Source organism: Coriobacteriia bacterium, from assembly GCA_034370385.1.
Classification (GTDB): domain Bacteria; phylum Actinomycetota; class Coriobacteriia; order Anaerosomatales; family PHET01; genus JAXMKZ01.
This window is the reverse complement of sequence record JAXMKZ010000024.1, coordinates 1-57,671: the sequence shown is the minus strand read 5'-3', so window position 1 is coordinate 57,671 and position 57,671 is coordinate 1. Positions and strand designations below refer to the sequence as shown.

The 57,671-nt window shown below is 63.8% G+C and carries 47 protein-coding genes (1 of these 47 running past the window's edge); 14 read left to right on the top strand and 33 right to left on the bottom strand.

Translation table 11 applies throughout. The features are described 5' to 3' along the window. From U1E26_05985 to U1E26_05905, 17 genes are all read right to left on the bottom strand, one after another. Positions 1-1,152, bottom strand: partial view of a glycosyltransferase gene (locus U1E26_05985; GenBank protein MDZ4169188.1) — the 5' portion only. The gene continues 240 nt to the left of window position 1, outside the view; 1,152 of the gene's 1,392 nt are visible here — the first part of the coding sequence; the start codon lies at positions 1,150-1,152; the stop codon falls past the left edge of the window. Between the two features lie 71 nt (positions 1,153-1,223). After that, positions 1,224-3,071, bottom strand: a complete 1,848-nt coding sequence (locus tag U1E26_05980; protein MDZ4169187.1) for an O-antigen ligase family protein — start codon at positions 3,069-3,071, stop codon at positions 1,224-1,226. Positions 3,072-3,080: 9 nt separating this feature from the next. Further along, entirely contained in the window at positions 3,081-4,310 is a 1,230-nt protein-coding gene (locus U1E26_05975; protein MDZ4169186.1) for a multiheme c-type cytochrome, read from the bottom strand. Further along, on the bottom strand, positions 4,307-5,239 hold the full coding sequence (locus U1E26_05970) for a hypothetical protein (protein ID MDZ4169185.1): 933 nt from the start codon (positions 5,237-5,239) through the stop codon (positions 4,307-4,309). The genes U1E26_05975 and U1E26_05970 overlap by 4 nt, the downstream gene beginning before the upstream one ends. A gap of 247 nt (positions 5,240-5,486) precedes the next feature. Next, positions 5,487-6,521, bottom strand: coding sequence for a cytochrome c3 family protein (locus U1E26_05965; GenBank protein ID MDZ4169184.1), 1,035 nt, complete (start codon positions 6,519-6,521; stop codon positions 5,487-5,489). A 202-nt stretch (positions 6,522-6,723) separates the two neighbouring features. Beyond that, positions 6,724-8,007 (bottom strand): NHL repeat-containing protein, encoded by a 1,284-nt coding sequence (locus tag U1E26_05960; GenBank protein MDZ4169183.1) that lies wholly within the window; start codon positions 8,005-8,007, stop codon positions 6,724-6,726. Beyond that, positions 8,004-8,864 carry a hypothetical protein gene (locus U1E26_05955; GenBank protein MDZ4169182.1) on the bottom strand — a complete coding sequence of 287 codons (861 nt, stop codon included), beginning with the start codon at positions 8,862-8,864 and terminating at the stop codon, positions 8,004-8,006. The genes U1E26_05960 and U1E26_05955 overlap by 4 nt, the downstream gene beginning before the upstream one ends. Before the next feature lie 207 nt (positions 8,865-9,071). After that, positions 9,072-10,340 (bottom strand): 3-isopropylmalate dehydratase large subunit, encoded by a 1,269-nt coding sequence (leuC, locus tag U1E26_05950; protein ID MDZ4169181.1) that lies wholly within the window; start codon positions 10,338-10,340, stop codon positions 9,072-9,074. 46 nt (positions 10,341-10,386) lie between these two features. Further along, positions 10,387-11,913, bottom strand: coding sequence for a hypothetical protein (locus U1E26_05945; GenBank protein MDZ4169180.1), 1,527 nt, complete (start codon positions 11,911-11,913; stop codon positions 10,387-10,389). Between the two features lie 174 nt (positions 11,914-12,087). After that, positions 12,088-12,858 (bottom strand): glycosyltransferase family 2 protein, encoded by a 771-nt coding sequence (locus U1E26_05940; GenBank protein ID MDZ4169179.1) that lies wholly within the window; start codon positions 12,856-12,858, stop codon positions 12,088-12,090. Next, entirely contained in the window at positions 12,855-15,179 is a 2,325-nt protein-coding gene (locus U1E26_05935; GenBank protein ID MDZ4169178.1) for a glycosyltransferase, read from the bottom strand. The genes U1E26_05940 and U1E26_05935 overlap by 4 nt, the downstream gene beginning before the upstream one ends. Positions 15,180-15,236: 57 nt before the next feature. After that, the gene (locus U1E26_05930; protein MDZ4169177.1) at positions 15,237-17,138 is read right to left on the bottom strand and encodes an O-antigen ligase family protein; all 1,902 of its coding nucleotides are present in this window, start codon (positions 17,136-17,138) and stop codon (positions 15,237-15,239) included. Next, positions 17,135-17,371 (bottom strand): alpha-isopropylmalate synthase regulatory domain-containing protein, encoded by a 237-nt coding sequence (locus U1E26_05925; protein MDZ4169176.1) that lies wholly within the window; start codon positions 17,369-17,371, stop codon positions 17,135-17,137. The genes U1E26_05930 and U1E26_05925 overlap by 4 nt, the downstream gene beginning before the upstream one ends. A 71-nt stretch (positions 17,372-17,442) precedes the next feature. Further along, a complete protein-coding gene (locus U1E26_05920; GenBank protein MDZ4169175.1) occupies positions 17,443-19,452 on the bottom strand; it encodes an O-antigen ligase family protein in 2,010 nt (669 codons plus the stop codon). A gap of 57 nt (positions 19,453-19,509) precedes the next feature. Continuing rightward, positions 19,510-21,576 (bottom strand): O-antigen ligase family protein, encoded by a 2,067-nt coding sequence (locus U1E26_05915; GenBank protein MDZ4169174.1) that lies wholly within the window; start codon positions 21,574-21,576, stop codon positions 19,510-19,512. Between the two features lie 207 nt (positions 21,577-21,783). Continuing rightward, the gene (locus tag U1E26_05910; protein MDZ4169173.1) at positions 21,784-21,909 is read right to left on the bottom strand and encodes a hypothetical protein; all 126 of its coding nucleotides are present in this window, start codon (positions 21,907-21,909) and stop codon (positions 21,784-21,786) included. A gap of 184 nt (positions 21,910-22,093) precedes the next feature. After that, on the bottom strand, positions 22,094-22,225 hold the full coding sequence (locus U1E26_05905; protein ID MDZ4169172.1) for a hypothetical protein: 132 nt from the start codon (positions 22,223-22,225) through the stop codon (positions 22,094-22,096). A gap of 156 nt (positions 22,226-22,381) precedes the next feature. On the opposite strand from U1E26_05905, the gene U1E26_05900 reads away from it, so the two are divergent. The 10 genes from U1E26_05900 to U1E26_05855 all read left to right on the top strand — a co-directional run bounded on the left by U1E26_05900 (position 22,382) and on the right by U1E26_05855 (position 33,881). Next, positions 22,382-23,380, top strand: a complete 999-nt coding sequence (locus U1E26_05900; protein MDZ4169171.1) for an N-acetylneuraminate synthase family protein — start codon at positions 22,382-22,384, stop codon at positions 23,378-23,380. Continuing rightward, positions 23,368-24,138, top strand: coding sequence for an acylneuraminate cytidylyltransferase (locus U1E26_05895; protein ID MDZ4169170.1), 771 nt, complete (start codon positions 23,368-23,370; stop codon positions 24,136-24,138). The genes U1E26_05900 and U1E26_05895 overlap by 13 nt, the downstream gene beginning before the upstream one ends. Before the next feature lie 129 nt (positions 24,139-24,267). After that, a complete protein-coding gene (locus U1E26_05890; protein MDZ4169169.1) occupies positions 24,268-25,347 on the top strand; it encodes a polysaccharide pyruvyl transferase family protein in 1,080 nt (359 codons plus the stop codon). Positions 25,348-25,374: 27 nt separating this feature from the next. Further along, the gene (locus tag U1E26_05885) at positions 25,375-26,367 is read left to right on the top strand and encodes an N-acetylneuraminate synthase family protein (GenBank protein ID MDZ4169168.1); all 993 of its coding nucleotides are present in this window, start codon (positions 25,375-25,377) and stop codon (positions 26,365-26,367) included. Positions 26,368-26,456: 89 nt separating this feature from the next. Then, positions 26,457-27,428, top strand: a complete 972-nt coding sequence (locus U1E26_05880; GenBank protein ID MDZ4169167.1) for a hypothetical protein — start codon at positions 26,457-26,459, stop codon at positions 27,426-27,428. Further along, a complete protein-coding gene (locus U1E26_05875) occupies positions 27,418-29,262 on the top strand; it encodes a hypothetical protein (GenBank protein ID MDZ4169166.1) in 1,845 nt (614 codons plus the stop codon). The genes U1E26_05880 and U1E26_05875 overlap by 11 nt, the downstream gene beginning before the upstream one ends. Beyond that, the gene (locus U1E26_05870; protein ID MDZ4169165.1) at positions 29,262-29,801 is read left to right on the top strand and encodes an acyltransferase; all 540 of its coding nucleotides are present in this window, start codon (positions 29,262-29,264) and stop codon (positions 29,799-29,801) included. The genes U1E26_05875 and U1E26_05870 overlap by 1 nt, the downstream gene beginning before the upstream one ends. Positions 29,802-30,079: 278 nt before the next feature. After that, on the top strand, positions 30,080-31,324 hold the full coding sequence (locus U1E26_05865) for a glycosyltransferase family 4 protein (GenBank protein ID MDZ4169164.1): 1,245 nt from the start codon (positions 30,080-30,082) through the stop codon (positions 31,322-31,324). Next, positions 31,321-32,580: a glycosyltransferase gene (locus U1E26_05860; protein ID MDZ4169163.1), complete on the top strand. Its 1,260-nt coding sequence runs from the start codon at positions 31,321-31,323 to the stop codon at positions 32,578-32,580. The genes U1E26_05865 and U1E26_05860 overlap by 4 nt, the downstream gene beginning before the upstream one ends. A 35-nt stretch (positions 32,581-32,615) precedes the next feature. Further along, positions 32,616-33,881, top strand: coding sequence for a glycosyltransferase (locus U1E26_05855; protein ID MDZ4169162.1), 1,266 nt, complete (start codon positions 32,616-32,618; stop codon positions 33,879-33,881). On the opposite strand, the gene U1E26_05850 is transcribed toward U1E26_05855, so the two are convergent. Both U1E26_05850 and U1E26_05845 read right to left on the bottom strand, forming a co-directional pair. Further along, complete coding sequence (locus U1E26_05850) at positions 33,874-35,130, bottom strand: glycosyltransferase (GenBank protein ID MDZ4169161.1); 1,257 nt, start codon at positions 35,128-35,130, stop codon at positions 33,874-33,876. The two genes, U1E26_05855 and U1E26_05850, sit on opposite strands and share 8 nt — an antisense overlap. Further along, positions 35,127-35,360 (bottom strand): hypothetical protein, encoded by a 234-nt coding sequence (locus tag U1E26_05845; protein ID MDZ4169160.1) that lies wholly within the window; start codon positions 35,358-35,360, stop codon positions 35,127-35,129. Before U1E26_05845 ends, U1E26_05850 begins: the two co-directional genes overlap by 4 nt. Before the next feature lie 153 nt (positions 35,361-35,513). On the opposite strand from U1E26_05845, the gene U1E26_05840 reads away from it, so the two are divergent. Both U1E26_05840 and U1E26_05835 read left to right on the top strand, forming a co-directional pair. Further along, entirely contained in the window at positions 35,514-36,851 is a 1,338-nt protein-coding gene (locus tag U1E26_05840; protein ID MDZ4169159.1) for a glycosyltransferase, read from the top strand. Between the two features lie 65 nt (positions 36,852-36,916). Beyond that, positions 36,917-37,801, top strand: coding sequence for a glycosyltransferase family A protein (locus U1E26_05835; protein ID MDZ4169158.1), 885 nt, complete (start codon positions 36,917-36,919; stop codon positions 37,799-37,801). Between the two features lie 27 nt (positions 37,802-37,828). On the opposite strand, the gene U1E26_05830 is transcribed toward U1E26_05835, so the two are convergent. From U1E26_05830 to U1E26_05800, 7 genes are all read right to left on the bottom strand, one after another. Continuing rightward, complete coding sequence (locus U1E26_05830; GenBank protein MDZ4169157.1) at positions 37,829-39,064, bottom strand: glycosyltransferase; 1,236 nt, start codon at positions 39,062-39,064, stop codon at positions 37,829-37,831. Then, positions 39,061-39,474: a hypothetical protein gene (locus tag U1E26_05825; GenBank protein MDZ4169156.1), complete on the bottom strand. Its 414-nt coding sequence runs from the start codon at positions 39,472-39,474 to the stop codon at positions 39,061-39,063. The genes U1E26_05830 and U1E26_05825 overlap by 4 nt, the downstream gene beginning before the upstream one ends. 35 nt (positions 39,475-39,509) lie before the next feature. After that, entirely contained in the window at positions 39,510-40,292 is a 783-nt protein-coding gene (locus U1E26_05820; GenBank protein ID MDZ4169155.1) for an ABC transporter ATP-binding protein, read from the bottom strand. Then, entirely contained in the window at positions 40,276-41,100 is an 825-nt protein-coding gene (locus U1E26_05815) for an ABC transporter permease (GenBank protein ID MDZ4169154.1), read from the bottom strand. Before U1E26_05815 ends, U1E26_05820 begins: the two co-directional genes overlap by 17 nt. 126 nt (positions 41,101-41,226) lie before the next feature. Next, positions 41,227-42,447 (bottom strand): glycosyltransferase, encoded by a 1,221-nt coding sequence (locus U1E26_05810; protein ID MDZ4169153.1) that lies wholly within the window; start codon positions 42,445-42,447, stop codon positions 41,227-41,229. Between the two features lie 83 nt (positions 42,448-42,530). After that, positions 42,531-44,411: an O-antigen ligase family protein gene (locus U1E26_05805; protein MDZ4169152.1), complete on the bottom strand. Its 1,881-nt coding sequence runs from the start codon at positions 44,409-44,411 to the stop codon at positions 42,531-42,533. 106 nt (positions 44,412-44,517) lie between these two features. Continuing rightward, positions 44,518-46,065 (bottom strand): 2-isopropylmalate synthase, encoded by a 1,548-nt coding sequence (locus U1E26_05800; GenBank protein MDZ4169151.1) that lies wholly within the window; start codon positions 46,063-46,065, stop codon positions 44,518-44,520. Positions 46,066-46,359: 294 nt separating this feature from the next. Here U1E26_05800 and U1E26_05795 point away from each other — a divergent pair, with 294 nt between their 5' ends. Beyond that, the gene (locus U1E26_05795) at positions 46,360-46,662 is read left to right on the top strand and encodes a ribbon-helix-helix protein, CopG family (GenBank protein MDZ4169150.1); all 303 of its coding nucleotides are present in this window, start codon (positions 46,360-46,362) and stop codon (positions 46,660-46,662) included. Further along, positions 46,655-47,056: a type II toxin-antitoxin system VapC family toxin gene (locus U1E26_05790; protein MDZ4169149.1), complete on the top strand. Its 402-nt coding sequence runs from the start codon at positions 46,655-46,657 to the stop codon at positions 47,054-47,056. The genes U1E26_05795 and U1E26_05790 overlap by 8 nt, the downstream gene beginning before the upstream one ends. A 61-nt stretch (positions 47,057-47,117) precedes the next feature. Here the strand turns inward: U1E26_05790 and serA are convergent, their stop codons facing one another. The 7 genes from serA to U1E26_05755 form a co-directional block, all read right to left on the bottom strand. After that, complete coding sequence (gene serA, locus U1E26_05785; protein ID MDZ4169148.1) at positions 47,118-48,698, bottom strand: phosphoglycerate dehydrogenase; 1,581 nt, start codon at positions 48,696-48,698, stop codon at positions 47,118-47,120. A gap of 7 nt (positions 48,699-48,705) precedes the next feature. Continuing rightward, positions 48,706-49,851 carry an alanine--glyoxylate aminotransferase family protein gene (locus tag U1E26_05780; protein ID MDZ4169147.1) on the bottom strand — a complete coding sequence of 382 codons (1,146 nt, stop codon included), beginning with the start codon at positions 49,849-49,851 and terminating at the stop codon, positions 48,706-48,708. Positions 49,852-49,861: 10 nt separating this feature from the next. Then, positions 49,862-50,857 carry a ketol-acid reductoisomerase gene (gene ilvC / locus U1E26_05775; GenBank protein MDZ4169146.1) on the bottom strand — a complete coding sequence of 332 codons (996 nt, stop codon included), beginning with the start codon at positions 50,855-50,857 and terminating at the stop codon, positions 49,862-49,864. Positions 50,858-50,883: 26 nt separating this feature from the next. Beyond that, the gene (gene ilvN / locus U1E26_05770) at positions 50,884-51,366 is read right to left on the bottom strand and encodes an acetolactate synthase small subunit (GenBank protein MDZ4169145.1); all 483 of its coding nucleotides are present in this window, start codon (positions 51,364-51,366) and stop codon (positions 50,884-50,886) included. Continuing rightward, a complete protein-coding gene (gene ilvB, locus U1E26_05765; protein ID MDZ4169144.1) occupies positions 51,366-53,135 on the bottom strand; it encodes a biosynthetic-type acetolactate synthase large subunit in 1,770 nt (589 codons plus the stop codon). The genes ilvN and ilvB overlap by 1 nt, the downstream gene beginning before the upstream one ends. Next, on the bottom strand, positions 53,132-54,802 hold the full coding sequence (gene ilvD, locus U1E26_05760; protein ID MDZ4169143.1) for a dihydroxy-acid dehydratase: 1,671 nt from the start codon (positions 54,800-54,802) through the stop codon (positions 53,132-53,134). Before ilvD ends, ilvB begins: the two co-directional genes overlap by 4 nt. 396 nt (positions 54,803-55,198) lie before the next feature. Then, positions 55,199-57,671: discoidin domain-containing protein (locus U1E26_05755; GenBank protein ID MDZ4169142.1), on the bottom strand; the 2,473-nt coding region annotated here is incomplete at its 5' end.

The window sequence follows — 57,671 nt, the reverse complement described above, 5'->3', positions numbered from 1 at the left end:
CTCGGGCAGCCCACCTGCATCGGAGACCAGTATCGGCGTTCCACACGCCATCGCCTCGACTGGTGCCATCCCGAAGCTCTCGGCTCGCGACGGCTGAACGAACACATCCGCGGCCTGATAGTAGGCGGCGATGTCCTCCGCGGCATCGGTGAAGGGAACGCAGAGCACCTCGAACCGACCTACTGGTCGCGATGGCCCGTCGTCGCCCAGTGCGACCAGCAGCAGGCCGTCCGACACCCCCTCGGGCAACATCTCAAGTGCCTCGATGAGCGTATCGAATCCCTTGTAGGGATTGCTGCGCACGTCCTTGGCCACGACAAGCACGATCGGGCGGTCCGGAGGCAGGCCGAGACGTTCGCGCGCGGCCCCTCGATCCCCCGGCTTGAACAGATTCACGTCCACCCCGTTCGGGATCACGCGCCCTTCACGACCCTTGCCGAGCAACCCGCTCTGCTCGGCCATCGACAGCAGCCATCGTGATGGAGCGACCAGCCCCACGCGGCTCGCAAGCAGCGCGCGGCGCTTGACGGCGCGGTTCTCCTCGCTCGCGTCTCGTCGAATGGGCACGTAGCGGCCCAGGTCCGGACACGAGCCGCAGCCTTCGCGCCACCGCTCGCACGCGAAAGGTTGCGCACAGTGACCGGTCAGCAGCCACGTGTCGTGCATGGTCACGATGGTCGGCACCCGCGCGGAGAGTCCCGGGAGCGCCCGGATGTCGAAGTAGCCTCCATGAAGGTTGTGCAGGTGCAGCACATCCGGGCGCGTGGTGGGCAACTCGAGCAGGCGTGCGGTCCACGGGAAGTCGAAGTCCTCGTGCCCGCGCGCCACGCGCGCCCAACGCCGCGGTTCGGCGGCGACGCGCAGAACGCGTGACGCCAGCGACGGAGGATCCCCTGCGCTTCTGCTCCGCTCCTCAAGCCGCCAGGCAGGCGACAGCAGGGTCCGCGCCCAAGCGCTCCGACCTGCATCCCGTGGCACCTGCACCGCGTTGACGGCATCGCCGTTGAGACTGGCGGCTGCGATCCGCGAGTCGACACCGCGCCCCAGGTACGCCTCGTGCAACGAAAGCGCCACGCGTTCGGCCCCGCCCCCCGTGATGGAAGGGCTCAGCGTGAGGACTCGCATACTCCGAGCAGCCCGAACGTCGCTCAACACGCACTCCTCATGCCTGCCGACCTCGCCATCCATGGCACTGCTGCACGGCCATGTCAGGCCCAATCGGGTCAATCGCCTTGAAGGACGTCTCGCGCCCTCGCGATGTAGGATTCTGTGAGCGGGTACGGAGCGCCCCAGCGCTCGGCATCCGCAAGTGCTACCCCCACGTCCGTGACGTTGCCGTCGATGACAGCGAGCCTGAGCTTCTCGGCGACAAGCGAGGGCATCGGCGGCATCCTTCCCGCAGCCTCATCGAGAAGACCTCGCTCCCATGACAGGTCGCTCCGCCCGGTGCGCTCGGCTTGACTGAGCGAGTACGCGGCGAGGCTCACCAGATTCGGCGCGAAGCCGGAGATGTAGGAGGGCGCAGCGTCGACCCGGGCTTGGACTGCTGCCACCTCGGTGTCGTCGGTTGCCAGAAGCAGATTCAGTTCCCACACCTGGCGTTCGGCCTGCGGATGGCCGGGTGCGACCGCCAGTGCTGACTGCAGAGACGATCGCATCTGCGCCGGATCGTCGGAGTAGGAACTCCCGATGCGCCACTCTCCCACGCCCAACCAGCCGGCAACCAGTGCCACGGCGACACCGCCGGCGGCGAACACCTTTGGAAGCCACGACGGCGCAGCACGCTCCTGTTCCCCTGGGGCACTCAGAGGGGCGATGGCGAGCCCTGCGGCCACCGGCGCGAACAGTCCGATAGCGAAGAAGACGGGGTCTATCGACAGCGCGAACGCCGCAGTCACGAAGGCGGCGGCCAGAGCGCGCCTGATGGAGCTCCCGGAGACATCCGAGCGAACTCGGCCGACGACCGCTGTTGCCCAAGACAGCAGCAGCGCGGCAAGCGCAACGACCCCGATCAGCCCGAGCCTCGTTCCCGCCTCCCAGAGGAGCGAATGCGGCGACTGAGGGCTGTACACGGTGGGGTCGATGCTCCCCTGCCGATCAGGACCGTACTGCAGCGCCTCTGAGGGAAGGTACTCGACGGCCGCCATCCGGTACCCACTTGGCCCGTAGCCGAGAACAGGCCGCTCGAGGACCATCTCTTGCGCGCCCTGCCACATCTGCAGCCTCGAGATCACGCTCGAGCCGGCGGATGCCAGTGCATCCGGGTTGATCCACCGTCCGCTCAACGCGGGCACCTGGGCGAACAACATCACGAGCACCATGCCCGCCGCCAGCGTCAGCGCTCCCGTACGAAGCGCGCGCCGTGCACCCGATTCAGCCGCCCACACCGCCGGGTGGACAGCCAGGGCCGCAAGAAGCGCGAATGCCGCTGCTGCTGCCCCCATGGTCGACCCGGCCAACAGACCAACGTCGAGGGCGACAAGCGCGGCGGCACTGTAGAGCGCGACGCGCAGGACCCCGGTGCGCGAAGCGGCCAAGACGGCTCCGAGCGGGATCAGCGGCGCGAGAGCAGCCTTGCTGTAGCCCGTAGAACCGAACACGCGTGGAGTCGAAGTCGTGATCTGCTGAAAGGCCTCGACCCCGGCCAGCACGGCGCCGAAGATCACCACGACTACCAGAGCGCTCTCGAGTCGTGGGCGGTCGGCCACCATTCCGGCCGCCAGAACGAAGATGAGCGGAAACGCGAGCCACTGCACCAGCGGCATGTTCGCATACAGATCATAGAATGCCACCTGGAACAAGGAGCCGCCGATTGCGTACGACGCAACAACCGCGGCCGCCACAGCCGCTACAGCCCACAGCACTCGGCGCTCCGGCTGCACCCAGCGCATCAAGCCGAGTCCGACGGCGAGCAGCCAGACGGCCACAGTAAGCAGGTTGAGTGCCTTGGCGAGCGGAATGGGGGGCAGCGCGACCACGAGCCACGCACCAGGCGCCACGAATGCAAGGAACACCAGGAACCCGGGCGCTAACGCGCGCCACGTGACCTCCTGCGATCGGGATTTCGCCATGGCCACCTCCTAACGAGGACTGTAGCGTAGCGCAGCCTCGGAGTGACACACGTCCCTGCAGAAATCCCTCTGCGCTGAGTAGGCCCACACCTGGTGGCACGTGTTGCAGCGAGCACTGCTCGCGCCCTTGTGGGACTCAGCAAGCTGGGGCCCGTGCCCTCTTCCGAGCAGAGGACCGTGACACCTGGTGCAGGGGCGACGTGTAGCCGTGTGGCATGACGAACTCATGCAAGTGCTGCCGTTGCCGTACCAGTAATCGACCGCGGCAGAACGCGCGTGGGCGTACAGCATGAACGTCTCATCGTGCGGCATCCGCACCCCATGGCATGGATCGCACTCTCTACGCTCATCATGGCATCCTCCGCACCGGACCTGCTTGACCTGGACAGCCGCAAACTCGGTTGAGCGGGCGCGCGCTGCGGAAGCGGCCTGCCGGTCGTGACAGGTCGAGCACTCGCTGGATGCCTGCTTCGAGTCGTGGCACCTCAGGCAGGGGTTCATGCCGGCGTTATGCGCCGCTACAACGCCGTCCGTATAGCGGTGACAGTCGAGACACTCAACCGCAGATTCCAAGGGCTCCACGTGCGACATACGCAAGCCCCGCTGCTCATTGACCGCTACTCCCCCGAGGTCTCCCCGGTGGCACGAGAGGCACCCGGACTGCGTGGGGCGGCCGTAGTTGGGCTGCAGTGAGGGCTGGATGACGCCGTCCACGAAGTGGATCGCCCGGGACGGGACGTTGAACACGTAGTGCCCGAGAGCACCGCTGGGCTCATGGCACCCCACACAGGATGCGCCGGCGTGCGGATCGACCAACCCCGCCGTTTCTGAAATGGCGTGCGGCTCAGTCGTATGGCACCCCGCACACACGGGATTCTGTGATGTAGAGAACCCCGCCGCAAGCCAGATGACACCAACCATCGCCAACATGATGCCAAGCGTGACCAGCCGTGCCCGAGGATCGACCTCCTCGCGGGCCACCTCCGGCGCGCGGGTCTGCGGCTCCCCAGAAGCAGCTTGACCGCCCTCATCGTCCTCTTCGTCGTCGAATGCCGACGGAGCAAGCATGAGAACCGCAACGATGACGATGGTGAGGACGATAGCGATGACGCCGTAGAGCAGCAAGGCGGCGGTGAGGTTGGCCGTGGGGTCCCATAGCAGCTCGATTAGCTGAGTGCCCACATCCCGCAGGATGGATGGGTCGAACACGCCATCGGTGAGCAGCTGATCCTCTTTCACTGAGCTGCACCACCTTGTGCGGGAAGATTCACGGCGCCGCCAGGATGCACATGTTTCACATGACACACGGAACAGTCAGTGTCGACATGGCACCGCGAACAGAGGGTGCGGTTCTGCTCAGCCTCTACACCGTGTGCTATCACGAATCGCCTTGGATGGGGCATCGAAAGACCATGGCACCCATCGCAGAACTGCGGCTCATGACACGATTCGCACTTTGCCTTGCGGTCTTGCGAGAAAGTCGAGTGCTCCTTCATGAAGCCGCCATCATGCGGTAGTCCAGGGCCATGACACGTGCCGCAGTCGGCAGCAGTGTGACACGCGGCGCACGTCGAGCTGTCGCCCATGCCGTGAGTGCGCTCCCATTCGGGCCCGTGCGTGATCGCGAACACCCCGGTTCTGATCCGATTCTCAGGAGAGCGGCCCACGTGGCACAGGTCGCACGCAACCGACCCGTCCGATGCGTGACACTGAAGACAGGTCTCCATGTCGTAGGTCCGTACCCACGAGACGGCACTCCCATGTGCGGTGGTCGAGTGACATTCGGTGCACCGGATTTCATATGCACACGTCGAGTGGTCTACCCGAATCCCGTTCGCAGAGATCGCCTCATCGTCCACCTTGTCATGACACGACAGACATCGTGCATCCGCGACATCGGCCACGTCTCTGACCGACCATGTGCTCGAAGGAACCATGCGCCCCAGATGCGCGCTGTTGAAGGCGATTCTGCCCCATGCGCCACCCTCAGAGTGACACTGCAGACAGTCGACTGAGGCGTGAGCGCCCTGCGCAGACGCCGAGACAAACGCAGGTTCGGTGTGGCAAGCGGCGCAGCGCTCCGGCCCCCAAACGGTGCCCCAGACACCAACGCCAAGCAGTAGGGCGAACACTAGGGAGACCGCAGCGATGAGAACGGTCTTGCGCATGAAGCGGGGCCCTTTCCAGTCAGGTAGTTGCGACGCAGAATCCGAGGGAAGCCATATGCTTTCAGCGCACAAGACAGAGAGCCTCACGGCGCCGCTCGATGAGCACTTAGCGTACCAGAGTACTCGCGCCAGAAGACACCCACACACAACACAGAGCTATCGAAGAGGAGGGGGCCGACTCCTTTCGGAGCCGACCCCCTCTTGCTCTCAGAGAATCCGTGGACTCTCAGCTGGTGCGAGTGCAGTACTAGTGGGTGATACCGATACCACTGGTAGCGTTACGGTGGCACTTGAGGCAAGCGCCGTCGAACGCCTTGTCGTTGGGCTGGGTGAAGTAGCTAGCGCCAGCGCCAGTCGAGTTGGCAGCGGTGGTGTACCACAGGTAGGCACGCTGGCCACCGGTGTTGTTGGTGCTAGAAGCAGACGGGACCTGTCCGTGCGGGAAGGTGAAGCCCGACACGGTCGTGGAGCCGTCACCGGTGAGCGAGTCGGTCTGGTCGTGGCAGCTCACGCAGCTGGCAACCGGGGTGTAGGAGCCAGCGTTGTTGTTGGCTGCCGCACCAGCGGTCATGTGACCGGTGACGTTGCGGTGATCGGTGAGGTCGTAGCGCGGACCCTTGCGATCCTCAGACCAGCCCTTGGTCGTAACGGAGAGCAGGGTCTGGTAGTGGCAACCCTCGATGTTACAGGTGTAACCGGTACGGACGGACGAGCGAGTCGCCTCGTTCCAGCCGGCGTCGCCGTTGAGCAGCGCGACCGTGATGCCCGAGGCGGCCGAGTTACCCAGAGCTCCCTTGGAAGTCAGGTAGGTGTCGACAGACTTGGAGAGCAGCTTGGCCTGGACGATCGAGTACGCCGAGCCGTTGGCGCCGTGCGGGTTGTCCACGTGGCAGCCGCGGCCGTTGCAGGTGGTGGAGACGGAGTGCGGGCCGGTACCGACGTTGACCGTGATGTCGGTGACGCCGCTACCGACTGCGTGGCAGCCGATGCAGGTGTCGGTAACCGAGTTCAGCAGCTTGACGCCGTTGCCCTTGGCACGGTGGACCGAGTGGCAGATACCGCACTTGGCGGTGTTAGCCAGGTAGCCCGAGTGCGGGGCGGAGTTGGTCGGGTTGCTGCCCATCGTGCTGAGCAGGGCGCCAGTGCCGGCGCCAGCCTGCGAACCCCACGTGTAGTAGTCGGTGTAGTTGGCCCAGGTACGGGAGGGAGTTGCAGAAGCGACGGCCGCGAAGGCAAGGACGAAGACGGTCGCAAGAGCAACTATAAGAACGGTCTTCTTCATGGAGACTCCTTTTGTGTTGTTTACGGAAAGCGCTTGTTTCATATGCGCACCTCCTTTCCCAAGCTGGTTAATTACAGACGCGATACGATTCGACGGTAGTGCCGAGCAGTAATCGCGTGGCTGCTATACCCTTTCGAACCCTCGTAATCAAGGTGAAGATTCTATGTGCAGTGTACCGCGGCAGGGCTTGCTTTAGCAACCCCTAATCTTCAGTAATGCTGGGTGTTTCACTCTCATCGTCAGCGCCTAGGACCGCGTTGGTGTCGCCCGAATGGCGGCGCTTACGTATGACGCGGGCAACCAGCCAGATGATCAGAATCAGCACAAGCAACAGCAGCGGGAACAGGCAGGCGCGCAACGGACCGGACAGCGCGCGATTGACGGCGGCGGCCGCAGCGTTGCCGCCCGCAGAGCCAGGGATCCTCACGATCTGGGCCCTCGAGTTCATGGTGTCAGCAACGGTGAACCAGTCCCGCTCTGCGTCGTAGGCAACACCTGTGGGGTACAGGAACTTCCCATCCTCCGCCCCGAACTCACCGTACTTGGCAATGAAGGATCCGTCCTCGGGATCGAAGACGGCAAGTGCACACTCGTACATGTCGACAACGACAAGCCTGCCAGCCCCGTCGACAGTCAGCGCCATCGGCAACTGCAGCTGGTCGCCCTCGGCCAGATCAGGCTTGGCGTCAGTCTGGATCTTGAGCTTGTCGTCTACCATTTCGGCCTGGTTGGTAGGTAAGCCCGTCCGCACGATCCACAGTCGCTTACCCTCGCTGTCATACGCGCTCAGCCGGTTGTTGAACGAGTCGACAACGTAGACAATCCCGTTGTCCCCTAGGGCGATCCCATGCACGTAGTCGAACTCGTCATCACCTTTGCCCATCGCACCGATGACCTGAAGAGGTGTGCCATCCTTCTCAAGGATGGCAAAGCCAAAGCGGGTGCCCACTGCGATCCGTTCCTCGTCCACATCGATCGAGAACGGGCTGGGAATCCCAAAAGAACCGGCCTCCGCGCCGTTCGCGTCGAGAACACGCACGAGATCGTTCTGTCTCTCGGTGACGTACATGAGCCCATCGGGCCCAAACGCCACGCGCCCTGGTATAACGAGCGGGTCATCATCGGGTCCACTTTCTTCGCGGACATACTGACCCTGCGGGGTGAACTGGAAGACACTCCGCCGATCGGCATCGTTTACCCAAATCGACCCATCCGGACCAGGAACCGCCGACTGCACCATATTGAACTGGTCTTCCGGGGCCTCCGAGAGCCCGTAGATCGAGCGAATCCAGGTGATTCCTCCAAGATCATCGCCCTGAGTAGGCGCTCCTGCGGGCGTAATGAGCCTCAACAAGAAGTACGAGGCGAAACCAAGGAGAATCAGGAGAAAGAGCAGGAGCAGTATGAACAGCCGGCGTCCACGGCGCGACTTGTACTTCTCGCTACCCTGGCTCAAGTCAGCAGCCACGGCTGGAGTCTCGGTCATTCTGCAGCTCCGATCCTGTCGAGCGCCTCAAGCGCTTCCCTGCTGTCCGGCACGAATCGCAGTGCTTCCTCGAAGTCCTTCTTGGCGCCCTCGGTGTCATCGATCTTGAGCTTCGCGTTGCCACGATCGACCAAGATATCCGCAGCACCTCGGGTCTTGCCAATGTAGATATCATAGTTCGAGATCGCCGTTTCCCAGTCCCCGGTAGCCTCGCTGGCCTCGGCGATGATCAAGACGGCGATGTAGTAGTTCTCGTGGAGTCCCCTGATCTGTGCCCGTGAACCGGTCAGGCCACCCTTCGCCACCTCTTCATCGTACTTGGCCTGCACCTGTTCCATCGCCTCGAGCGCGGCCTTGATGGCAGCCTCGTGGTCATCTTCGGACTTGTAGATGCGCGCCTCGGCAATACTGAACTCGCCCGTGCCAGAGTCGTCTAGGTTCTGACGAGCCCCAGCAAGCACCGAACGAGCTCGCGACTGCTGGCCGGCACTCACCAGTGTGGCAACGTACTGGCCCCACATAGCAGTATCGGAGGTACCCACGCTGACAGCCGTCCGCGCTTCAGCGAGCTCCTTCTCGGCCAGGGTGCGGGGACCCTTGGGCGTGAGCACGCCGGTTGACAGGATGCCGATCACGCTCGCTAGAAAGAGAACGACAATCGCGAAAGTCACGACCGCAAGCACGCGCACCAGCGGGTCTGCGAACATGCTCCGCCGGACACGGCGTGCGGGCGGAGCCTCGGCAGGAACCGAACCGACCTCGATCTCGACCTCGTCTGGCGAGATGTCTCCAGAGTCGTGAAGCGGCTGCTCTTCGACAGGCTCCTGCCGTTCGATCTCCTCATGATTGTCGGGCATCGAATCCTCCTGGTCACTTCAACGCACTTTGGCGACCGTTCCGCCGGCGGGCTGCCTAGAGCGTACTGCATGGAGGTGATCCTCCACGTAATCTACGTACATGTTTGGTAAGCCTTCTTTGTGGACAAACCGTCCGCGCACCAGCAAGTTGAATGCCGAAACGGCAGCGTGTCCCGCGGCCTCCGTCGGTCGCGCGATGAGTCACCGTCAGTCGAGATCCTCTGGCAACGCGATATGACCCACCACTGCGCTCGCTGCGGCGACAGCGGGTGAGCACAGGTAGACCTCGGACGTGGGGTCTCCCATGCGGCCTACGAAGTTGCGGTTGGTGGTCGCGAGGGCGCGCTCCCCTGCCGCAAGGATTCCCATATGCCCGCCTAGGCACGGTCCGCACGTAGGCGTCGACACCGCGGCGTTGGCATCGAGGAAGATGTCGAACAACCCCTCGTGCATCGCCTGGCGGTAGATCTCCTGCGTCGCCGGGATGATGATCATGCGGATGTCGGGGTGTACGGTGCGTCCCTTGAGTAGCTGCGCGGTGATGCGCAGGTCCTCGATGCGACCGTTGGTACAGCTGCCTACAACGACCTGGTCGATCCAGATGTCGCGGGCGTCGGCGGCAGGGCGCGTGTTGGAAGGCAGGTGCGGGAACGCGACGGTGGGCACGATCCGGGTCGCGTCGACCTCGTACACCGCGGCGTAGTGTGCATCCGCATCCGAAACGTACTCGACCGGCTCGCGCTCGAAGCGACCCTCAATGTATGCGCGCGTGGTGCCGTCAACAGCGATGATGCCCGACTTGCCGCCCGCTTCGATCGCCATGTTACAGATGGTCATACGGTCATCCATGCCCAACCGCTCGATGGTGTCGCCCGTGAACTCCATCGCCTGATACAGCGCACCATCGACACCGATCATGCCGATGATATGCAAGATGATGTCCTTGCCGCACACCCACGGAGACAGCTCGCCGGTGATGTTGAACTTGATCGACTCGGGGACCTTGAACCAGGCCTCGCCGGTGGCCATACCGACGGCAGCGTCGGTAGAGCCCACACCCGTGGCGAACGCCCCCAGCGCGCCATAGGTACAGGTGTGAGAGTCGGCGCCGATGATCACGTCGCCGGGGCCAACCACCCCCTGCTCGGGCAGCAGCGCATGCTCGACGCCCATGCAGCCGATCTCGTAGTAGTGAGTGATGCCCTGCTCGCGCACGAACTCGCGCATGATCTTGGCCTGCTCGGCGCTCTTGATGTCCTTGTTGGGCGTGTAGTGGTCCGGCACCATCACGACCTTCGTGGGGTCCCAAACCTTCTGGACGCCGATCTTGGCGAACTCCTTGATGGCGATGGGCGCCGTGACGTCGTTCGACAACACGATGTCCAGCTGGCAGTTGATGAGCTCACCCGGTTCGACCTCATCGAGGCCGGCGTGGGCGGCGAGGATCTTCTCGGTGATCGTCATGGCACGCGGCATGGATGGTGACTCCTTCACGTGACGCGGGGTGTGACAGAGGATTGTATCAGGCATGAGGGCGATCAGCCCACGTCAGCAGACGTTCGATGCCAAGTGGAGACACAGCGAACAGAACGGGGACAACGATCATGCCCCAGTAGTTGATCGCGGTCCCCTTGGCGACATCCACCGCGTCGCTTCCCACGAACAGGAAGCTCAGGAGCGGAAGTGCGCAGCAAAGCCCGGCAAAGACCCGCTCTTCGGTCAGGTTCGAAGCTGCCGCGCCACTAAGCGCAAGCACTCCGAACGTCGCCGGAACAAGCGCGGTACCTCCGATGTACTCAGCGGCATAGCCCAAGCCGGCCACCAAGTTGCTCGGCCCGCCGTTGAACCACTGCGACACGCCCCCCGTGTTGGTCACGATCGCGGCAGCGGCCCCGGCATGCACCACGTATCCCGCCAGCACGACGGTGAAGCCGACCAGCCACATCACCGCACGGAACGTGCGGCGCTCAGGCGGGCCCACCAGTGCTGCCGCGATACCAGCGACAAAGAGGTACACCATCAGCTCTCGCAGCCCCGCGGCCGCGACTGCAGCCACCACCGAGAGAACCGTGAGCGCCTTCCACCGGTCCTGTCCGAACGAAACGATGGCGGCACACACCGAGACGACGGCAAAGGGTACCGCCCACGCCTCGGTCATCAACACCAGCCGCGAGGTACTGACCGACAGTGCCAGCCCATACAGGGCGGCGATAGCAGGTATGCCCAAGGTGAGTGACGTGCGGCGCGCGGACATCCACGCGATCGCACCACCCGCCGCCGAGACGAGAGCCAGGTAGCCAACTATCAGACTCCACGGTTTGCCGGGTAGGTAGTTCCACAGCAGAAACGCCGTTGGCAAGCGCACGGCCAGCACGGTGTTCGGATCACGTTGCCAGCGAATGTTCTCTTGGTAGCCTTGGCGAAACGCTTCATAGAACCCCGCGTCCTCTTGTGTCATCAGCCACAGGACGCGCCGGTAGAAGTCCTCATCGCTCCACTGCTGGCCAACAACGGGGTTCTCGCCCAGCATGTCAGCCCCGGAGCGGCCGTCCTCGGTAACGATGCGGGCGTCCAGTGTGATCACCGTTGCCCAAAGGTTCACGGTCAGGAGCCCCACGATGATCCACGGCACGATGGTCGTAACCTTCGTGCCGTAGGTCTCCACCGCCCATCGGACAACCCACGCGACGGCTGCACTGCCAAAAGCCACCATGGCGCTTTGTGCAAACGCGGTGTCGCCCACCCCCCGGGCGATGACGAACGGCTGCAGCACGAGAAGCCCCATTGTCGACGCGGCGAACGCCACTGCGGCGGCGTTGACGCGGGCCGCCGCAGTGAGCCCGGCCACTGCTCCGACCAATGCGAGCAACTGGATCAATGGCGCGTAGTACAGCAGCCCTCGCGCGACAGTGACGTACATGAGCAAGGCAACAAGCAGGCAGACAGCGTCTCGCCAGCTCGGCTTCACGTACAGGCCGGCAGGCGCGGGTTGCGCGTTGGTGACGGGCCGTTCGCCCTTCTGGGCGCGCTTCCGTTTGTTCTTTGGCACAGTAGGTCGTCACTTCCGAGTCAGACGCGCGATCGTCAAGGAGGAGCGGACTAGGTTCGCTGCTGCATCGGGCACACCATGCTGAGGCCTTGAGCAACGAGATTCTAGCAGTTGAAGCGCGGCAATCACCCCCGTGCGCATTGCCTTGCGCGCCCCGCAGTATGCCCCTGACCCCTACCCCCGAGCCCAGCCGGCCTTCCGCAGGACCCTCATCGCCGACACATTGACCAGCGAGCGCGCCATCCGCAACTGGGCGCTTGCCTTAGGCATGCCGTGCGCGATGCGCACGTCGCGGTAGTCCCGAGCCGTTGCCACAGCCAGACGCGAGCTCACACCCTCGAGGCTGTAGGTTGCAAGGGGCGCAGGCACCCTGACGGAGCGCAGCTTCTCCTCATGAAATCGAAGATAGAAGTCGTAATCTGCGGCGATTTGGTACCGCAGGTCGAACCCGCCCAGCTGCCGGCAGGCTCGTGTTGAGAAAGCACATGCCTGATGACAGACGGGCATCTCAAGCGGTAGACCCGAGGCTAGTCTGGGGCCGTGCATCGAGCTCTGCAGGTGTCTGCGTCCATCAGGCTCAAGCACGTAGGCATCGCCGTAGATCAGGTCTGCGCCGGGATTCGCCGCAGCAGCGTGGGCAACCGCCGCCAGTGCGCCGGGCTCAAGCGCGTCGTCTGCGCCCAAGACGAGTACCCAGTCGCCGCTTGCCAGCGCGAGCCCCTTGTTCATCGCATCGTAGATGCCTCGATCGGGCTCACTGACCCACTTCAGCCGCGCGCCAATGCGAGCCTGGTACGCCTCGATGGGCCCGACGGTGCCATCGGTCGAGCCACCGTCGATGACCAGGTGCTCGTGCAGGGACCCCCCTTGTTCCTCGACGGAATCGAAGGTCCGCACGATGGTCTCCGCAGCATTCAAGCATGGGGTGATCAGGCTGATCGTCATGCGCCACACTCCGCCCGCTGGCGATGGTCCCCCATCACCGCTTCAATCACGATGCGCCGCTGCTGCGCTCGCGCGGCCCACGTCGCCTCACGCTCGACGGCCGCCCTGCCGTTGGCCCCCATGCGCCGGGCCTCGCTCTCATTGGCAGCGAGGGTCGCTACTGCTCGCGCGAGCTCATCGGCTTTGCCGGGAGTGACCACGATTCCTGCATCGTAGCGCTCGATCACATCGGCAACTCCCGGGTAGTCGCTACCAATGACCGGCACGCCGCACGCCATCGACTCGTAGAGCTTGAGTGCCGAGAACCCCTGCGAACCGCGCTCCTGCGTGAACTGCGGCGATGTGGATGCAACGCTGTGCGCGATCACTCCCGCGAGCTCCTCGTACGGTAGCCGCCCAAGGTAGTGGGTGCCCTGATCGTGGTTCACGGCGCCTCTGACCACCGGTTCGCGCTCACCCGCACCCACGAACACAAGATCGACTCCGCTAGGCCACTCGCTGCTTCGCTTGGCCGCCACCAGCACCTCGATACCCTGCCACGGTGCGAACTGCCCGAAGAAGAGAGCATAACGCTCAGGTAGACCCTCCCGTCGGGGGGCGGCAGGCGTGAAGAGCTCGATGTTGGCGCCATTGGGACTCACGATCACCCGGTCGTGCCCTGTCTCCGCATTGAGCCAGCGATGCTGCGGCTCGGTACCGCAGAACACGAACCGGGCATCGCGGTACTGGGCGCGCTGCATGTGCTCGAACAGCGGCCGACCCAATCTCGCAGCGGGCCACGCGATGAACAGGTCCTCGTAGGTGCCGTTGCATTCCTGGAAGACGGGGACTCCGGCGGCTCTCGCCCAGCGCGATCCGGGGTATGCCATGGTGTGTCCGCGGACGTACAGCGCGTCGTAGAGATAGATATCGCGCTTGAGCTCGCGCTGCAACCGCCACATCTCCAGCGCACGCCCCACGGCACCCGGCGCCCCCGTCTCAGGATAGTCCGGAAACCATCGGTCGACGTTCCAGCCCGACTCCTGCCACTCGGACACGATCTCGTTGACCGCCGCCCAGCTGTCTTGGCCCTGTGTGACAGCCTGGAGGCTCAGATAGGCAACGTGAGGGTGAGGGCCCCTCGCCGCTTGACGCACCGCCGAAGCACCGCGGCCCACACACCGATACGAGCGCCAGATTCGGCCGGCGACCGACTGTATCGCGTAGCTGTCAAGCACGCGTTCCCGGGCGCGAACGCCCAGCGCGGAGCGTTCATCCGCAGGTCGCCTGAGGAACTCGATCCACGCCTGGGCGAGTGCCGCGGGGTCACCCGCCATCACGACCACGCCCGCATCGCCCACGATGAGCTCCGAGTCGCCCACAGCGGTCGCCACACACGGTGTCTCGCAGGCCATCGCCTCGATGAGGACCATGGGAAACGCCTCGCCCAGCGATGCCGAGGTCGCGACATCGAAGCCGGCCATGAGCCGCGGCGCATCCGAGCGCTGCCCCGCGAGCGTGATGCGCTCTGGTCTGCCGGTGGCGTCGCGCCAGCGGGGAAGCTGCCAGTGGTCGGGCGTGACGCCTCGGCCGACGAGCAGGAAGTGGGCATCCCCGCCCATCTCGAAGAACAACCGAACCGCCTCGAAGAACCCCTCGTGGTTCTTCTGCGGGTCCACGCGCGCCACCAGGCCGATCACCGGCAGGCTCTCAGGGATGTCGAACTCGGCACGCACCGAGGCGGCGGCTTCGGGCTGCGGGGCGAACCGCTGCGTATCGACGCCGTTGGGGACCACCACGATCTTGTGAGCGGCGTAGCCGTAGGCGACATGCGTCTTGACGGCCGCTCGGGAACACGACAGCACCACGCTGGGCAAGAACCGCGAGAACAAGCCGTTCACGCGCACCACGAGCCGAGTCATGAGGCGCACGCGAGCGGGCGACAGGTCGCTGTTGTGCAGGTGCCAGATGACGTGAGGAACTCCCGCGAGCTTCGCCGCGACACCACCCAGCAAGTCCGCGTGGTACATCCAGGTGTGCACGATAGTGGGCCTGAATCGCGCGAGGTGGCCACGCAGCTCGAACAGCGCTCGCACGCTGGGCCTACCCGCCTCCATACCCAGACCGGTGACTGGGATGCCCATAGCCTCGATGCGCTCGGCTATGGGGCCGCCGTCTATGAGCGAAAAGACGCGGATCTCAAGATCGCCGGGCGTGTGCTTGAGCAGCTCGCCCAGGAAGGTCTCGGCGCCGCCCACCTGCAGGCCGGTGATGACGACCGCGACCTTGGTGCGTGCCGAGAAGGATTCGGCGGTTGCGTCGTGAGAGACTGAGGTGAGCATGGAGCCATGATACGGCATGGCCGAGCGGGGGCCGCTACTCGCGCCTCGGTCTTGGTCTCAGGGCAAAGGCGGCGCCAAGGCCGCGAGCCGAGCCGCGCCGTCAGAGGTGTCCCCATCGAGAAGCGGCACCACGCTCCAGTGCGTGCGATCGAGAGTGGCGGCCGTCCTGGCCAGCGAGAACGCCTCCTCGACAAGCTCCTGATCTCCCAGATGCGTCCCAACGCGCAGGTGCAGTCCCGCAAGCCATGAGTGCGCAGCGTAGTCTCTGGGCGAGCGTGACAACGTGCGTTCGAACGCCGCGACCGCTTCGTCGTGGAGCCGACGAACGTCCTGTGCGGACCCACCCCCCTCTATGGCCTGAGATACAAGCGCTGAGCGGGCCTGAGCCTCTCCGCGCGCATACTTGATTGACAGGGGGTTCAGTTGCGCCGCGCGCCCGGCGAGCGCAACCGGGTCGCCCGGAGCATCACCCCAATACGCATCGCGGGACGCCATGTAGAGCGCGTCAGCTGAGATGAGCGCTCCCCCGCCCAGGATCGAGACAGCAAGAAGCGTGGCCGTCGCAACCGTGAGCACGCGTTTCGACCGGCCTTCCACAACCATACGGCGGGCGCGCGGCGCACAGAGCGCGCCCATAAGCACCCAGAACGGTACTGTCGAGGCGAGCACCGCCACGTTGAACATCATCTGAACCGCGTAGCCAACCAATCCAAGCCAGATGGCCACCTGAAGCGCGTTGGCTTGCTCGGACTCGCCCGCGACAACCGGTCTTGCCCGCCACAGACCCATACCCAGGGCCGCCGCCAACAGAAGCGCACCCACCACTCCAAGCGTCGCCGCATACTGCAACAGCCAGAAGTGCGCATTGTTCGTCGTGGACTGCTCGCCGAAAACCTCGACGAACCGATCAGGCCTGTGAAGCAGAAACGCCTCAAGGTAGTTGTCCGCGCCAAACCCCAGAACGGGCTTGTCGGCAACGGCACCCGCCGTGGTCTGTACGAGCAGGATGCGGCCCGAGCCCGTCTCGGAGAGGCTTGACCCCCACAGGCGCAAGCCCCGCGACGTGGCGACTCCGGTCACGGCGACGATGATGATGACGCCGACAAGCACTATGGACGCAGAGACAAGCCAAGCAAGTCGCGTCCGCCCCGCCCCGGCACGCCCCGCGCTCGGACTGTCAGCCTCACGCTCACCGGCAGGCCGCACCCGGCCCCGCGCCACCACCCAAAGAGCCACTGCGATCGCCAGCTGGACGACTGCCCCGAGCCAGGCGCCTTGCGAGTAGGTAGCATAGAGAGCCGCCAGTATGACCGCGCCGATTGCGGCCCAAGACCACTTCGCCAGCGTCGATGACGCGCTCGCGGCAAGCCCTCCGGCAATCGGCAGTGCGATTACGAGCACACCCGCAAGGAAGTTCGGATTACTCAGGCTGGCGAACGCCGAGCCAAGATAGAGCGTCGACCCGCTATGTAAGTAGCTGGTGGGGTCAAGGCCGATCACTTGCAGCAGCCCGTGGACCGCGAGCAAAGTCGCGCACACCGCGACCGTCGCGGCGAGCGTGCGCACGACCCGTCGCGCACGACCAACCTGCAGGCCGGCTCCGTATGCCAGCGCGTAGAGAAACATCGTGGCGACCCCTTCGAGTCGCTCCGACTGGCCAAGCCACACGAGCGTCGTGCCTGCAAAGGCCGCAGAGAGCACCGACCACAAGGCAAGCGCGCCAAGGGCAAGCAGCGTGTTGTCGACGCTCAGCGGATTGCCGCGCTCGATCATCAGCGCCAGCAGGAACCAGACCGCCGAGATGCCTATGGTTCCTGCGACGAAACGCGCTAGAGCAAGGTCATCGTAGGTGAGCGGATTAGCTCCGATGCCAAGTCCGGTGAGGTTGGTCCAAGCGAGCATGCTTGCGCAAAGCGTCGCAGCCAGCGTCCATGCGGCTGCGGTCGCGACTCGGCTCATCGCCCCTGCACCTCGTCCGCGACTTCGCGTTTCTCGGCCACAAGCAGCCGGTTGTGCGCGTTGGTGTACGCCTTCGCGCTCGCAACGATGATGTCCGAGTGAGCGCCACGTCTGGTGGAGATACCGGCGCGCACGCGAATCGTGACCTTCTCCTCGGTGTTCATCGAAGCGCCCGGCGACTGCTCGCCGTCGGGCAGGGTGGTGTCGTATATGTGGATGCGGTCAGTACCCATCTTCATGCGACCTCCGCCAGTCTGTGGCAATCATCCAATGCGAGCCTCAGTTCAGCTCTCACGAGCACCTTTCAGGGAGAGACAGGGGTCTCTTGTCGCGCGGGGCTCGTCGCCTCAAGCGACTCGATCTTGGCCTTCAATGCAGTCGTGTCGGCCCGCGGTTCCATTTCGAGTGAACGCTGCAGATCCTCTCGGGCAGACCGTGCGTCGCCCTGCGCCGCCCGAGCCTCAGCGCGCTGAATCAGCAGAATCGGACTGTTGGGGAACCGAGCAAGCCCTCTGCTGGTCACATCAACCACGTTCGCGTAGTACGCGGAGTCCACTTCTGATCCGCCGAAGAGGTAGCTTAAAGCTAACAGTTGGTAGTCCTGATAATCCCACGGAAACTCGGAGATAGCGCTCTCAGCATACGCGAGAGCGCTATCCCAAGAAGACCTGACTGTTTCAGTCACGCCAGCTTCGGTGCGCAGAGCATCAAGCACAGAGTCTCGAGCGTTCTCTAGATGGACCTGCGTCTGGTACTTCCGATACTCGACACGGTACGGAGCCAGTCTCACAGCGTCGTTGACGGCATCTGTTCTCGTCTGGCCAATCGAGAATCGCGCCTCGAAGTATCGTAGGTCTGCGAAGATGGGAACCAGCCCGTACAAGAACAGACCGGCACAGATGGCAACTGCGACGATCGCCGTGCTGGTTCGAGTGAGTCGCTTGCTCAGAACGGCGGTGGTGGCAGATGGCGCGGCGACGATCCCGAGCGCAATCCATAGCAGGAACGTCGTCCCCGGCTCAGAGATTCCGAAGAGGAGGGTAACGAGGTAGCCGACAATCGCCCCGGTGAAACCCGCGACCACGGCATTAGCGCGTGAGCTCGCCCGCGACGCGATCACGTGGCGGCATGTATAGAGAATCCAAGCGAGACTCCCGAACAGCAGCAGCGCTCCTACGATGCCAACCGATGCGGCCAGCTGCAGGGGGTAACTGTGCGCATTGTCCGCGAAGGCGGCCAGCGGAGCTGAGAGGAAGTAGTCCGGGGTTCGATACGCGGGAAACACCAGCTGGAACGTGTCTGGACCAAAACCGAACGCGGGCCTGTCCGCGATCGCCCCCGTTGCGGCCTCCCAGAGTTTGAGGCGAGTCATCCCACTCCCGGCGGTGGGCTGGACGAGCGATGCGAGCCGGCTTGGAAGGCTTGTCACACTGTCGCCGCGCCTGTCGACGAGCGCGAACGTGGCCAACAGGATAGCCGCGCCAACCGAGAACGGGAGGTCTATCTTCCGGATGGGCCTAACACCCTGCCTGGCCAGAATCAGAGCTGCGACTCCCAGCGCGACGACGGATCCGATCCAGGCACCACGCGTGAAGGTCAACACCAAAGCCAGGATATTCAGCAGCAGCACCAGCCACCAAGTGACGCGTAGCCTGTCGCTGCGCTCAGAGGCCACAAGGGCGAACGAGACCGCCACGGAGAAGACGAGGAAGTTGCTCAACCCCCCGGGGTTTCCGTAGGTAGAGAAGGCCCTGCCGGCGAAGTCCAAGTTCTGCCACGCCACGGGATCAATGTAGAAGAACTGGATGATGCCGTAGATAGAAACCGGAGCGCTCGCTGCTACGAGCGTCATCGCGATATTGCGAACACGATGGGCGCTGCTGACGAGCTGAACCGTGAGAACGAAGACTGCCGCGTAGAGCAGGTATGTCACCAGCCCCTCACTCCGTTGGTACTGTCCGAAGAGAGAGGTTGACGGACTCACCGATAACGCCGTGACCAAAGCGAGCCAACCAAGAAGCACCGGTATGATCGCGAATGCGCGACTGGCTCGAACTCTGCCACCCTCAGCGAAGACATACCAGCTGAATGATCCCAGTGCGACGAATACCGTTGACCACAGAACGAACATCTTCGGAAGGTCGTACATGTCATAGATGACGGTGCGACCTGTGAACGGCATGGTGAAGACAGCATTCGCAAGCGGAATCAGAAACACGGCAGTCAGCAGGCTGCGCCATGCGATTCTCTCCGCGAGAGAATCGCATGGCGCAGCCTGCGCGCCCACTGTGCCGAGTCGCCTAGGGCCACTCATGCCGCGCTGTGGACGCCGTAATGCATCGGTCCGTCCTCCTCTAGGCTCCGCGGTCATCTACCACGATACAGCCGGGAGGGGTTCTCCTCGTTCGAGTGCGCCCAACGCGGCCGATATCAGCGTACCTTCAACCGCAGTGGTTTGGGCGGCCAGCAGCACGTCCATCGCCTTCTGCGTCTCGTTCTGGGCGGCGTAGAGGCGAGCGAGCTGTACCGCTGCCTCCGGCATCCTGGGTTCCAGTTCCACCAAGCTCTCGAGCTGACGCTGAGCCTCGGCGGTTCGACCCGCGCCTTCGAGCGCCTTCGCGTACTGGAGCCGCAGGGTCGGCGCGTAGCGGAATCGTTCCAGAGCCTTTTCGCTCGTTCGTATTGCATCGTCGTAGTAGGAGGGCCCGATGACGCTGCCTCCGAGGTTTAGGACGATGACTCGCAGCGCGATGAGATCCTGCTCCCATGGGGAGAAGGTCTGCGCGTCCTCGAGCATTTCCAGCGCCTGCTTGTACTCCTCCAGCACAGGCGGGGCAACCTGGCCGGTGCGTGCGCCTGCGCTCAGTCGCTGAATCGCCGGGTCGGCGTACGCAACGGCTCGCGTCACCCGGTATGTGTCGTAGTACGGAGCCAGCCTGACCGCGGTTTCAGCGGCGTCAATCCTTGCCTGCGGGTCGCCCAGCGCCTGGCCCTTCAGGTACTGATTGTCCGCGTACAGCGGAACGAAGCTCGCAACGACAAGGATCGCGCACAGTCCAACCGCGATGGCGGCCAAGGGTCGTGCGTGGGCCTTGGCCTGTAGCGGTCTCTCCCAAGCCGCCGGAGCCAGTACCAGAGCCATCGCAACCCACAGCATGAAGGTCGTCCCCGGCATCGATATGTTGGCGATGAGATTCACGAGGTACCCGGCGCCCGCCGCCCAGAAGGCCGCGAGAACGAGAAGCGTCGGATTTCCGGAACCGCGAGGGACCGCGAGCGTCTTTCGTGCGGATGTCCATGCCGCGATTCCGACCACGGCGAGGAAGAGCGCGAGTCCTATGAAGCCAGCTGTCGACAGCAGCTGCATCGGATAGCTATGAGCGTTGTCCGGGATGGCGAGATAGTCGCCCGCGCTTGCGTAACGGGGTTCGAAGTAGACGGGCGAGAAGAGTCTGAACGTGTCCAGCCCGAATCCCGTCCACGGACGATCGGCTGCCGCGGCAAGCGCAGCCCTCCACAGTCCAACGCGGGTGAACCCGCTCCCCGACTCGAACTCAAGCAGTTCACCGAGCCGAGCAAGAACGTTCGTCACCCTGTCCGAGGCTCCAAGGCTACGCACGATGCCGAGCATCAGCAGCAAGAGCGTGAGCGCCGCGAAGGGCACATCCACTTGACGTTCGATCCGTACCCTCTGGAAGACGGCATAGGCCACCATCAGCGCACAGGCGACCGCTGCACCCAGCCAGGCGCTCCTGGAGAAGGTCGCCATGAGCGCGATCGCCGCGAGCATCGCCCCCGACCAGTAGACGGCTCTCCATGCGATGCGCTTCTCCGCGAGGGCAAGAGCTATCGAGATCGGCAGCACGAACATCAACTGGCTACCAAGGATGAGGGGGTTACCAAGCGTCGAGTACGCTCGCCCCTCAAGAAACGCGGGCACGTCACGAACCCAGTCGACACCCAAGAACTGGAGCACGCCGTACGCGGAGACAATCGAACCCGACCAGAAGACCGCCAGTGCCATCTCCCGCAACCGTGAGCCCTTGTTCGCGAACTGGACGGTAAGGAAGAAGATCGCCGCGTAGATCAAGTACGTGAGCAGGCCCTCACCGCGCGTGTAGTGACCGAAGACCGAAGTCGGCGGATGAATCGAGAATGCCGTGGTCACGCTCAGCCACGCGACAAACCCCAACACCCACGGATCGAGCACCGTGCGCCGGACAGAACGTCCGTTGACAAGTGCCGCCCAGGCCCACGCTCCGAGCGCCACAAGAGTCGAGGCGCGCAGGACAAACATCTTAGCCTCGTTGTATATGTTGGCCGTGAACGCCTGCTCGAAGCCAAGCCATCCGAAATCGGTCATCGCAAGCGGCGTCAAGAAGACCGCGACCAAGAGCGCTCTCCATCCGATTATGTCGGCGACTGTTGATGCCTTCACCGGTGGCGTCGCCCTCACAGCTGCCTACCCTTCCTTGAAGACGGTCTCGACGGACTTCAGGCCCAAGCCGCGTACTCGGGACGAGCCTCGCGCGCAGCGGCCCCAGCACAAATGCCAGGGCCGCGCGCAGTCACTCCACGTTCCGGCTCCTCACGGGCGAACCAAGAATCGGGCCGCTACCACAGGCCCATCCCGGCACGCGCGAACCTACGGCACATTATGCCTGAACCAACCTGTGGCCGTCGTCGGCACGATGACCCACACGTCAGACTCCGCCTCTTCGTCGTACACGAAGTAGCCCAAGGTCGACTCCGCGGAGATCTGCGGCTTCACCGTCTCGACGTCATCGGTGAAGACGGTACACCCGCCGGCCCCACCTTGATCGCGTCCACCTTCCAGCCCGTCTCGTAGATGTCCTGGTCGTGATGTTGCCGGCCAGGCTCGTCCAATTGGCGCCCCCGTCTGTGGAGACCAAGATGTAGCCGTAGTCCCAGCCGGTCTCGATCTCGTGGAGCGACTAGAAGTCCATCACCGGCCCCGCCGGCAGCGTGCCATCGGGAGCGATCGTCAGGTACGACGTCAGTATATGGCCGTCGCTCGCGGCACGCGAGCCCCACATGTAGGTGCCGTCGTACGGCGGCAGAACCAAGATGTTTGGGCCGTGACACGTGGAGCATCACCATATAGACACCCGCCCATTGTCTACCGTAATTTGGCCTTCTTGGTACAGCTTCTCTGGTTCGACTGGGTCGACTATCATACTTTCGCCCTGCTAGTCAGATCAGTCCGAGGAGGGGATCACGCTTTGGCCGTCGAGCTGATCGCGGAACTCGCACAGGGCTATGAGGGAAGGCCGGACCTGGCGCGCAGGCTGGTGCTGAATGCGCTCACCGCGAACGCGGACGCAGTGAAACTGCAGCTCGTCCTCGCAGACGAACTCGCCACTCCTTCTCACCCCCGCTACGAGTGGTACCGCAGTCTCGAAATGGAGCAGTCCGTCTGGACCGAGCTAGCCAGCTCGGTCCATGACGCTGGGCGAAGGCTCTACTTCGACGTCTTCGGGCCTACCAGCCTCGCGACAGCGGCACAGATTGGTGCCGACGGCGTGAAGATTCACGCCTCGGACTTCCACAATAGAGAGTTAATTGGACGCGCAGTCGAATCATTCCCCCGGGTATACGTGTCGATTGGTGGGATTCGCGCAGACGAGGTCAGTGCGCTTGTTGAGGACCATGATTTCGGCGCAGACTCCCCCATCCGGCTTCTGTACGGCTTCCAATCCTTCCCGACTGCCGTTTCCGACAACAACCTGCACCGGTTTCAGCAACTCATCCTGACATTTCCCGACGTCTGGTTTGGGTTCATGGACCACAGCGACGGAAGGAGTGCTGCCGCTTGGCACATTCCGCTGATGGCAGTGGCGGTCGGAGCGGTCACGCTGGAGAAGCACATGACGCTCGAACGCGAGCTTGATCTGGTGGACAGCGCGTCCGCGCTCACGCCTGAGGAGCTCAGCCAGTTCGTTAAGGTCTTGCGCGAACTCGAGCCAGCGCTCGGCAGCGCGTCAACGGAACTGTCCGAGTCCGAGGAAGCCTACAGGCGAAAGGCGCTCAAAGTGGTCGTCGCTGCGAACCACCTGCCCGCTGGCCACGTCATAGTCCCGGCCGACGTGATGCTGAAGCGCTCGCCGGAGGACCCGCGCGGTCTCCTTCACCGTCCCCAGGAAGCCACCGGTCGTCGCCTCACGATAGACGTGGACACCGACCGTCCGATTTCGGCTGAGGACCTCTCATGCGGAGACTGATCGCCACTCTCGCCTGCCGTCTAGCCGGCAGCCGTCTCTATGGCAAGCCTTTGCAGAACCTCGATGCCGAGGCTGGCGTCCCAATACTCCAGCACCAAGTCAACTTGCTGCGCAGCCTACCTGAGGTGGCCGATGTCGTCTTAGGAATCGCTGAGGGTCGTGCCAACGATGCGCTCATCGAGTTCGCCGAACTGCAGGACCTCACCTACATCGTCGGCGATGAGCACGATGTGCTTTCCCGGCTCATCCAATGCGTGAACGCGGTCGGTGGGACAGACGCTATCAGATTGACGACCGAGTCGCCGTTCACCAACTGGGAACGCCTTGCTGACTCCTGGAGGATGCACATAGAGCATGCCAACGATGTGACGGTTCTGACCGAGGTTCCTGTCGGCTCAGGGTTCGAACTCTTCACCGTTGAAGCACTCGAGACCTCTCATCGTGAGGGCGCTCAACGCCACCGCTCCGAACTGTGCAGCCTGTACGTGCGCGAGCACCTCGATGACTTCAAGGTCCAGATACTGCTCGGCGAGGAAGACGTTCGACGCAGCGACATCCGCCTCACAGCGGACTACCCCGAGGACCTGATCGTATGCCGGACCGTCTACGGCGCGTTGCGTGCAGATGCGCCGCGGATACGTCTTGCCGACATCGTGCGGTTCCTCGACTCGCGGCAGGATCTGCACGCCTTGATCGCGCCCTATCCCAGCGGATCGACATGGGGCTCCATAGCGGCAGCCAGGGCAGAATCCTCGTGACGGCGCATCAGGGCCGCTGGCGCGGTAGAATCTGCTTCGCGGCAAGTGGGCTCCGGCTCTGGAATCCCTCGCCCGCCTGAAGTGACATGCACATCAGCTGGAGCTCACCCGTGAGCGTCGGAGGCCTGGATGACCACCCTCTTCTGCATTCGACCCAAGGGGTACAACGTCGGCAACGACGCGATCTATGCGGGGATGCAGCACTTTCTGTATGAGGCCTTTGGCGAAGTCGTTAACCTCATCTCGATTCCTGCCACCACCCGGTACGACAGCGTTGCGTACGCCGGGCTCACCGCTCGAAGCATCCACGAGATCAATCAGTACGGGCACGGCGTGATTGTTGGGGGCGGCAATCTCTACGAGAACGGCGAGCTCGACGTCAACGTCGAAGCCCTCGGAGCGCTGCAGGTGCCGCTCATGCTCTTCAGCCTGTCACGCGGACGGATATACGACCGACACGGAAAGCTGACCGACCGCACGGACGTCATGCCCGAGGGGACCGTCGCCGCTCTCAACAGGCAGGCGTCGGTCTCGCTGGCCAGGGACAACGCGACAGGCGACTACCTGCGCAGTATCGGATTCGCCGATACGATCGTGGGCGGGTGCCCGACCTGCTTCTTGAATCGCATCGAAGACCGGCTTCCCAGGCTGACCGGCAAGGACAGGGCCGACGTTCTGCTTTCGGTGAGGAATCCAGCGCTGATGAACGTTTCGCTGCGGAGGCAGTCCGAAGTCCACGATGACGTATGCAGGCTGATCGACTTCCTCCGGACGCGCGGACATGAGGATGTCCGGCTGCTGTGCCATGACCACCGCGACGTCGCGTTCGCAGCCTCCTTTGATGCGATCGACTACGTCTATACGGGCGACGTGTACTCCTATCTCGCAATGCTGCGAGCATGCAACCTGAGCGTGACGTACCGGCTGCACGCGGCGATACCGTGCCTGTCTTTCGGAGTACCAACGATCAAGATCAGCTACGACGAGCGCGCTCTCAGCCTGATGGACACCATCGGATTCGGCGAGTGGAACATCGACATGGTACAGACGAACGATATCGTCGCTGCAGTCGCGGACCGCTATGACCGCCTCGGCGAGCTTGCGGGCATCCGGGCGGCGGCTCAGCCTGCTTGGGACCGGTCGTACGCAGTTATGAGTGACGGGTTCAGGCGCTTCGCCGCGGCCGTCCGAGACTGCGCGGAACGCTAGGCACCTACAATCAGGAGGCCACCTCCCGTGTCAGTCCACATCATCGCTGAAGCAGGAACCAACCACGGCGGCGACCTCGCGACAGCCAAGCGTCTTGTCGATACCGCCGCAGCGGCAGGCGCCGACACCGTCAAGTTCCAGATCATCTACCCCGAAGGCCTCTACCTGCCCAGTTTCTATCGCAATGGTCACTACGAAGATAACGCCGTGTTCATCCAGCGAGCCGCCGCGATGCTCTCAGACGATGACTACCGCGAGCTCGCCGAGTACGGCCGCTCAAGCGGCATCCCCTTCACGGCAACCGTGTTTGACCTCCGCGGCATCGCCCTCGTCGACGAGCTGGACGTCCCCTACATCAAGACCGCCTCCTGTGATCTGAACAACTCTCGCCTCCTTGTTGCCTGCGCTGAGACTGGACGGCGAGTAGTCATCTCGACCGGCATGGCATCGCTAGGCGAGATAGAGCGAGCGGTCTCCGACGTGCTGGCCACCGGTAACACCGACGTGGTGCTCATGCACTGTGTGTCGGTGTACCCGTGTGCGCTCGAGGACATGAATCTGGGCTTCCTCGCCGCGCTGAAGCAGGAGTTCGGTCTGCCCGTGGGCCTCTCTGACCATACTGAAAGCAATCTCGCCGCCGCGGTTGCAGTTGGCGTGGGCGCGACGTGCGTCGAGAAGCACTTCACGCTTGATCGCGCGGCTCCCGGCTTCGACCACTCGTATGCAATGGAGCCCGAGGGCCTGAAGAGCTACGTTTGCGATGTGCGATCCGTCGATAGCGCCTGCACGCCCCGCGCCGAGAAGCTGCTGCCCGCCGAGGAGGAGGTCAAGCTGCGCGCCCGGCGCTCGGTGTATGCGGCGCGCGACATAGCCCAAGGCGAGACACTGGCGGAGGCCGACATCCTCGTGGTGCGACCCGAGGGCCCGCTCGCGCCCAACGAGGCGGGCGCCGTTGTGGGACGCCAACCCACGAGCGTAATCGCCAAGTACCAGCCGATAACCTGGGAAGACCTATGCTAGATTCCTCCATGCTTCCTGGGTCCGAAAGCCGACCGCAGGCGGCTGGGTCGCGAGTCGCATTCGTGTGCACCGGCACACTTGCAGACGGCTTGGGTCATCTCACCCGCACGATCGCCGTGGCTGCCGCGATGCCCAACTCTGCCGACCTTCAGATCATCGTAACAGGAGGCACAGCCGCGCGGGCCTTGCTCGAAGACGCAGGCCTGCCGCACACGGTTGTGGAGAACGCGGAACAAGCAGCCACACTGGTTCGCAAGTTCGCGCCGGGCGTGGTCGTCTTCGATCTTCTCCGCATGGGACCGAGCGACTTCGAAGCGATAGCCCGCGACGCTACCACCGTGAGCCTCTCCCCCGTCTTCGACCACTTGGGCGATGTCGATGTCCTTTTCCACCGAACATCAGTCGAGGATCCGAGCTGGCACCTCCCTCCGAGTCATCCCGAAATCCGCAGTGGGCTCGACTATGCTGTTGTTGCGGATCGCTGCGAGCGAATCCCCACCGAGATGTACCGGCAGACGCTCGCGAGAGAGTACCTGTCCGTGGCGGTATCGATGGGCGGAGCGGACGCCGCAAACAAGACCCTCGAAGTAGTACGCACGCTGCGAGAGAATGAGCGCAAGCTACTACTGTGGGTACTCCTCGGCGAGGGATACAGCCACTCGTACCACGACCTCGTTGAGAGCGCGCGTGGTGCCCGGCACGAGATCATTCTGGCGAAGACCAACGAGTCGATGTGGCACATCCTGGGAACGTGCGCCATGGGTATTCTGGCAGGTGGCACGACCACCTATCAGGCCGCGTATGCGGGGCTACCGTCGCTCAACATCCTCGAATCAGCGGACCGCCGGTTTCTCACTGACGAGCTGGTAGATGCCGGAGCGTGTCGCCGACTGGGTGACACGCTCGGCGAGTCTCTAGCCCAGCTGAACACAGCGGTCGAGCGGCTCGATTCCCAGCGTGAGGATCTTCTAGCAATGCACCTCACCTCGCGAGAGCTCATCGACGGGGAAGGCGCAAGCCGCATCGCCCGAGAGCTGATGGAGCTTGGCCATGACCGTTGAGGCCAGTGCGGCGCGAGCCGCGAAGGGCACGGTCCTGGTTGTCGGCGCTGATCCGGACTGGGATCTGGCACATCGGCTAGCCGCAGACGCCGAGCAGATCGTCTGCTTCACGCTCGAGGGACTTGTGGCACTCGGACATCAGGCGGGACACCGCGTGTCTGTGGTCGACGTAACCTACCGGATGGCGGAACTCGAAGCCGAGGGGTGGGCACTCGCGACGAATCTCATCGATCATCTCAAGGCCGATGCCCCCTGGCTTTCGCCGGAGATGCTCGCTGTCACGAAGAGGTCGGTGTTCATGTGGGTTCTCTGGCCAATCGTGCAGGCGCGCGCGCGTGCGACGGCGGTACGCCCCAGCGTCGGCGAGTGGACGGACATCAAGTCAGTCGGCGTTTCGGCACTGGACGAGCTGGCGCTTGCCGGCCCGCTTGCCGCAGTCACGCGCGATGACGACGTGGTCGCTGCGGCTACCTCGCACAACGCAGGCGCGGCCGAACGAGCGCTCGACCACGACACTCAGCGGCGAGGTGCGGACCTGCGTCTTGCTGCCGCCGCGCTGGCGGGCAGCGCCGCAGGCGGACCGCGCTGCGCTGTGCTGCTGAGTCAGCGGGTGCACCTCAGAGCGCTCAAGAGCGCGATCGCGGCGCTCTCACGCACTGGTTGGCAGCACGTACTCATCGACATGTCTGTCGAGGGCGACGTGAGAAAAGAGGCACCGGATGCCTTCGAGACGGTAGTGCACCTCAATCCCCAGACCAGTGTCCTGGGAACGCCGCACGACATCCTCGACGCGCGCGCCGCCGACGAACAAACCGCGTTGGTGATAGCACAGTGGGCGCGCTCGAGCGACCTGTCGGCGTACGCAGCCAACATCGCGTCCGGATTCGCTTGGCACCACAACGCCGTCAGCACGTGGGCGCATGCGCACGAGATTCTTCTGGGTGCAGCGTCGCCAGCCGTGTTGTTGTGTGCGAATGAGACCTCCCCCGTGATCGAGTCCGTGATTCCTCCCGCCCGGCAGCTAGGCGTCCCCACTGTCAACGTACAGCACGGCTCTATTGCCCGGACCGTGCGCCGGGCCGAGTTCGGGTTCGACGCGTTTTGCGTTTTTGGTGCAGCGCATGCCGAGATGCTCGAAGCGCTGGGTACGCCCGCAAGCGGCATCCGCGTTGTCGGCAACCCGTTCCTCGACGGACTGCCTCCCAGCACGCCGACCGCGTCAGGCGAGACGTCGGCCACCCGCGCTGTCGGCGTAAGGCATCCGCTGGTGGTCCTGTTTGCGGCACAGCACTCGGGCGGGCGGCTGACTAGCTGGGTTATCTACGAGACGCTCAAGGTCATTCTCGAGTTCCTCGAATTCGATTCCGACTGCCGGCTCGTGCTCAAGCTCCACCCGCTTGGCGCAGGACATGAGCTGGGCTACGAGATGGCGCTTGCCGAGCACCCTGATCTCGCGGTCGAGATCGTGCGCGACGCCCCGCTCTACGACCTCATCGGCGAGGCCGACTGCGTGGCGACCTATTCCTCGACCGTCGCATTCGAGACGCCGTCACTCAGGAAGCCGACCATCATCGTCAACCCGCTCGCCTCGCCCGATCCAGTCCCGCTGGTCGTGGACGGAACGGCGCTGAGCGCCTCGACCGCCGGGGAGTTCGCTGGATGCATCGACGCCATCAGAGCCGGCACCGCAGTGAACGACGAGACGTACTTGAGGGTCGAGGAGCGCTACGCCCACATGCGTGACGGGCGCGCGGGCGCTCGGGTGGCAGAGGTCTGCGGGGCCCTGAGTGACGGGGAGCACGAGGCCACGCTGCACAAGTCGGGGGGTCGCTGATGCTGGACAGCATCTTCGCGCGGATGCGGGATTCGCGCCGGAGACGGGCCGCCATGCTGATGAACAGGCAGCGCGTGGAGCGTGTCCTGAGTTCCGTCGCAACTTGCGGACCCGGCCTTCGGGTCAACGGCGACTGCGTCATCGGTGGCGGGCACAATGTACGGCTGGGCGGCAACGTGAGCTTCAATGGCATCTGGATCGACGGTGGGGGCGGCGTGACCATCGGTGACAACTTCCACTCGGCAAGCGATGTTCGCATCTTCACCGTCAACCACGACTACGACGGCGGGACAGCGCTGCCCTACGACTCCAGCGTGGTGCACAAGCCGGTAGTGATCGAAGACAACGTCTGGATTGGCTACGGGGTCATCGTCACGCCTGGGTCGATCATCCGAGAGGGCGCGGTCATCGGCGCCGGAGCTGTGGTTGCGGGCGAGATTGCCCGGTGCGGCGTTGCCGTCGGCAATCCCGCCCGAGTGGTTAAGTACCGTGACATCGAGCACTACGAACTGCTCAAGGCGCAGGGTCGGTTCCACTAGCCTGCACTGCCCCAGATCCCGGCTTGCGAATCGGTACGAACTCGGGAGACTCGAACACCATCGGGTAGACTGCTCAGGAGACTCGAACGACCACATGTTCGGGTGACTGCCCGCTTCCGGCTCAGCAACCCCTGGAGTGCGCACCACCAATGGCACGACCCTCGATTGATTTCAGGAACAAAACTCTCTGCTACGTCTCCACTGGAGCGTTCGGCGGCGTTTGGCGCACATGGAAGCAGGCGCGCACGCTCGCGGATTCTGGCGCCCGAGTGGTGATAGTGGGCTATGAGCACCTCATGCCGCAAGCGCTGCTGGACTCGGGTCACGAGATCGTCCTTGTGCCGCCACCTGAACCCGTCGTCTACGTGGCTCCCACGCCCCCAGAGATGCCCGCCGACCGCGAGCCCATCGTGTGGCGCAGTTCCACGAGTAAGAATCGGGTGGTACGAGTGCTCACCAATCGCACGGTCAATCAACTCGACTATCTCCTGAGGAGCTGGGCGAATCGGCACTCAGATGCCTATCGCGCCTATATGCAAGCCGATCGCGAGTACCACAAGAGGCTCGCACATCCGTTCCTGTACTTCGACTGGCAAGCCAACGAAGCTCTCGTGGAGGCCGTCGTCAACACGCACGCGGACATTGTTCAAGCTGTTGACCTTCCTTCCCTCGACACCGCATGGCAGGCTAGCCAACGGCTGCACAGCCGCTTGGTCTATGCCGCGCACGAGCTCTGGGTCGGGTTCGTTCGTAACCCCGACTTCAACGCACAGCCCTTCGAAGCCGCAGGCCTGTTGGCGGTGGAGCGGCGGCGCATCCACGATGCCGACCTCATCACGGTCACCAGCGACACCATGGGCGAGCGCCTCATTCAGATATACGGCATCCACAAGCCACTCACCATCCTGAACTCCCCACCTGAGCGCGTCGAAACACCTCGACCCGTCTCGGAGCCGGTCCGGCTCGTCTATCACGGCGGTCTCTCGAATGACCGCAACATCGATGGACTGATCCGCGCCGTCGCGCTCATGGGAGACCGCGTCACGCTCGACATCCACGGGTTCAGCCGAACAGTCGATCTGGGCGCGCTCGCGAACCTGGCCGAAGAGCTCGGTCTGGCAGACACCGTTCGATTCCACGGCGCGTTCGAGTACGCCGACGTCGTCGACCTTCTGAGCGGCTACGATGTCGGCGTGATGACCGCGAAGGTGATTGAAGAGAACTTCGAAGTAACGCTGCCCAACAAGGTGTTCGATTGCATGTGCGCGGGGCTCGCAGTTGCCATGTACGACTCCCCAGCCGTGCGTGCGGTGCTGGCTGAAGTGCCGTTTGGCATTACGCTCGATCCGTCATCGCCGGTGTCGATTGCGCGTGACCTCGAGCCGCTCGTCAGCGACCCTGACCGAATCGCTCAGATGAAGTCAGCCGCGGTCACTGCTGCTCACGACTACTGGTGGCCCGCGCAGGGCCAAGCGCTCGTTGACGCGTTTGCACACATCCTGAAACGGCGTCGCGTGTCATGAACCGCCCGACTTCCCCGCACGAAGCCGGGGTCCTGGCAGGAACTACGATCTGCTACGTGTCCAACGCTGACTTCTCCGGCTGGACGCGGACCTACCGTCAAGCGATCTCCTTGGCTGAGGCAGGCGCGCACGTCGTGTTCGTCGGGTGGGACCACCTGATGCCACGCGCTCTGACCGACTCACCGTACGAGGTCGTCACCGTGCCGGGCCCGAAGCTGCCGATCTACTATGCTTCGACCAGTCGTTCCGACGCGATTCGATACTTGCTCAACAATACCGTCTGCCGGTTCGCGCACGGAGCGTGGAACAGTGCCTTGGAGACGTGGCGCTATAGGTCTGCTCGGCGACGCTTCATCAACGCAATCCGCCACACCGGTGCGGACTTCGTCCAAGCAGTCGATCTTCCTCCCCTATCAGAAGCCAGTGAAGCGGCGCGCCGCATGGGGGCGAGGCTCATCTACGACAGCCATGAGTACTGGGCAGGCTTCCTCAAGAACCCGGTGTGGCATGCAGCCGCGGGCTGGGCAGAGCAACTGCTGGCGACGGAGGGTCGCGTGATAACCAAGGCCGACCTGGTGCTTGCGGTCAGCGACCCAATGGGAGACCGCATCTCGGCACGCTACGGAATCACGCATCCGCTCACGATTCTCAACTCGCCCATTGCTCGGGTCAAAGAGGTGCTGCCGACTTCCAGTCCAGTGAGGCTCGTGTTCCACGGGGGACTCTCGACCGACCGAAACATCGACGGCCTGATACGGGCGATGGCTCACCTCTCTGGGCGTGCGACCCTCGACGTCCACGGCTTCAATCGAACCACCAGCCGGGGCGAACTCGTCGAGCTCATCGAAGAGCTCGGACTGACCGGCGTCGTGCGGCTGCACGGGCCATTCGACTACTGGAATGTCATCGAGCTGCTGCGCGAGTACGATGTAGGCGTCATGGCGGCAAAGATCTCGGAGGAGAACTTCGCGGTCACACTGCCCAACAAGGTGTTCGACTACATGTGTGCGGGGCTCGCGATGGCGATGTATGACTCAGTGGGAGTACGTTCGATCCTGGATGTCGTCCCGTACGGAATCTACCTCGACTCGACCTCTCCGGAGACCATCGCGCGCGACCTCGAACCCCTCATCAACGATCCCGCGCGCATCGACCGCCTGAAGGCTGCAGCACTGAAGGCCTCACCCGAGTACTGGTGGCCGGCACAGGGACGCCGGCTGGTCGAGGAGATAGCCAGGCTTCGCGCATCCGACTGATCTACCACCAACCCCTTTGGAGTCCAAGCCACGCGATGAGTGCACTCGATACGCCATTGGCTGGAGCAAGAATCTGCCTTGTCGCCAGCAACACACTCATGTTTCACCGGCGCTTCCTGCTTGAGATGCAGGCACTGGAAGACGCGGGCGCATACCTCAGAATCGTCGGCTTCTACGAGGACTCCCCTGCTCCTCCTGGCAAGGAGTTCCACCCTGTCCCTTTGAACACTCGTAGACGACCCGCGGTCGAGGAGCTCGTCCCCGCCGGTTCGGCATCGGCGCGAGGAGTACGCTCGAGAGTCGAGAACACCGCGCTGGGCATAGCCCGGCGACTCGCCTATCAGCCGTGGGTGCGCAAGCCGGTCGATCTGGTGCTCGGGCCGGAGTTCACCACGACCCCGCGGACCGAACTGCTCCAGCAGTTTGCCCCCAACACGGACATCTTCTGGGCGGTGGACTACCTCAACCTGGAGAACACCAGTGCGGTTGCCGCTCGCTCGGGAGTCCCGCTCGTGTACGAGACCATCGACCTCATTCCGGAGTATGACCACCTGGGCCCTGCGTTCAGCAGACGCGCGAGGAAGATCGAGCGAAACCTGATGTCACAGGTCGCCGGATTCGTCACCGCATGCGACGGATACGCGGACTACTACGAAGAGAGATACGGCGACATCCCGGGCTTCCGAAGACCGGTAGTACACGACAACGCTCCCGAACACTCGGTCCCGAGCATCCGGCCGACAGGGGAATCGCGCAGGTTTCTGTTCCTCGGAGCGCTGACTTTCGATAGGCCGATCGTGGAGCTCATCGAGGCATGCGCGGCCGCGGGTGGCGCGGTCGATCTCACGTTCCAGGGCGAGGACTACCTTGGCGATGCGCCACGCCAGCGCATCGCGGATCTCGGCCTCGGGGACCGGGTGCGCATCGTCGAGCCTTGCAGTGGCGAGTCGATCGTGGAGACCGCGGCGGCGTACGACGTGGGCATCGTCGCGTTGAGAGGGCGTAACGAGAACGAGCGGCGCGCGACGACAACGAAGCTGCTGACCTACATGGCTGCCGGACTCGCAGTCATCGGGTCGGATCTACCCGGAATCTCCCACGTCGTCAGCACCCACAAGAACGGCCGGCTCGTCGATGAGGCCGAACACGGCGGGTGGGCATCGGCGCTTGTCGCGATGTCCGCACTGCCCGCGCTTGAACTGGATGACCTGAAACGCCGATCACTCGCGGGATCCGCCGACCATTCATGGGCGCACCAGCGGCCGGTCTTCGTCGAGGAGTTCCGGCGAGTGCTCAGGTAGTCGCGCGCCGACGCGCCGCGAGTCCCCGATACACATCGGCCAGCCCGGACAGGTATGCGTCGTGGCTGAACTCCGTCTCGGTCACGACACGCCCGAGAGCGCCGCGCCGTTGGGCGTCTTCAGGACTCTCCGCAAGGGCGTCTAGCGCGGCGCGCAGCGCCCGGGCGTCTCCCATTGGGACCGCGATGCCACATTCCGGGGCATGCGTGATCCACGGAAGCGTCGTGCCCTCAAAGCAGACTACGGGGCGCGCCGATGCCATAGCCTCAAGAGCCATCAGCCCGAATCCCTCGGCGGTTGATGGCATCACGAAGACATCGCACGCCGTGAATGCCTGCCGATAGAGTTCCGAATCATCAACCCAGCCCAACTCAACGATGCCGTAGTCAGGCTCCAGTTGCACAACCAGCCCCGGCTGGTCGACGGTCAGCAGCGTCGTGGCACGTCCCGGAGGACCCAGCTCCAACGCCTCGATGAGGTACGGGAGGCCCTTGAGCCCCTGCGGGCTGGACCGGCACATGATGACGTAATCGTCCAACGGGACGCCAAGTGCCTCGCGAGCGGCTGACACACTCCCGTCGCCGGCGAAGCTGGAGCTGTCCACACCAAACGGGACCAGATGAACGTGCTCGAGGTGCGCCGTGATCGGACTGCACCTGACGTTCTCTCGCATCATCTCCGACGCGACGATGACGTCGACCTCAAGATTCTCGAATACTCCTTGCTTAAGCCGCCACATCCGGTTAGCACGATCTTCCTTCAAGACGAACCCGGCGTTGAGGTCTGGACAGACCTCGCAGCCATCAAGCCACCGCCGGCAAGCGCCGGGCTGGATGCAGTGACCGGTGATCGGCCAGGAGTCGTGGAAGGTCCAGACACATGGCTTGGCCGCGCACAGCGTCGCCAAGTCGGGCAGCGAGACTGTCTGGTTGTGGATGAGGTGAAAATGCACTACATCTGCCCGCTGAAACTCATCAGATTCGGCGAGCACCTTGCCCCACGGGAACAGCACGTCGTTCATCGAGTGTTCAATCTCGACTCGCCAGACTGCGTCGTGAAGCCGCCTATCCGCATCTGACGCGCAAAGTGAGAACACGTCCGGATTATCGCTGAGCTTGTTTAGCACGGCCTGCTTACCGCGGATGCCGTAGCGGCGGAGATCAACCAGCAGGTCGTATCCATTGAAGTTCTTGCCGCGAAGGTCGGCGTCGTTGACGTGAAGCACGTTCAGCGGAGCCGCTTGCGTCATTTGGCGTCGTCTCTGTGGCGCATGCGGATGAACGCACGCCTGACCAGGACAGGTATCACGGCGAGGCCGAGCGAGCGCTCGTAGAGACGTACTCGCGGGTCAGCTGGGATAGGCGCCGGCGTAGGCACTGGATCCAGAAACTCGTCGCGTATCTCCAGCACAAGCTCCGACACACCCTTCAGGGCCTGCTGCGCCTCGGGGGTCGAGTAATCAAAGTCCTTGTGCGTCAACAGGCTCCTCCAGCAATGAGTACGGCACAGGGGCCACACTCAACTCGATTCGGTTATGCTTTCTCGGCAATACTACTATTCGCAACCTGCGAGCCGCTAACTGAGTTCGCTGCTTTCATGCGAGCAACCGAGAGCTTGGTCAAGGAATCACACTTGAAGGTCATCGACCTGATACCGGCTGCTGGATCTCCGGGCAGCCTCGCGACGACTGCGTTTCACGGCGCCCTGTTGGCGGGTCTCAGCATGATCGACGTGGAGGCTCGTGCTATTGGCCTCCCTCTGTACCCCGCGGACTGGACGCCATCTGTCCTCGGCGACGTCGAATCGCGTGCGCCGTGGCTTCCACCGACACCTTACCGTTTCGGGGACAGAGCGGATGCCGCTGAGCGGGGAATCTTCGAACGCGACAACTGCGCAGGTGATGACCGTGCGCCCAGGTGGAGGCTTGAACTCCTGCTCGAACGCGAGCTGCTCGCATTCGCACAACGGGAGGAACGTGTCGTTGTATTTGTTGACACGCGATCGTACCCGGTCATGCGCTCGGCGCTTCGATGCGCCCGAAGGCTCGGCTGGAAGACGGTTGCATTCTCGAATGAGGCCTTGACGGACCTCCAGATAGACCCCAAGGACCGGGACGACTACATCCGTTGCGTAACCGGGTGCGCGGACGGCGTGTGGACGGTCTCGGAGCATCTTGCCGCGTACTGGACCGAGCACGGAGTGCCTAGCGAGCGCCTGTTCCTCCAGCCCTCGGTAGTGCGAGCATCGAGCTTCGACGAGAAGCCATCGCCCACAGGTACATCTCGAACCGCATACGTGGGCAATCTCGCTCATCAAGAGGTTCGGTATCTGATCGAGATCGCGTCGCTCGTACGCGCCGCCATCCCGGAGTTCAAGTTGAGCATCTTCGGGGACGCGACTGCAGAGACAAGGGACGGCTTGAAACGAATGGTGGCCGACCGCGACCTATCCGACGTGGTCTTCGTTGAGCCCCCCGTTGTCCCAGCCGAAGTCCCCTCGGTGTTGGCGCAAGCAGACGTGCTGCTGCTTCCGCGCTCTAGGGGCGAGTTCTCGGATGCGGGCTTCCCAAACAAGCTTGGCGAGTACCTGGCCTCCGGCCGACCTGTGGTGGTCACCCGCGTTGGAGACATACCGCTCTACCTGGTTGACTCCGAATCCGCCTTCCTCGTTGAGCCTGACGATGTGGACGGCTTCGCAGCGGCCGTAGTACGAGCGCTGCGATCGCCCTTACTGGGAGCGGAGGTGGGTTTGCGGGGGAGCGAAGTCGCTCGCCAGACCTTGCGCGCCGATGCTGTCGCGCGAAGGCTTGTCGCTTTCACGGACTCGTTGCCTGTGCAAACCGTCGCTGAGCCGATTCGAACCAGCAGGCAATGGATGCGCATGCTCTCCGCCCTACCTGACCCCGCCCTGCTGCGTCGAGATGCATCACTGCTCGCAAGGTCGCTGGATCCCCGTCGCCGAACACGCTGAGCCGTCGCAGGTTGCACCGCCCCCGTTCCGAACCACATGGACCTGACACATCAAGGAGCGTCCAGATGCCCCGCTTTTCAATCGTCGTGCCGGCCTACAACGCAGCCACGACACTCCCGGAGACTCTCGATGCGGTGCTCGAGCAACAGCTCGCCGACTGGGAGTGCGTGATAGTCGACGACGGCTCGACCGATTCAACGGCCAGAATCGCATCGGAGTACATGTCGCAGGACAAACGATTCCGAGTCGTGCGCCAGGAGAACCAGGGTTCAGCTGGCGCGTACAACACGGGCGTGAGCTCCACGGCAGGAGAAATGATCGTCATCTGTTCTGCAGACGACATCCTGCTCCCGAATCATCTCGAACACATGGCGCGCTTCATCGAGGAAGAGGCCGGCTACGATATCTACTCAACAAACGGGTACTTCTGGAATCCGGACGGACCCAGAGAACAGGTATACAGCCCCGAGGACCGAGGCAGTGTCATCTCGCTGAGGCTCGAGGACGTCATCCGGTGGTGCTTCTACAGTGTCGGAGCCACATATCGGCGAGAGTGGTTCGATCGGGTAGGCGGCTATCGCATGGGCGTGTTCGGAGAGGACTACGACTTCTGGATGCGTGCGATGGCGCTTGGCGCACGGCACCGCTATCTGCCGAGCGCGCTGTCGCTTCACCGGAAGAGCGAGGCCCAGAAGTCAGCTGACGTCGAAAGGGCATACCTCTCAGACATTCGACTGGTCACTGATCTGCGCCGGGACTTCAAGCTGTCGCGAGAGGAGGTCATCGCGGTAGAAGAGTGCATCGCAACGAGGCAGTACTTGATCGCCGAGCTGCATGGCGAAGAGCCGACGCCCCCGCCAGCTCGGTACCGCGGCCTGCGAGGTGCAGTCGTCCGACTGGTTGGACAGGACTCATACGAGAAGATCGCGGCGCGATTCCGGAAGGGCTGAAGAAGAGGGGCTGCGCACGCTCCACTCCTATTCACGCCGCTTGCGAGTGAGCACCTCTCGGTACACGTCGCACAGGCCGTCAAGGTAGCGGTCGATGCCGTAGTCGGAACCGGCTATCTCTCTGCCCATCCGTCCTCGCCTCGCGATGCCCTCCGGGTCGTGAGATAGGCTGTCGATTGCCTCGCGCAATGCTAACGGGTCGCCCGGCGGCACCGCCAATCCGCACTCCGGGGACCGAACGACTGATTCGACTGCAGTACCCTCGAGACATACGACCGGACGCCCCGCCGCCATGGCCTCGAGGGCCATGAGTCCGAATGACTCCGCCCTCGAGGGCATGACGAACACGTCGCAGGCCGACAGCAGCCGCGAGTAGAGCTCTTGGTCGTCAACCCACCCGAACTCGCGCACGCTGTACTCCTCGTGGAGTCTGTGCAAGAGCCCGACTGAATCCAAGGTGGCGAGGGTGGTAGGCCGAGTCGGAGGATGCAGCCCCATGCTGTCCACGAACACATCCGTCCCCTTCAGAGTACCTGGCGCCGCCCGAGACAAGAGCACGAAGTCATCGCGGGGAATGCCGAGTGCATCTCTGCTCGCAACCTTCTCGGAGTCGGGCAAGAAGAGGTCGCCTCGCACGCCGAAGGGAATCAGGTGCACGTGCTCGAAGTGCGCGGTGAGGGGGCTGCGCTTGATGTCGTCCAGCATGAGGTCAGATGCCGCGACGATATCGACTTCAAGCTCGGCGTAGACTCGCTGCTTGAGTGCCCACATCTGACCTGCGCGGTCGACCTGCATCCCAAACCAACGATCGAGGTACGGGCAAGGATCGCACCCTGAGATCCAGCCTGAACATCCGAGCGGCTGCACGCAATGGCCGGTGATGGGCCACGAGTCGTGAAACGACCACACCGACGGCTTAGTGCTGAAGAGCCACGGCAGGTCCAGGAGCGAAAGCATCCGGTTATGGAGCAAGTGATAGTGGACGACGTCGGCTTCGCGAAACTCCTCTGACTCGGCCAGAACGCGAGCCCACGGGTAGAGAAGGCCGTCCATGCCCTCCTTCTGCTCGACCCGCCACAATGCGTCGTTGAGCGCCTGGTCAACCGGGTCCTCGAGCAGCGCAAAGACCTTGTCACTCGCACTGCTCTTGATCAACACCGCTTGAGACGCGTCGATACCTCGACCGGCGAGATCCTCGATGAGGTCGAAGCCGCTGAACCGCCGACCCCGCAGGTCCGCATCGTTGACTTGCAGAACCTTCATCGGATCACTGGAGTTCGACGGAGTCTGCGCCGAACCGCGTAGGCAATCCTGCGAGCGAGCACGGGAGCGACCGCGAGACCGAGTGACCGTTCGTAGAGGACAACCTTGCGCACAGTGCTCTCACAGATCACCTCCCGGCGAACATCCCGAACCAAGAGTCCGGCGATACCGATCTCCTCAGTAGGGCGCCCCTTCCGACGCTCTCGAGCGGCTCGTCTCAGCAGCACGAAAGGAACGGCGACGCCGAGGGTCCGCTCGTACAGACGCGAGCAGGAACCGACCTTGCGTGCCGTTCCAGGCTTCTTGAGCCCCCTGCGAAGCTCCAGTACGCCCACAAGGACACGCCGAATGGCCTCCGCGCCCTCCGGCGTCGAGTAGTCGAACTCCGGGTACGATGAAGGCTTCACCATCTCACTCAGTCGCCCCGTTCCGTCGGACGCACCCATCAGATGTTGGCCTCGTGATAGGCGGTCGCCACCTCTTCCGCGGGCCCGATCATCTTCATGGTGCCGTGGTCGAGCCAGAGAATGCGATCGCACAGCGATTGCATGAGTTCCCGATTGTGGCTGACCAGGATAACGGTCGCTCCCTCCTTGCAGAAACCGAGCATCCTTGCGCGGCTCTTGCGCTGGAAGGATTCGTCACCAACACCGAGAATCTCATCGACGATAAGAACATCCGGCTGAACATCTGTCGCAATCGAGAAGCCCAGACGAGTGACCATGCCGGTGGAGTAGGTGCGAAGCGGATTGTCGATGAAGTCCCACACCTCGGCGAAGTCCACAATGCGTTCGAACTTCGAGTCCATCTGTTCGCGAGTGAATCCGAGCAACGAGCCGTACAGGTACACGTTCTCGCGACCACTGAGTTCGGGATGGAAACCCGCTCCCATTTCGAGCAGCGGCGCCACGTGTCCCTTGACCCAAACGCGCCCCTCGGTCGGGCGCAGCACCTTGGCCAAGACCTTGAGCATCGTGCTCTTGCCGGCCCCGTTGCGGCCCACAATGCCAAAGACCTCACCTCGAGCGAGCTCCACACTGACATTTCGCAACGCCCAGAACTGCTCGTGGGTGACCTGCCGACGAACGCGCTTGATCGCGTATTCCTTGAGCGAGGTGATTCGCTCCTTGTTCACGCGGTAGACGACGGATACGTTCTCAAGTCCAAGCACCAGGTCAGGCACGGCTTCGGGGTGTCGGTGAATCACCCCGCTAGAGTCGGTAGGCAAGTTCATCCGCCTTTCGCGCGAACGCGAACCATCCGATGAGCAGCATGCTCACCGCGACAACTGTTGCGGCGCCAACATGCGCCAGAGAGGGCCAGTTGCCGTAGTAGAGCGGATCGCGGAAGAGCAGAATCAGGTGGTACATGGGGTTCAGGTTGAAGAACCACCATCTGTACTCGATCGGGATGATCTCGTAGGGGTAGAAGATCGCGGAAACATACATCCATGCCGTGAGGAAGATGGCGTAGATGTCGATCACGTCGGGGAAGTACACCGTCCACGTCGACAGCAGAAGCCCGAGACCGAGCGAGAACAAGGTCAGTAGAAGAACCGCAAGGGGCAGAGAGAGCAGCGCGGGCGTAGGCGGAACCCGAAGAATCGCCATGATGACCGCTAGTGGGACGAAAGAGAGCATCAGGTTCACCAGACCCGCCCCGACGGAGGTGAACGCAAACAGCGTTCTCGGGATGTACACGCGATGAACGAGGGGGCCCGACCACAAGAGCGTCTGGGGTGCCGCGCTTGTCACCTGTGAGAAGAAGCCCCAAGAGATAAGGCCACTCAGCACGAATATGGGGTACTTCGGCGTGGTGATGTGAAACAGCTGGTAGAAGACGACCATCATGATCAGCATGGTTCCCAAGGGGTTCAGCATCGTCCAAAGCACGCCGAGCGTCGACCGCTTGTAGCGAGTCACGATGTCGCGGCGCACGAACTCCGCAATCAAGTGGCGGTATCGATAGGCGTCGAGCAGTTCCTCGAGGGCGCGCGGCGGCCGGACTGCCGAATCGTAGATGGGCCCTTCGCTCATTGACACAAACCCTCACTCCGGTTCACTGATTGGCCCGTCCTGAACGTGACACATCATAATCGAAGCGGCACCGCCACGCAGACGCTGAGGCAAGACCTCGCTACCTTCCCGGATTGACCAGACTGGTCAGGTCTGAAGCTCGCGGAAGATCCGTTCGTACGCTTCGATGCTCCGCTCAAGCGAGAACTCGGCCACCGCGCGCTCCCGGGCTCGCTCGCCCATCTGGATCCTCCGATCCACCTCTTTGGAAGCCTCAACCAGGGCCGCCCCGATCGCGTCAGGGTCCTTGGGCGGCACGAGCCAGCCGGTCTCCTCGTCGCTCCCCACACCGGCTGAAAGCGCGAGCACAGCCTCGGGAATCCCGCCGACGCTCGTGCCAATCACCGGCAACGACGCTGACATCGCCTCGATGATCGAGTTCGGCAGCCCCTCGTGGTGAGACGGATGTGCGAACACGTCCGCCGCCGACAGCAGTAGTGGCACATCGTCGCGCTCGCCGAGGAACGAAACGTTGGCCGCGACGCCGCATGCCGCCGCCAAGGCGTCGAGCGTCGCACGGTTGCCCTCCTGGTCACGACCCGCGATCAGCAGTCGCCACCCCGTCGGCATCTGCTCGGCCGCAAGAGCGCACGCCTCAATGAGATCTGCATGGCCCTTGTACGTGTGCAGGTTTCCCACCGCCAGAATCACGTAGGTGTCCTGCGCAATGCCGATTTCCTCGCGTGCCTTCTTTCGGTCACCGGAGTGTCTCTCGAACGGCGCGGGATCGATGCCGTTGTGCAGCAGCCGCAGTTTCGCGGGATCCACGCCCTCCTCGGCCAGTTCGCCGAGTATGGGCCTGGAGTTGCCGATGGCGATATCGACGCGAGCGTGCAACACCGAGCGCTCCAGCCACGCCAGCATGGCGTTCGTGTCGCTGTAGAAGTTCAGTGACAGTCGGCTCATCACACGCCTGACCTTGGAACGCATGAGCATGCAAGCGAGCATGCCGTAGCCGTACGAGTTGGGCAGGAAGAAGTGAGCGATGTCGACCTGTTCGGCACGGAGCGCATGCCCGATCCAAGGTACGACACGCGACAGATAGGCGACCGTCCGAATGCGCCGCATGAGCCATGACTTCGACACGGCCGGCGTGCCTAGGTCACCTGCGATCACCCGAATCCCCTGCCGCTGGAGCTCCGGTGCCAAGATGCCGGCCCGCTCGTAGGCAAGCACGATCACATCGAACTCATCGCGGTTGAGCTGCGGGAAGTTGCGCACTATATCGAGCTCGGCGCCGCCCACTTCGAGGGTACCGATGACCACGGCTATCTTGGTCCGGCGCTTGAGCGGTCCATCTGCAGGCACGGGGCTCGACTACCCTTTCGATCCAAGTGGAATGCGCGCTGCCAGTGTACCCGAGCGTCGCTAGGGGCAGCCCCGGCCTGTCACTACCGCTGAATAGCGGTCTCCACGATCTCACGCTGCTGCTGGCTCACAGGTCCTCGAAGCACCCGGACCGCATAGTCGTTCGCCACCGCATCAAGGCCACGCTGAGAGGCATCCATGGCCACCACGGCGTCCCAGAGCGATGTCGACGGATCCGCTGAGCGGCCGTTTTCAAGAGCCTTGACCACGGTCTCGTGCCCCGCTTCAGACTGCTCCGATTCCACGATCGCGACGGTTGCCGCGACCGCAGCGAGGTCCACCGACCAAGGCACGTCGCGCGAGGCGATCCGCAGAACATCCTTAACCCGCTCGAGCTCAGCCGAGTCGCCTTGCATGGCCCCGGGGCCGATCATGAGCACGGCCGAGAAGGCGAACCCCGGCTCAGGATATCGCCGGTAGAGTTCCAGCAGTTGGCTGACTGTGGTCGCATCGGGCTTCGCGAGCAGAGACTCGTATCGCACCTGATAGACCAAGGCACCCGTCGCGAGAACCGCTACGGCGGCGGTACACGCTGCCAGCCCCACGACGGCCACACGATACGAGGTTGTGGCCAACCTCGGCAGTCTGCCTTCTCGCTCAACAGCCCCACGGAGCACCAATCCCGCGATGAGCGAAGCGCACACGAGCGCAGAAGGGCCGATCCAGCTGAACAGTCCTGCTGCTACCAGCGTCACCGGCATCGACGCTACAAGTACGCCGGCCGGGCGTGGCAATCTGGTCGCCTTCCGAATCATCGATATCATCACGGCCGCGACGGCTGTGACAACAAGCAGCAATCCGATGATTCCTCCGCCGAGAAGCAACGCCAAGACGACGTTGTGCGAATCGTTCGTGGCGTACATCGATATCATGCCGCGCGAATCCACAACCCAGTCGATGACGGCAGTGAACTGCTGAGGCCCGCGCCCAGCGAGGGGGTGCTCGGAAATGGTCGCCCATGCGCTGCGCCAGATCACGCCACGGCTGGTGCCCTGCTGATCGAGGAGCGTCTGCGCCTCCGCGCCCAACGAACCGCGCGCCGCAAATACTCCCAACACGGTCGCGGCCAGCACGACGGCACCCAGAATGAGTACCGACCACTCTGCCACTCGGCTCCGACGCCTCGCGAGCCACACCGCAGACGCGAAGGCGAGCGCCGCCAGCAGGCCTACCAAACCGGCCCGCGATCCGGCTGCGAAGACTCCGGAGGCGGCGAGCAGGGCCGCCAGTGCGAAGAACACACGATGCACCTTGCTCGCGCTCCCGAACGCGAGAGCAATGAGACTGAGTGCGGCTACACTCAAGAACCCCCCGAGCGTCATCGAGTTCTCGAATGCGCCGGCAGCCGAACCCTGGAACCTGGCGCCGGTCGTCACGGCCTCGATCCACGCAAGCACGGAGAACGCCGCTCCCGAGAGTCCAACGACCAGCAAGACGTGTCTGAGTGCGGAGAGCCCGAACATCATGCCTACCAGAAGCCATGCGACAGCCAGCAGCACGGATGCTGAGCCGGCGGACAGCCCGTAGACTCCGATGATCGAAACCGCTGGATTCGCGGAGGCAAGTGATCTGGCGAGCATCCAGGCGACGGTCAAGGTCGCGAGGACAACGATCCGGAAGGACTGCGGGCCGACGGGAAACTGGCGACGAAGTAGCCCAACGCATAGTAGAAGCGCAGCAGTCCCGAGGCCGACGGCTTGGACGACGCTTTGCATGGCCCCCTGCGGGAAGAGCAGTGGTGCCCAGAGCACCGCACCCAAAGTCAGGGCGATGACAAGTTCTTCGCTGTTGGGAACCTTCTGCCAGAGCTGACCAGGGCCCGCGTCCGGCGCGGCCGGCGAATCCGAGTCCCGCTCACCCGCTTCGGAGACGCATTCGACAAGCTCGGTGTTCTCGGCGGGCATGGGTACGGCTCCTCTAGCAGCGACTCGCGCCTCGACGGACGCCCGTGCGATTCTAGCGCTAAGTGGGCCGTCAGAGCACGGGCCCGCCCGGGGAGCGGACTTCCACCTACCCTTCCTCTTCGAGCGTGCTCGTCTGCGCAACGAGCAGCCGGTTGAGCGCGTTCGTGTATGCCTTTGCGGACGCCACGATGATGTCGGAGTGCGCTCCCCTGCCCGTGAAGACCCGACCGTCGGGGCTCGTGACGCGGATCGTGACCTCACCCAGCGCATCGATGCCGCGGGTCACGGCCTCGACGCGGAACTCCGTCAGGTCGTTCTCGACCTCGACGATCTTGTTGATCGCCTTGTAGAGCGCGTCGACCGGACCGGTGCCGTGGCTCGAGTCGATGTAGTGAGTGCCGTCGCTGTCTACGAGTTCGACGGTAGCGGTCGGGATGCCGGGGTCACCGGTCGTCACCTGTAGATGCTCGAGGTGGTACACCTCGTTGACGGCACGCTCGGTCTCACCGACGAGGACCTCAAGGTCTTCGTCGTAGACTTCCTTCTTCTTGTCTGCCAGAGCGAGGAACTGCTCGTGAACGCGCTCGAACTCCTCGTCGGACACGGTGAGGCCCAGAGCCTCGATCCGGTGTCGGAGCGCGTGGCGCCCACTGCGGGCGGTAAGCACGATGGCGCTTCCTCCGGCCCCAACATCGGCCGGGTCCATGATCTCGTAGGTCGAACGCTCCTTGAGCACGCCGTCTTGGTGGATGCCGCTGGAGTGCGCAAAGGCATTCGCGCCCACGACCGCCTTGTTGGGCTGCACCACGATGCCGGTGATTCCCGCGACGAGTCGGGATGCGCGGGTGATCTCGCGGGTGTTGATGTTCGTGTCGACCCCGAAGACGTCGCGGCGCATCCGCAGCGCCATGACGACCTCTTCCATGGCGGTGTTGCCCGCACGCTCGCCCAGGCCGTTGATGGTGCACTCGATCTGCCGCGCACCCGCCTTGACGCCGGCCAGCGAGTTCGCGGTCGCCAGTCCGAGGTCGTTGTGGCAGTGCACCGAGACGATGACGTCCTCGATGCCGGCGACGTGCTCCATGAGGCCGCCGATGAGCGTGCCGAAGACCTCCGGGTACGCGTAGCCGGTGGTGTCAGGGATGTTGACGACGGTCGCGCCTGCCGCGATGACCTGCTCAACCATGTGGTACAGGAACGCCGGGTCGGCGCGTCCCGCGTCCTCAGCATAGAACTCGACGTCCTCGACGAACTTGCGCGCATGCTTCACGGCGGCCACCGCGCGCTCGACGGCGGTCTCGCGGCTGATGCGCAGCTTGTCGTTCAGGTGCGACTCCGACACGCCGATGCCGGTGTGGATGCGCGGACGCGCGGCGGTCTTGAGCGCATCGGCGGCAACCTCGATGTCCTTGGGTACGGCACGGGTCAGTCCGCACACGATGGCCGCGTCGCCGACCTCAGCGCCGATGCGGCGTACGCTGTCGAAGTCGCCGGGGCTGGATACCGGGAAGCCCGCCTCGATGACGTCGACGCCGAGCCGCACCAGCTGGCGTGCGATCTCGAGCTTCTCCTCGGCGTTCATGGACGCGCCCGGCGACTGTTCGCCATCGCGCAGGGTGGTGTCGAAGATGAAAACGCGGTCGGGGCTGCTCACGGGGAGACTCCTCGCTCAAGAGAGAGAACGGACGCAGAGGCGCCGGCGCGCGAACCGTCAGGCGACGGTGGCCGGCATCGTAAGTCGCAGGTCCGAAGCGAGGATGTGGGCGGTAAGAGTCATGCGCGGAGTATAGCGCAGCGCGTCAGGCGCATGATGGGCACAATCGGCGAAGGGGCTAACGGGCAGTGCTAACGGCGCCATCCTGCCAGACGCGTCACACGAGCCTTGACTCGCGGCTCCTCGCGGCGGTATGAATACATGGTATGAATGCGGCGTTGATCGGAGGACCTCATGCCGAAGAAGAAGATCGCGATTGCACTCTCCGATTGGCTGCTTGAGGAACTCGACGAATCGGCCGGGTCCATGGAGAGGAGTCGCAGCTCCCTCGTCGAGGAAGCTGTCGCGGACTACGTGACCGCCCGCCGAGCGCGGCTGAAACGAGAGGGTCACGCCGAGCGCGTCGAGGCCGCAGTTGCTGATATGGAGGCGTTCGCCAGGGAGGTGACGGCCGACCCGCTATCCGCCGATGAGCCGAGCACGCTGGAGAAGCTGCGCGCCCTACGTGCCGAGGTGGAGCCGTGGGAGCATGACTAGACCCGTCTATGTGCTTGATGCCTCCGTGGGCGTCAAGTGGTTCCGGGACGAACCGGGCTGTGATGATGCCCGGGACCTCCTCAGGCGGTACGGGCGGCATGAAATCCTGATAGCGGTCGACGCGCTGTTCTTCTACGAGGTCCTCCGCGCCTCCACTCGAGACCGCACGACCCAAGACGCCCTTCGCATCTGGGGTGACCTCGCGCGACTGAACCTCATAGCCGTCCCACTTGGCAACGAGTTGGTGACCGCCGCGGTGAAGGCGCGCGAGCACCTGGGCTGCACCCTCTACGACGCCTTCTCAGCCGGGCTGGCCGACCTGCTCGACGCACGGCTGTACTCTGCAGACGCCCGCGCTCATGGCTCTCATCCGCGGGTCGAACTGATAGCGTGAGGAAAGCCTGAGGCCCCCAATGGGGGCCTCAGGCAGAGCATCTCTGTCGCTCGAACGCGAACTACAGCTGCACGTACCAGGCGTCGTCCATGACCGCCTCGGTGCGGATGCGCTCGAGCACCGCCGTGTCGAGCGGCGCGTCCACAGTCAGGGCCATAAGCGCCTGGCCGCCGGCCTCGGTGCGTCCCACCTGCATCGACCCGATATTGATGGACTGGCCACCGAGCACCGTGCCGACCTTGCCGATCATGCCGGGGCGGTCCGGATAGCGGAAGAACGCCATGTGCTTCGAGAGCGAGAAGTCGAGGTCGTAGCCGAACAGCGTCACGATGCGCGGCTCGTCCTTCTTGCCGATCAGCGTGGCGCCGATCTCGACCGGTCCGTGCGGCGTGACCGCGCGCAGGACCAGAAGCGAGACATAGTCGTGCGTCTCGGCCCGCTTCGTCTCGGTCACGCGAATGCCGCGTGCTTCCGCCAGATAGTCAGCGTTGACGAAGTTGACCGCCTCGTCGGTGGCTCGGGTGAGCAGCCCCTTGAGCGCGGCCGTGCGCACGATGCGCGTGTCAAGGTCGGCCAGCGCGCCGACGGTCATGACGTCGATCTCGTCGACGCCGCCGTGAGCCAGCTGCGCGAGCATCGTTCCCATGTCCTGCGCCAGGTCGATGAACGGCCCGACCTTCTCCATGACCTCGGGCGGAACGGGCGCCACATTGACCGCCGTGGGCACCATGCGGCCCTCAAGACCCAACGCGACGTACTCGGCGATCTGCTCGCCCGCGCGGTCTTGGGCTTCTGCCGTGCTCGCGCCGAGGTGCGGCGTGAGGATCGCGTTGTCGAGCCCGATCAGCGGCGAGTCGGTGCACGGCTCGACCTCGTAGACGTCGATGCCGCAGCCCGCGACCTTGCCGCTCTCAAGGGCCGCTGCCAGCGCGTCCATCTGGTAGATCCCGCCGCGAGCGGTGTTGACCAGGAACACCCCGTCCTTCATGGCGGCGAACTGCTCGGCACCGAACATGCCGATAGTCTCTTTGGTCTTGGGCAGGTGCACCGTGATGAAGTCGGCCAACGGCAGGATGTCGTCGACGTTCTCGTAGACCGTGATGCCCATCTCAGCCGCACGGGACTCGCTGATGTAGGGGTCGAACCCGATGAGGTTCATCCCGAACGCCCGTGCCCGCTCGGCAACGAGCGAGCCGATGCGACCCAAGCCGAAGATGGCGAGCGTCTTCTCGTAGAGCTCCGCGCCGGTGAACTTGCTACGCTCCCACTTGCACTGCTTCATGCTCGCGGACGCCTGCGGGGTCTTGCGTGCGATGGCCAGCATGAGCGCCATCGTCTGCTCGGCGGCCGAGACGATGTTTGAGGTCGGCGCGTTGCACACGATGATGCCGCGCTCGGTGGCAGCGTCGACGTCGACGTTGTCCACGCCCACTCCCGCGCGGCCGATGATCTTGAGGTTCACCCCGGCCTCGACAACCTCACGCGTGGCGCGCGTGGCGGAACGAACGATGAGCGCGTCGTACGCCGGGATCTCGGCCACGAGCTGCTCGGGGGTCAGATCCGTCTTGACGTCCACGTCGAACTTGCCCTTGAGCAGCGTGATTCCGGATTCGGCGATCCGCTCTGCGACGAGTACCTTCATCAGTCTCCTACCCTTCCATGAAGACGGTCTCGGCGGCTTTGAGACCCGAGCCCCGCTCGAAGTCGAAGCCCAGCTCGGCCAAGGTCATCTCAAGCGCCGCAAGCGTCGTGATGATGTCGAACTCACCGAAGTAGCCCAGGTGGCCGATGCGGATGATGCGCCCGACGTAGTCGTCCTGGCCGCCGGCGATGGTCACGCCGTACTTGTCCTTCATGACCTTCACGATGGCCTTGCCGTCGACACCCTCGGGAACCCACACGGGCGTGACCGCACTGCCGCGCCCTTCAGGCGGGGCGAAGAGCTTCAGACCGAGCGCCTCGCAGCCACGGCGTGTCGCCTCGGCAAGGCGGCTGTGCCGGGCGATGGTGTTCTCGAGCCCCTCCTGCTTGATCATCGTCAGGGCTTGATTCAGACCCAGCACGAGCGACACCGCCGGCGTGAACGGCGTCGTATCCTTCTCGACGTTCTTCTTGTACTTCATCCAGTCGAAGTAGTACTTCGGCAGCGTGGAGCGCTCGTAGGCACGCCACGCCTTCTCGCTCACGGTGCACGCGGCCAGACCCGGCGGCAGCATGAGTCCCTTCTGCGAGCCCGTCATGACGACGTCGAGCCCCCACTCGTCGGTCTTGCAGTCGACCGCACCGATGCCCGTGATCGAGTCCACGATGAGAACCGTCTCGTCGTGCTCCTTTACGATGGCGCCGATCGCCTTGACGTCGTTGAGCACGCCCGTCGAGGTCTCAGACTGCGTGACGATGACACCGCGCACGCCGGGGTTCTCGGCCAGCGCCGTGGCCACGTCGGCCGGGTCGACGACCTGGTCCCACTCGTAGCGCAGATCGACGACGTTCAGTCCGTAGACCTCGCAGATGCCCTTCTGGCGGTCACCGAACTTGCCGTTGCGGCAGACCACGACGGTGTCTCCGGCCGAGAAGCAGTTCACGATGGCCGACTCCATGACGCCCGTGCCCGAGCAGGCGAACAACAGCGCGTCGCCCTTGGTCTCGAACACGTACTTCAGGCTGTCGATGGCCGCCTTGAACGCCGCCGAGAAGTCCGGCGTACGGTGATGGATCATCGGGGCGGCCATGGTCAGCATGACCTCTGCGGGTACCGGGGTCGGCCCCGGTGTCATCAGGTACTTCTTCTGCATGAAACGCCCCCTAGTCCTTGTTGATCCAGTTGAACATCGAGCGAAGCTCGCCGCCCACGTCCTCGATCAGGTGCTCGGAGTTGATACGGCGCGTGGCCTTGAAATGCGCAGACCCGCCCTTGTTCTCCAGGATCCAGTCACGCGCGAACGTGCCGTTCTGGATCTCCCACAGCACACGCGCCATCTCCTCGCGCGTCTCCTCGGTGATGATGCGCGGGCCGGTGACGTAGGCACCGTACTCGGCGGTGTTGCTGATGGAGTCGAACATCTTGGCCATGCCGCCCTCGTACATGAGGTCGACGATGAGCTTCAGTTCGTGGAGGCACTCGAAGTAGGCGATCTCGGGCTGGTAGCCCGCCTCGACCAGCGTCTCGAAGCCCGCCTTGACGAGCTCGGTCGCCCCGCCACACAGCACGGCCTGCTCGCCGAACAGATCGGTCTCGGTCTCTTCCTGGAAGCTCGTCTCGATGATGCCGGAGCGCGCGCCGCCGATGCCCCACGCGTACGACAGGCCGACCGCGAGCGCCTGGCCGGTCTCGTCTTGCTCGATCGCGACCAGACACGGCACGCCGGAGCCTTCGGTGTACACACGACGGACCATGTGGCCCGGACCCTTCGGCGCGATCATGATGACGTCGACGCCCGCAGGCGCCTCGATCTGCTTGAAGTGGACGTTGAACCCATGGGCGAAGGCGAGGACCTTGCCCGGCGCCATAGACTCGTGGATCTCGGAGTAGTACGTGTGCGCCTGCGTCTCATCGGGCGTCAGGATCATGATGAGGTCGGCCTCGGCGGCCGCTTCGCGCACGGTCATGACCTTGAGACCGGCCTCTTTCGCCTTGTCCCAGCTCGCGGAGGATGCACGCAGGCCGACGCGCACGTCGACGCCCGAATCGTGCAGGTTCAACGCATGCGCGTGCCCCTGCGATCCATAGCCGATCACCGCTACTTTGCGGTCCTTGATCAACTGGGGATCGCAATCACTCTCGTAGTAGATAGTTGCCATGATGCTGGTCCCTCGCCTTTCCCTCGTCAGCTTTCCCGACCGCGCGTCAGCGCGATCTTCCCGGTACGTGCCATTTCCTTGATGCCATACGCGCGGAAGAGGTCCTCCATCGCGTCGATCTTGTCTGTCGCCCCCGTGGCCTCGATGGTCACTGAGTTCCTGCCCACATCCACGATCTTTGCACGGAACACGTTGGCGATCTCGATGATCTCGTGACGGCGCTCGGGCGCCGCGTTGATCTTGAACAGGACGAGCTCACGATCGACCGAATCCGCCGGGTCCAACTCCTGGACCTTGATGACGTTGATGAGCTTGTGCACCTGCTTGGTGATCTGCTCGATCGGCGTCTCTGCTGCCGAGCACACGATGGTGATGCGCGAAAGCGTCGGGTCCTCGGTCGTGCCCACGGCAAGTGAGTCGATGTTGAAGCCGCGTCGAGCGAAGAGCGACGTGACGCGGGTGAGCACGCCGGGCTTGTTCTCAACCACGACGGAGAGCGTGTGTCTCATCACTCCCACACCTCCTCAAGGATATCGTCGTCGAGCATTTCAGACACCGGGCACCCCGGCACACCACCGAGCATCTCATCGATGCTCGCGCCAGGCGCCACCATCGGATACACGCATTCCTCGCCCACCACGCGGCAGTCGACAATGGCCGGGCCGTCGAAGTCGAAGGCGGCCTGTAGCGCGGCATCCAGATCAGCCGGCTTCTCGACGCGTACACCGAAGCAGCCGTACGCCTCGGCGAGCTTCACGAAGTCAGGACAGTCCTGCGGCAGCACGCTGGCACTGTAGCGGCGCCCGTAGAAGAGCTCCTGCCACTGGCGCACCATGCCCAGATAGCCGTTGTTGAGAATGACGATCTTCACGGGGAAGCCGTTGATCTTGGCTGTTGCCAGTTCCTGCGTGTTCATCTGAATAGAGCCGTCACCGGCGATGTCGATGACGAGCGCGTCGGGCCGGCCCGCCTGAGCGCCGATAGCTGCGGGGAACCCGAAACCCATGGTTCCCAGTCCACCCGACGACACCCACGAGCGCGGATGGCGCAGCGTGTAGTACTGGCACGCCCACATCTGGTTCTGGCCCACCTCGGTGCAGATGATCGTGTCGCGATCCTTGGTGAGCTCGCTCACGCGCTGCACGACGTACTGCGGGAAGAGGTGCTCGCCGGCGGCGCCCGCCTCGTGTCCGCCGTAGTGGAGGGGGAACTGCTTGCGCCACTCGTCGATCACGGCCACCCACGCCTCGGACTTCGACTCGGCGTCGGTCTTGCGCAGCTCGGCGACGATACCGGCGAGCACGTTCTTGGCATCGCCGACGATGGGGACGTCGACGGCCTTGTTCTTTCCGATCTCGGCCGGGTCCACGTCCACGTGGATGATCTTGGCCTTACTTGCGAACGCCGCGAGTTTGCCGGTGACCCGGTCGTCGAAGCGTACGCCCACCGCGATGAGCAGGTCGGCCTCGGTGATGGCGTAGTTCGTGTACTTGGCACCGTGCATGCCCGGCATACCGATCCACAGGTGATGGTCCTCGGGAAAGACGCTCTTGCCCATCATCGTCGTGGTGACGGGGATCTGCATGAGTTCGGCGAGCTCCTTGAGCTCCTTGGCACCCTCACTCGAGATGACGCCGCCGCCCACGTAGAGCAGGGGCCTTCTCGCGCGAGTGATGAGCGACACGGCCTGCTTGATCTGCTTGCTGTGGCCCTTGTAGGTCGGCTTGTAGCCGGGCAGGTTCACGCTGTCCGGATACGCGAAGTCGAGCTCACCCTTGCTGACGTCGACCGGCACGTCGATCAGCACGGGCCCGGGGCGCCCCGTGGTCGCGATGTGGAACGCTTCCTTCATGATCTCGGGAAGCTCTGCCACGTCTTTGACCAGGTAGTTATGCTTGGTGATAGGCACCGTGATGCCGGTGATGTCGATCTCTTGGAAGGCATCGGTGCCGATGACCGCGGTAGAGACCTGCGCGGTGATCACCACGAGCGGAATCGAGTCCATGTAGGCGTTTGCGATGCCGGTGATCGTGTTGGCGGCACCCGGTCCGCTCGTCACGAGGGCAACGCCGCAACGGCCGGTGGCACGCGCGAAACCATCCGCCGCATGGACCGCCCCCTGCTCGTGTCGAGGCAGAATCGTGCGCACCTGCTTCGAGTCGTACAGGGCGTCGAATATCGGCAACGCCACGCCGCCCGGATATCCGAAGAGTATGTCGACCCCTTCGGCCTCCAGACAGCGGACGAGCGCTTCGGCGCCGGTGATGCGCTCACTCATGACAACACCGCCCCCTTGTCCGCAGACGAAACCAGCTTGGCGTAGCGCGCAAGCGCGCCGGTCGTGACGCTTGGCTCCCGTACCGAGTACGCCGAGCGGCGCTCGGCTAGTTCTCCCTCGCTCACGTGGAGGGTCAGGGAGCCCTCGTCGATGTTCAGGGTGATCGAGTCACCCTCGTTCACAAGCCCGATGGGGCCGCCCGCTGCGGCTTCCGGGCTCACGTGGCCCACCGCAGGACCCTTCGTCGCTCCGCTGAAGCGCCCGTCCGTGATCAGCGCCACGCTCCGGGCAAGCTCGGGAATCCCACTAATGGCGCTTGTGGGGGTGAGCATCTCGCGCATCCCGGGACCTCCCTTGGGTCCCTCGTTACGAACGACAACGAAGTCCCCGGCGACAATCGCGCCTCCGAGTATCGCCGACACCGCATCCTCCTCGGACTCGAAGACGCGCGCGGGGCCGGTGAGAAGCCTCATCTCAACCGGGACGGCCGACTGCTTGACCACCGCACCATCCGGGGCCAGGTTGCCACGCAGTACGCGCAGCCCACCCTCGGGGTAGTGCGGATTCTCAAGGCGCCGGATCATGTCGCCGTCGGCCTCGCGTGCGGCGTCGGCGATCTGGCCAATCGTGCGGCCGTCGACGGTCGGCGCATCGCGGTTGACAAGCCCGGCCCGATCCAGCTCGCGCATGATCGCGGGAATGCCACCGGCGACATAGAGGTCCTCCATGTGCCGGTCACTGGCCGGGCTGATTCGCACGAGGTTGGGGGTCTTGGCCGACACGGCAGACCAGTCGTCGAGGGTGATGTCCGCCTCAGCCTCATGGGCGATCGCCGTGAGATGGAGCACGGTGTTCGATGAGCCGCCGAATGCCATGTCGAGGGTCATCGCGTTGCGGATGGAGTCAGCGTTGATGATCTTCCGAGCGGTGATGCCCTGCTCGAGCATGTCCATGACGCGCATGCCCGCTCGTTTGGCCAGACGGATTCGCTCTGAGTAGACAGCCGGAATAGTCCCGTTGCCAGGGAGCCCGATGCCGATAGCCTCGACCAGACAGTTCATCGAATTCGCGGTGAACAGTCCGGCGCAGCTGCCGCACGTGGGGCACGCGTGGTCCTCGAGGAGGAGCAGGTCTTCCTCAGACATCGATCCGGCCGTGACCTTGCCCACGGCGGTGAAGACAGTGTCGAGGTCGACCGCCTCCCCCTTGGGGCCACGTCCGGCCAGCATGGGCCCACCACTGATGACGACCGTGGGCAGGTCGAGGCGAGCAGCCGCCATCACCATGCCCGGAATGACCTTGTCGCAGTTCGGAATCATGACAACGGCGTCGAACGCGTGAGCTGCCACGGCGATCTCGACCGAGTCCGCGATGACCTCACGACTGATGAGCGAGTAGCGCATACCGGCGTGGTTCATCGCGATGCCGTCGCACACGCCGATGGTGGAGATCTCGAACGGCGTGCCGCCCGCCATGTAGATGCCCGCCTTCACGGCATCGGCGATCTTGTCGAGCATCAGGTGCCCGGGAATGATCTCGTTGTGAGAGTTGATGACCGCGATCAGCGGCCGGGATATCTCCTCGTCCGTCAGGCCGTCGGCCTTGAGCAGACTGCGGTGCGGGGCCTTTGACAGGCCACCCTTCATGCGTTCGCTCGTGTGCGCCATAGCTCGCCCTTCTTCGCTTGGGCGATGGCGCCGAGTCCGGCCGCACGGTGGTGATGTGGAGTACGTGACTCTGGCGAACGAGGTCGCCAAATAGTCGCGAATCTGTCTCGCGTGCGGCAGGTAACGGCTGCCACCGACCCGGTCTACTTGCCCCGACCGCCTGCGAAGGTCATTCGCGTGTGTGTGGAGACGGCCGAACGTTTGTCCGAGTGGCTCAGGGGTGGATTTCGAAGCGTCCTGCGCCGGGCTCTCACCGTGACCCGGCTCTCTGAAGCGAGGATTGGCCTCTACTCTTCCCCGTCAACGCCTGTGATTCTCTTCGATTGTCGAAAGTGCAGTGTAGCGCAAAAGGAAAGGGCCCGCAGTCGCGGACCCTTTCCCGGTTTCACTGTGGGCTTAGAAGCTCCACGTCTCGAACTCTATGACACGGTAGTGACTGTCGTTGGCACTCGTGCACGTGAGACGCACGTAGCGGACCTCAACTGCACTGAACGTATGGGTCTTCGTTCCGCTGGAAGCGCTGGTGGTCGAGAATCGCGTGGTCCAGTTGGTACCGTCAGGCGAAGTCTCGACGCGATAGTCCTTCGCATAACGAGAGTCGTCCCAGTTGATGACGACCTTGCTCACGCTGCGTGAGGAGCCCAGATCGACGCGCAACCAAGCGCTGTTGCCGTCCTGCGACCGCCAGTAGCTGGACGTGCTGCCATCGATCGCCCGAGACGGACCGGTCCCCGAGCTGTACGAGCTCGACGCGGTCGCCGTGCCCGTGAGCGCCCAGTTGGTGGCCACGTTCGCCGTCTGGAGCTGGACGTTCAGGGTGGTGTTCGCTCCGGATGTCACCGACACGCTGCCGGTCCACGTCGTGTACCCGCTCTTCGCAACCGTGACCGAGTGTGTGCCAGCGGCCAGGTTCGCGACCGAGAACATGCCGTCGGTGCCCGTCGTCGCCGTCGTGCCGCCGATGGTCACCGTAGCGGCCGATACGGACGCGCCTGCTTGATCCGTCACCTTACCCGACACGCCACCCATGTTGGGGTCGGCAGGAGCGGCCATCTGGTTGGGCCATGTGGTCCCCGAGAACGGGTGCCTCGAACTCGAGCAGCCTGCACCGCAGTCGGACTTCTGCCAGTTGTTCGGGGTGTAGCTCTTGAGAGTGATCCGTGCGAGCCCGCCGTCCTTGGCCCCGGAGGTACCCACCCACGTGCGATACGCTGCGGGATCCGTCGTGTAGCCGAGCAGACGCGGCCTGCCCCATCCGTGCGGGATGGCCACGTGGCACTGGTTGCAGAACGAACCCTCGCGGCCACGATCGTCGTGCTCAGCGTGAGCATTGTTACTGAAGTTGGAGCCGCTCCCATTCAGGTCGTGGCACTTCTCGCAAATGATCTTGGCGGCTGACGAGCCACTCTTCGACATGCTCATGCCCGTCGGGGAGTTCGCCGAGAGCTGGGCGGTGAACGACTCGCTACCGTCCACCACCTTGTACGGGTTGGGGTACGCCGGGTCGACGTTGACCTTCATCGTCGCACCGTGCGGACCGGTGGTGCCGCTGTACGTGTGGCATGAGTCGCAGGTGACGATCGAGTTGACCGCATACCCGGACTTCAGGAACGATGACGCGCTCGGCAGCGACCACGTGTACGTGGAGCCGTTGACGACGAAGCTGGATCGCATTCCGGGCAGGTCCGAGCGGACGCGGTGCATAGACGCGTTGCCAGGCGCGAACTCCGCTGCCTGACGCTGGTTGTGGGCCGAATCGGGGTGGCAGGTGAGGCAACGGCGGTCGTTAGCCGTGATCGCGTTCTTCACCACGGTGTTCGTGGAGGAGTGACACGTCGCGCAGGTGTAGCCAAGCGACTCGTGCTCATCATCGAGGTAGCGGAAGTGGCAGCCCTCGCACCCGACACCGTTCGCGGCTTGGCCGTCATGGCTTGCGTGGTGATCACCCGTGGCGCCCTGGTGGCAGCCCGCAGCGGTGCAGTCCGTGGTCGTCGCCAAACTGGTCGCCGACTTGTGGCACACCGAACACCCGCCGCCTTGCACGCCCTTGTGGATGTCCGAAGCGTCGGTGATGCTGTGGCAACCCGAGCCCGAGCACGCCGTATTCGTTGATACATGCTTGGATGCCTTGTCGCCGTGTCGCGTCGAGTGACAGGTCATGCAACGCTTATCCCACGGCTGCGTGAACGCGTCGACCTCGGTCTCGTGACACTGGACGCAGGTCACGTTGACCGTCGGCTTGACGTGCTCAGCCTTCATGTCGAGCAGGTGACAGTTTGCGCATCCTGACTCACTGGCAAGGTGCGGCGCTGCCGGGTAGTGCTTCGTGTCGACCGGGGCCTTGTCGTGACAGTACGCGCAGTCGACGGTCGCGGGCAGTGTCGGCACACGCGACGGGTTGTTGTGACAGACGGCGCACTCGCCGAGCGGTGAGCCCGCGTGGATCGTGCGTACGTCAGGCGTCTCGTGACATGCGGTGCAGGTCGCGCTGTTCGGCGCCTGATGGATGACACCGATGTCGCCGTGGACCTCGTGACACGTCGAGCAGTCCGCGCTCGCCGTGTCCCAATCGATGCGAGCGGGGTCGGTGTTCAGGTGGCACAGCGCGCACGTGTCGCTGTAGGCGGGGTAGCGCGACAAGAAGCGCGTGTGCTCGGCGGGCAGTGAGCCGGACACGTGGCAGCCAGCGGCGATGCAGCTGGGGCCGAAGTCAGCGTAGGTGTGCTGTGTCGCCATATCCCGGTGATAGTCAGAACCGCTCGTGGCATGGCATGAGGCACACTCTGCCGTCTTGGCAGTGACATCAGGCACGCGAGGCGAGCTGGCGTGGCACACGGCACACGGAGCACCGGCTGCGTCGGCGTGCACC

What these genes read in the sequence shown, in the direction of transcription:
- U1E26_05980 (MDZ4169187.1), bottom strand. Translation starts at nt 3,071, where the DNA reads ATGGCGAAATCCCGATCGCAGGAGGTCACGTGGCGCGCGTTAGCGCCC.
- U1E26_05970 (MDZ4169185.1), bottom strand. Translation starts at nt 5,239, where the DNA reads ATGCGCAAGACCGTTCTCATCGCTGCGGTCTCCCTAGTGTTCGCCCTA.
- U1E26_05965 (MDZ4169184.1), bottom strand. Translation starts at nt 6,521, where the DNA reads ATGAAGAAGACCGTTCTTATAGTTGCTCTTGCGACCGTCTTCGTCCTT.
- U1E26_05960 (MDZ4169183.1), bottom strand. Translation starts at nt 8,007, where the DNA reads ATGACCGAGACTCCAGCCGTGGCTGCTGACTTGAGCCAGGGTAGCGAG.
- U1E26_05955 (MDZ4169182.1), bottom strand. Translation starts at nt 8,864, where the DNA reads ATGCCCGACAATCATGAGGAGATCGAACGGCAGGAGCCTGTCGAAGAG.
- leuC (MDZ4169181.1), bottom strand. Translation starts at nt 10,340, where the DNA reads ATGCCGCGTGCCATGACGATCACCGAGAAGATCCTCGCCGCCCACGCC.
- U1E26_05940 (MDZ4169179.1), bottom strand. Translation starts at nt 12,858, where the DNA reads ATGACGATCAGCCTGATCACCCCATGCTTGAATGCTGCGGAGACCATC.
- U1E26_05935 (MDZ4169178.1), bottom strand. Translation starts at nt 15,179, where the DNA reads ATGCTCACCTCAGTCTCTCACGACGCAACCGCCGAATCCTTCTCGGCA.
- U1E26_05930 (MDZ4169177.1), bottom strand. Translation starts at nt 17,138, where the DNA reads ATGAGCCGAGTCGCGACCGCAGCCGCATGGACGCTGGCTGCGACGCTT.
- U1E26_05925 (MDZ4169176.1), bottom strand. Translation starts at nt 17,371, where the DNA reads ATGGGTACTGACCGCATCCACATATACGACACCACCCTGCCCGACGGC.
- U1E26_05920 (MDZ4169175.1), bottom strand. Translation starts at nt 19,452, where the DNA reads ATGAGTGGCCCTAGGCGACTCGGCACAGTGGGCGCGCAGGCTGCGCCA.
- U1E26_05895 (MDZ4169170.1), top strand. Translation starts at nt 23,368, where the DNA reads ATGCGGAGACTGATCGCCACTCTCGCCTGCCGTCTAGCCGGCAGCCGT.
- U1E26_05890 (MDZ4169169.1), top strand. Translation starts at nt 24,268, where the DNA reads ATGACCACCCTCTTCTGCATTCGACCCAAGGGGTACAACGTCGGCAAC.
- U1E26_05875 (MDZ4169166.1), top strand. Translation starts at nt 27,418, where the DNA reads ATGACCGTTGAGGCCAGTGCGGCGCGAGCCGCGAAGGGCACGGTCCTG.
- U1E26_05870 (MDZ4169165.1), top strand. Translation starts at nt 29,262, where the DNA reads ATGCTGGACAGCATCTTCGCGCGGATGCGGGATTCGCGCCGGAGACGG.
- U1E26_05860 (MDZ4169163.1), top strand. Translation starts at nt 31,321, where the DNA reads ATGAACCGCCCGACTTCCCCGCACGAAGCCGGGGTCCTGGCAGGAACT.
- U1E26_05855 (MDZ4169162.1), top strand. Translation starts at nt 32,616, where the DNA reads ATGAGTGCACTCGATACGCCATTGGCTGGAGCAAGAATCTGCCTTGTC.
- U1E26_05850 (MDZ4169161.1), bottom strand. Translation starts at nt 35,130, where the DNA reads ATGACGCAAGCGGCTCCGCTGAACGTGCTTCACGTCAACGACGCCGAC.
- U1E26_05835 (MDZ4169158.1), top strand. Translation starts at nt 36,917, where the DNA reads ATGCCCCGCTTTTCAATCGTCGTGCCGGCCTACAACGCAGCCACGACA.
- U1E26_05830 (MDZ4169157.1), bottom strand. Translation starts at nt 39,064, where the DNA reads ATGAAGGTTCTGCAAGTCAACGATGCGGACCTGCGGGGTCGGCGGTTC.
- U1E26_05825 (MDZ4169156.1), bottom strand. Translation starts at nt 39,474, where the DNA reads ATGGTGAAGCCTTCATCGTACCCGGAGTTCGACTACTCGACGCCGGAG.
- U1E26_05815 (MDZ4169154.1), bottom strand. Translation starts at nt 41,100, where the DNA reads ATGAGCGAAGGGCCCATCTACGATTCGGCAGTCCGGCCGCCGCGCGCC.
- U1E26_05805 (MDZ4169152.1), bottom strand. Translation starts at nt 44,411, where the DNA reads ATGCCCGCCGAGAACACCGAGCTTGTCGAATGCGTCTCCGAAGCGGGT.
- U1E26_05795 (MDZ4169150.1), top strand. Translation starts at nt 46,360, where the DNA reads ATGCCGAAGAAGAAGATCGCGATTGCACTCTCCGATTGGCTGCTTGAG.
- U1E26_05790 (MDZ4169149.1), top strand. Translation starts at nt 46,655, where the DNA reads ATGACTAGACCCGTCTATGTGCTTGATGCCTCCGTGGGCGTCAAGTGG.
- serA (MDZ4169148.1), bottom strand. Translation starts at nt 48,698, where the DNA reads ATGAAGGTACTCGTCGCAGAGCGGATCGCCGAATCCGGAATCACGCTG.
- U1E26_05780 (MDZ4169147.1), bottom strand. Translation starts at nt 49,851, where the DNA reads ATGCAGAAGAAGTACCTGATGACACCGGGGCCGACCCCGGTACCCGCA.
- ilvC (MDZ4169146.1), bottom strand. Translation starts at nt 50,857, where the DNA reads ATGGCAACTATCTACTACGAGAGTGATTGCGATCCCCAGTTGATCAAG.
- ilvN (MDZ4169145.1), bottom strand. Translation starts at nt 51,366, where the DNA reads ATGAGACACACGCTCTCCGTCGTGGTTGAGAACAAGCCCGGCGTGCTC.
- ilvB (MDZ4169144.1), bottom strand. Translation starts at nt 53,135, where the DNA reads ATGAGTGAGCGCATCACCGGCGCCGAAGCGCTCGTCCGCTGTCTGGAG.
- ilvD (MDZ4169143.1), bottom strand. Translation starts at nt 54,802, where the DNA reads ATGGCGCACACGAGCGAACGCATGAAGGGTGGCCTGTCAAAGGCCCCG.